The organism is Tateyamaria sp. 7Alg 36 (assembly GCF_059882455.1).
In genome coordinates this window covers 565,697-623,129 of record NZ_CM187613.1, presented here as the reverse complement: position 1 = coordinate 623,129, position 57,433 = coordinate 565,697, and the positions used below count along the sequence as shown (strand labels likewise).

Genomic DNA, 57,433 nt, shown 5'->3' with positions numbered 1-57,433 from the left:
TGTTGAATTGTCAGAGCGTTACGACGCGCACCTCACCCAGATCGCACAGATGGACGGCGTTACCTTCGGCTAGGATTTCTCGGCCCGCTTCACGTCATTCCATAGGGCGTCCATTTCATCCAGCGTGCTGTCCTGCGGGCGTTTGCCGCGCTGTTCAAGAGCAGCCTCAACGGCGGCAAAGCGGCGGGTGAACTTGGTATTGGTGCGGCGCAGCGCCTCTTCGGGGTCGATGTCGAGATGGCGGGCAAGATTGGCCATCACGAACAGCAAATCGCCCATTTCATCGACCATATCGTCATGGGACAGGGTATCGCGCGCCTCGACCAGTTCGCCCGCTTCTTCGACGATCTTGTCCAGCACATGGGACACGTCCGGCCAGTCAAAACCGACACGTGCCGCCCGTTTTTGCAGCTTGAGCGCGCGCAACAGCGCGGGCAGGTTCATCGCGACGCCGTCGAGCGTGCCGCCTTGTGCCTTTGCGCCGCGTTCTGCCGCCTTGATGGTCTCCCAGTCGCGGGTCTGCTGTTCGGCAGATTTATCGCGGGATTCGTCACCGAACACATGCGGGTGACGCGCCACCATCTTGTTGCTGATGTTGGTCACGACTGACTGGAACGTGAAATGCCCCGCCTCTTCGCCGATGGCGGTGTGATAGACCGATTGCAGCAGGAGATCGCCCAACTCGCCCTCCAGATCGGGCCAGTCCTGCCGTTCGATGGCGTCGGCGACCTCGTATGCCTCTTCGATGGTGTAGGGGGCGATGGTTTCAAAGGTCTGTTCGATGTCCCACGGACAGCCTGTTTCGGGGTCACGCAAACGGCGCATGATCTCCAAAAGGCGCTCGATTCCGGCAGTTTGGTCGTTTATCAAATCGTCAGCCATTGCAGGCCCCTCGGGTTTTGCTGTTTGCTGGCATCTGAGCCGACACACCCACAGGAGTCCACCCATGGCAATCATCAATCGCATTGGCGAATTCGGCCCCGACATGGCCGCGTGGCGCCAGCATCTGCATTCGATCCCAGAACTGTCCTTTGACTGCCCCAAGACGTCGGCCTTTATCAAGGAACGGCTGGAGGAGATCGGCGTCGATGAGATCCATGACGGCATCGCCAAGACGGGCATCGTGGCGATCATCAACGGGCAGGGTGACGGGCGCACCATCGGCCTGCGGGCAGATTTCGACGCGCTGCCGATTACCGAGGAAACCGGCGTGCCCTATGCCTCCACCCATCCAGGCAAGATGCACGCGTGCGGGCATGACGGGCATACCGCGATGCTGTTGGGGGCGGCGAAATATCTGGCCGAAACGCGCCGGTTCACGGGCCGCGTCGCGCTGATTTTCCAGCCCGCCGAGGAAGACGGCGGTGGCGGCGAGGTCATGGTGCAGGAAGGGGTGATGGACCGTTTCGACGTGTCCGAGGTGTTCGCCATTCACAACGCGCCGAACAAGGATTTTGGCAAGTTCCACACCACGCTGGGGCCGATTATGGCCGCTGCTGACACGTTCCACATCCGTGTAAGCGGCAAGGGCGGGCACGCCGCGCGCCCCCATGACAGCGTCGATCCGGTGGTGGCGGCCTGTGGCATTGTCACTGCCCTGCAAACCATCGTCAGCCGCAACCACAACCCGATGAACAGTCTGGTGATCTCGACCACGCAAATCCACACCGGCACCACCGATAACGTGATCCCCGAAACCGCCTATATCAACGGCACCGTGCGGACCTTTGACAAGGCCGTGCAGGCCATGGTGGTCGAACGCATGCAGCAGGTCGTGGACGGGCAGGCGGCATCCTATGGCTGCACCGCTGAGCTAGAGTTCGAATTCGGCTATCCCCCCACGATCAACGATGCGGACAAGGCGCGCTTTGCCGCCAAAGTCGCCGCCGAGGTGGCGGGCGTCGACGGGGTCGACAGCGACATCACACCGGTCATGGGGGCGGAGGATTTCTCCTTCATGCTGGAGGCGCGTCCGGGGGCGTACCTGATGCTGGGGCAGGGCGAAGGCGCGGGCGTTCACCATGCGAAATACGATTTCAACGACGAGATTGCGCCCATCGGTGCGTCGTTCTTTGCCCGTCTGGTCGAGACGGCGCAGCCAGTAACCTGAGCGCGGACGGGGCGGTCGAGCGGGTCAAAGGGGGCGCTGCCCCCGGCCTGCGGCCTCCCCCGGGATTTTTTGGAACAGAGAAGGGGACCCTATGGCCCTTGAAGATGCCAAGACACAGATTGATCATGCGTTCACGCGCGCGGACCTTCGAGGGCCGTCATTTGAGGCGACCTTTGCGGGGGCAACATCGTTTATGCGCCGCCGCTATACCAAGGATCTGACCGGTGTGGATATTGCGGTGACGGGCGTGCCGTTCGATCAGGCGGTGACGAACCGGCCTGGCACGCGGTTGGGGCCGCGCGCGATCCGCGAGGCATCGGCCTTGCAAGCGCCCGACGCGCCCTATGGCTGGCCTTTTGATGTGTTCAGCGAGCGCGCCATCGTGGATTATGGCGATGTGGCTTTTGATTATGCAAATGTGCCTGCTTTTCCGGCGGCGCTGACGGATCATGTCCGTGGTATCCTGTCGGCGGGGGCGGCGAGCGTGGTGCTGGGCGGGGATCACTATATCTCGTTTCCGGTGCTGAAAGCCTATGCCGAGAAATTCGGGCCGATGTCGTTGATCCATATTGATGCGCATTCGGACACTTGGCCGGATGATGACATGGACCGCGTCGATCATGGCACGATGTTCTACAAGGCGGTGAAGTCGGGGATCGTGGATCCGGCGACCTCGGTCCAGATCGGGATCCGTACCACGAACGAGGACAATCTGGGCGTTCACACCATCGACGCGCCGGAATTCCACCGCATCGGGCCAGAAGAGGTGGCGGCGCGGGCGCGGGACATCGTCGGGGACCGGCCCTGTTACCTCAGCTTTGACATTGACGGGCTTGACCCTGCCTTTGCCCCCGGAACCGGCACACCGGTCTGGGGCGGGCTGAGTTCGGCGCAGGCAGCGGCCTTGCTGCGCGCCCTTGCGGGGATCAACATCAGGGGCGGTGACATTGTCGAAGTGTCGCCCCCTTTTGACACCACGGGCGCGACGGCCATTGCGGGGGCGCATGTGGCGGTGGAAATCTGCTGTTTGCTGGGGGCGAGGATGCGGGATGAGTAACAAGAACCAACCGATCAGCGGCAATGATTTGGCGCGGTTTTCGGGGCCGGGGACGTTCATGCGGCTGCCGACGGCGAACGAGTTGCAAAAGCTGGATGTGGCCGTGCTGGGCGTGCCGATGGACATTGGCACCTCGTGGCGGTCGGGCACGCGGTTCGGCCCCAAACAGGTGCGCAATGAATCCGCAATGATCCGGCCTTATAACCTGCAAACCGGTGCCGCCCCGTTTGATAGTCTGCAGGTGGCGGATATTGGCGATCTGGCGATCAACACCTTCTCGCTGGCCGATTCACTGCGGATCATTTTCGAGAGTTACCAGTCGATCCTGAACTACGATGCTGTGCCCATGGCCATTGGCGGGGATCATTCGATCACCCTGCCGATCCTGCGCGCCATGGCCAAGCGGCACGGGCCTGTGGCCCTTGTGCATGTGGACGCCCATGCGGATGTGAACGACGAGATGTTTGGCGAGCGGGAGACCCATGGCACCGTGTTCCGCCGCGCCTATGAAGAGGGGCTGCTGCGCGCCGACAAGGTCTATCAGGTCGGGCTGCGCGGTACGGGCTATTCGGCCGAGGACTTTACCGAAGCGGCAGGCTGGGGCTTCCAGCAGTTCCCGAGCCACGAGTTGTGGGGGCGCGACCTGAGCACGCTTGGCACCGAAATCCGGCGCGATATCGGCGATCTGCCCACCTATATCACCTATGACATCGACAGCCTTGATCCCGCCTATGCCCCTGGCACCGGCACGCCGGAGATTGGCGGGCTGACGACGCCACAGGCGATGCAGTTGATCCGTGCCTTGCGCGGGTTAAATGTGGTGGGCTGTGATCTGGTCGAGGTGTCGCCCCCTTACGATACGACAGGCAACACGGCGCTGACGGGGGCGAATATCCTGTACGAGATGCTGTGTATCCTGCCCGGTGTCAGCTATCGCTAACGGGGCGCAGGCCCGAAGGCTGGCACCTGTGGGTAGGGCAATAAAAGCATGAGGTTCGCGGTGTATATCATTGGTATTATAGTTTTAATTGTTCTGGCCGGTATGGCCTATGTCCGGTTTGCGCCGTCCGATCCGGCGCGCTGGCACCAACCGATTGCAGCGCAGCAAAGCGCGGATCTGAAGGGTGGCGCGGTGCGGGTTTTGCCAGCAGACAGGGATGCGTTTGTGCGGGCGGATGCTGCCATGCGAGAGCTGGAACGTACAGAGGTGCTGGCCGGATCGCTTGAGGAGGGGCGCATCACCTATGCCACCCGATCCAAACTGTTCGGTTTTCCCGATTACACCACAATCGAATATGCCGATGGGACGTTGAAAATGTATGCCCGCTTGCGCTTTGGCGGTTCAGATATGGGCGTCAACGCCAAACGATTGCAGGGGCTGGTCCGCGCGATCGAGGGATGAGGACAAACAGCCCTTTTGCACCTCGCGCCACATGGGCACATTCAGTGACATCTGGCATTGCGCCATGAACATGCGCCCGTCGACCTGCAAACAGATCGTCTGACCCAGTTCGATCCGGCTGCCGGTCTTGTCGGTGCAGTAACAATCGATGGTTTTGCCCGAGGGCGCAGTCACGTCGCCCATCGCGGGGCTGGCGATCAACAGAGACATGAGCAACACACGTTTCATTTGCCAATCTTAGCACAGCGCGCCTCTTGACCAAAGCGAAACCTTGGCGCAAACCCGCCCCATGATCCCACAGGACCGCCTTTTTCAGATCACACAGCGCTTTCAGTATCTTGAGGCGGCGATGTCCGACGGCTCGGGCGATATTGCGGCGCTGGCCAAAGAGTATTCGGATCTGCGCCCTGTGGTGGACCAGATCAACGGTTATATGGCGCTGGTGGACGGGATTGCGGACGCGCAGGCAATGCTGGACGATCCGGACATGGCCGAACTGGCGCAGGACGAAATCCAGCGCCTCAAGGCGGCCATTCCCGATGCAGAGGCTGCGTTGCAGATTGCGCTGCTGCCCAAGGATGCGGCCGATGCGCGCCCTGCGATGCTGGAAATCCGTCCCGGAACGGGCGGGGACGAGGCGGCGCTGTTCGCCAGCGATCTTCTGCGCATGTATATGCGCTATGCCGAGGCGCAGGGCTGGCGCGTTGATATCATCGAGGAACAGGCCACCGAACTGGGCGGCATCAAAGAGGTGGTCGCGCATATTACCGGCCAGAATGTCTTTGCCCGTTTGAAATACGAATCCGGCGTGCACCGTGTGCAGCGCGTGCCCACCACCGAAAGCGGCGGGCGGGTGCATACGTCGGCGGCGACAGTCGCGGTTCTGCCAGAGGCCGAAGAGGTCGATATCGAGATCGCCGCCAGCGACATCCGCATCGACACGATGCGATCCTCAGGGGCAGGGGGGCAACACGTCAACACCACCGATTCCGCTGTGCGTATCACTCACTTGCCCACGGGTCTGGTGGTGACCAGCAGCGAAAAATCCCAGCACCGCAACCGCGACAAGGCCATGCAAGTGCTGCGCGCGCGGCTTTATGATCTTGAGCGTAATCGCGTTGACAGCGCACGCTCGGCGGATCGCGCGGCGCAGGTGGGGTCGGGGGACCGTTCCGAACGCATTCGTACCTATAACTTCCCGCAAGGGCGCATGACCGATCACCGCATCAACCTCACGCTATACAAGCTGGATCAGGTGATGCAGGGCGATCTGGACGAGGTGATCGACGCGCTGATCGCCGATGCGCAGGCCCGCCAGATGGCCGAGATGGGCACGTGACCGCCGCGCAGGCGATGGTGGCCGCAACGGCCCGCCTCCGTGCAGCAGGGGTGCCCGACCCGGCCCGCGATGCGCGTATCCTTCTGGCCCATGCCGCACAGGTCGATGCCGCGCGTATCACGCTGATTGCGCCCGAAGACATCGCGCCCGACATCGCCGAACGCTATGAACACCTGATCGCGCTGCGCGCCGTGCGCGTCCCCGTCAGCCACCTGATCGGCAAACGTGAGTTTTATGGCCGTTCCTTTCAGGTCAATTCCGATGTGCTGGACCCGCGCCCCGAAACCGAAACCCTGATCGAAGCGGCCCTGTCCGAGGATTTCACCCGTGTGCTTGATCTGGGCGTTGGGTCGGGCTGCGTGCTGGTCACGTTGCTGGCCGAACAGTCCGCCGCCCTTGGCCTTGGCGTCGATCTAAGCGAGGCCGCCTGTCTGCAAGCCAGCGGCAACGCGGTGCTGAACGGCGTCGCCGACAGGGCGCGCATCGTGCAAGGCAGCTGGTTCGATCCGGTCGAGGGACGTTTTGATCTGATCGTGTCGAACCCGCCCTATCTGGCCGCGGGCGAGATGGCGGCGGTGTCGCCCGAACTGCGCGACCACGAACCGCGCATGGCCCTGACCGACGAAGGCGACGGATTGTCCGCCTATCGCATCATCGCTGCCAGCGCGGGCAGCTATCTCACCCCACTGGGGCGTGTGCTGTGTGAATTCGGCTCGACCCAAGGCGCTGCGGTCAAAGCGATATTTGCCGCCGAAGGCTGGGGCGACGTGCGCATCCTCCAAGACATGGACGGGCGCGACCGTGTCGTAATTGCGCAAAATCCGGCCTGAACGTTGTAAAAATGCGCCAATTGCCCCTTTTACTCTTGTCGTGAGGGCAATCCCGTGCTTATTCATCCCTCAGACACTGCGGCTTTAGGCTGTACATTTTTGTAGGTGTCCCATCCACAAGATCGCCGAGATACTGTGAACTGGTGCTGAACTGCGCCGCGGCTGATCACAAAAGACACGCCAATGAGCGGAATATATCCCCATGAAATCTTCGAGATCACGGTCACGGTCCAAGAACAGTCGCAACCGCAACAATAACGGTGGCGGTGGCGGCAATGTCGTCAATCGCGTCTTCGACAGTTCCGGCCCCGAGGGCAAAGTGCGCGGCACGCCGCAGCAGATCATCGACAAATACAACCAGTTGGCGCGTGACGCCCAATTGGCCGGCGACCGTGTCGCCACCGAGAACTTTCAGCAGCACGCGGAACACTATCTGCGCCTGCTGAGCGAGGCACAGCGCGAAATCGACGCGCGCCGCGAGGAACAGGAACGCCAGAACCGCGAACGCCAAGCCGAACGCGACCGTCAGGCCGAACGTGACCGCGAACGCAACGCACAGCGTCAGGATGGCGACCCAGGCGATACCGATCCCGCCAATGCACCGCAGCCCGATGTAGATGCCGCATCGACCGACGAAGACAGCGGTCTTGTGGAAACACCCGAAAGCCAGCCAAAGCCCAAGCCCAAAGCAACGCGCACCCGTAAACCACGCGTCAAGCCCAAGGCCGACGTAGGCGAGATGGGCGATACATCCGCCGATAACGGCTCCGCCCCCGAAGCGGCGGAATAAGCGTCTAATACAGCAAAATCTGGATCGAGGTGCCAATCAGTGCCTCGACCGTGCCCGTCTGGCCGACGCGCGCACGGCGCTTCTCCAGCCGGTTGACCATCAGGTCAGCAGCGTTTCGATACACTTGGCCGTATCTTCAGGTGTTGCGCGAAAGAAGGCGGTCAGAACCGCTCCACGGTGCGCGGCCTCGCAGCACTCCGTTAGGACGCTGCCACCGCCCGCGCCAGCGCGCAAAACCCTTCCAGCGATACCTGTTCGGCCCGCTCTGTCGGTTTAATACCCGCGCTCAGCAATCTGTCTTCGATGTCGGGCTTCAGCCCCTTCAACGCGGCACGCAGCATCTTGCGCCGCTGGTTGAATGCCATGGCAACCACGCGGCTCAGCACATCGGCATCCGCCTCGAACTTCGGTTCGGGCAGGGCGGTCAGATGGACCACCGCGCTCGACACTTTAGGGGCGGGGGTGAACGCTTCGGGCGGCAGTGACATGGCGATGCGCGCCTCGCACCGCCATTGCGCCAGCACCGCCAGCCGCCCATAGGCCTTGGAACCGGGCGTGGCGACAATACGTTCGGCCACCTCGCGCTGGAACATCAGGGTCAGCGATTGCCAGAACGGTGGCCATTCGGGTGGGGTCAGCCACCGCACCAACAACTCCGTCCCGACATTATAGGGCAGGTTCGCCGCCACCCGAATGGGCGGCGTCAGATGCGCCAGCGGATCAATCTCCAGCGCGTCGCCAATCATCACTTCCAACTGCCCGGGATAGCGCGCGGCAATTTCGTTCAGCGCCGGCAGACAGCGTGTGTCCTTCTCGATCGCCAGCACGCGCCGCGCCCCTTCGGACAACAACCCACGCGTCAACCCTCCCGGGCCGGGCCCGATCTCAAGTACATCCGTACCGGATAGATCCCCCGCCTGTCGGGCAATCTTGGCCGTCAGGTTCAGGTCCAGCAAGAAATTCTGGCCCAGCGACTTACGCGCGCTCAGCCCGTGGGTGGCAATCACCGCACGCAAAGGGGGCAGATCGTCAATCGCACTCATACCATCATTGTTCCTCAAATATGCCCGCCGGAGGCGTCACTGCCCAGCCATCAACGCGGCCAGCTTGATCGCCTCGATCATACTGGTGGGATTGGCAATCCCTTTGCCCGCAATGTCGAATGCCGTCCCGTGATCGGGCGAGGTCCGCACAATCGGCAGGCCGAGCGTGACGTTCACACCACGGTCGAAATCCAACGTCTTGATCGGGATCAGCGCCTGATCATGATACATACACACCGCCGCGTCATATCGCGCGCGGGCGGCGGCGTGAAACAGTGTGTCGGCGGGCCACGGTCCGGTGACATCCAGCCCCGTCGCCGCCATCTCGGTTACAAGTGGCGCGATCCAGTCGAGTTCCTCTTGCCCCATCGCACCGCCTTCGCCCGCATGGGGGTTCAGACCCGCTACGACAATGCGGGGGGCGGCGACGCGGAACCGGTCACGCAAGGCGCGCGCCGTGATCTCGACCGTTTCGCGCAGCAGGTCCGGCGTCAAACGGCGCGGCACATCCTCAAGCGCGATATGGATCGTCGTGGGCACCACGCGCAACTGGTCACTGGCCAGCATCATAACAGCGCGCGGCGCGCCGGTCAGCGCCTCAAGGTATTCCGTATGGCCGGGATAGCCGAACCCCGCCCCGTCGATCAGCATTTTCTTGTGGATCGGTGCGGTGCACAGCGCGCTGACCGCGCCTTTTTGCGCCAAGTCGACCGCACGCGCGATCACCTCGATCACGCCATTTGCGTTCGACAGGGTCGCAATGCCGGACGTCGCGGGCGCGGCAAAGTCGTGGCGCAGTACGGGCAGGGACTGTGCGCAGACATCCGCCGCCGCAGCGGGGTCGTCAATCAGCGCAACAGGGGTGCCATCGGGCAAATGGCGCGGATCACCGATCCAGACCATGTTGATTTGCTCGCGCAGCGCCACCCAAGCCGACGCTGCGATTTCGGGGCCGACGCCAGCCGGTTCCCCGCATGTGATCGCAACGGGGGCGTGGGTCATTCGAAGCGGCGGATCGTCGCCTCGGCCGCCAACTGTTCCAGAAGGTTTTCCGAGAACGCGTTCAGACGCTGGTTGCGCAACTCGGCGGCCACGGCATCGCGGTCCACATCCTGTTCCTCTTCCAGCGCAGGGGTGCGCCCGCACAGCATCAACAGAACAAGGGTTTCGCCGTTCGAACGGGTCAGCGCGGTCGAGGTCTCGCCAGGATCAAGCTTGGAGAGTTCCATCGCGATATCGGTGGGAATTTCAGACGGAGGCAGGCTGCCACGGTCCAGCACCGATTCAGGCTGGCCCTTGGCAATGCCATAGAGGTCGTCACAGCGGTCGATGCGCGCCGCGATGGAACGGGCCTGACCCAAGGCCTCGGGGCTACGTCCGCCCGCGATATAATAGGCGGCGTATTCAATGGCCGAATAGCTGCGCGCCGGAGCCGAGGTTTCGCGAATATCGCGCAACTGGAACAGGGCCACAGCATTGGGGATGGGCAGCGGTGCGGTCACTTCACCCGGGGCCAGTGCCAGCAGCAGCGGGCGCAGGGTCGGGGGCAGGTCGCTCAGCTGGGTCCACGGCAGGCGTCCGCCATTGCCCCGCGATGCGGTGGCCGAGAAGCGGCGCGCATAGCTGGAAAATTCGGCAACGCTTTCGGATTGGGCGATCTGTTCGGCCTGCGCCATCACCTGCTGTGCCCGTGGGGGCGGAGCGGGAATGATGATTTCGGACACCAGAACCTCGATCCCGCTGCCGGTCGAGGCACCGGCCAATGCGCGGTCAACCTCGCGGTCGGTAATCTGCACACGCGCGCCAAAGCGGGCGCGGATGTAGTCGCGCCATATCAACTGGGTGGCGACGAAATCGCGGAATGTCTCGCGCGCAACGCCCGCGCTTTCCAGTCCGGCCACGAACTCTTCCGAGGTCAGGTTCGCACGGGCGGCAAATTCGCTGAGGCCTGCTTGCAGCGCCTCGCCATTCAGGGTGATGCCGACCTGCTGTGTCGCGGTCGAACGCAGACGGTCACGGATCAACTCATCGATCACCTCGCTGCGCGACCCGCCGCGCGCGCCAAGGATCTGGATGAACCGCATCCGCTGCTGGACTTCGAATTCCGTGATCAGGCTTTCATCCACTTGCGCGACGGGGTCGAACAGGTTCTGCGCCTGCGCGCTGTGTCCTGTCCCCATGGCACAGGCCAGCATACCGCCCGCCAAGGTCAAAGTGATCCGTTGAAAAAGTGTCTTACCGCTCATCTCGCCTGCTTTCCGCATGATCGTACCTCGACCCGCTCGCCTGTATGGGCTGCGAACCCTCTCAGAGATACTGTTAACCCCAGACTGGTAGAGGGCTCAATAGTTGTCGAGTCCGCAAAGCTGCGGTTGACCGACAGGCCGACGCGCACGCATTCGTTTTCATAGGTCAGTCCGGCACCGGCTGTGGCCGCGCGCCCTTCTTCGATGTCATAGCGCATATCAAGGCTGGCGGTCCAGAACCGGTCGATCCGGAACGACCCGTCAAAGGTGACTTCGCCAATCGGGTCGGGCTGGTTGATCGCCGGATCCTCGTCGATCCAGATATAGCTACCAGCGAGGTTCAGGCGCGCATTGCTCCATGCGCCGCGCAGTTCCGCCTTGGTGATATCGAAATTGCCATCAAACAGCGTGCGCCCCGACACGGCCAATCCGCCCTCGAACCGGACGCCACCGGCCAGCAGGAAATCCGAATCCGTGCCTGTAAGGCCCGAACTGACGGTAAAGCCGGGTTGGGCGTCTTCGTGAATGATCTGCGCGGCGGTGATGCTGGCCGACCAGCCCGCGGGGTCAAAGCGCGACCAACTTGCGCCATAGGCCGCAGACCATCCGCGTTCGCGCTGGTCAGAAGCAGGAAAACGCGACAGGGCCAACAAGTTGCCTTCGTCGAATTCCACCCGTGTGCTTTCCTCGAACGGGGTGGTCAGGCCATCGCCGCCGACCCACGACACCTGCGCCACTGGTTCGATGATGTAACGCGCGCCATCCGCGCCCTGTTTGACCAGTGGATAGCGCAAGGTAATCGCCGCCATCGGGGCGAATTCGGTGTCCTGCGCCGGAAAGATCGCGTCGTCACTGACCTTGATCACATCACCGCCAAAGCCCAGCATCGTCTGCGTTTGCAGCCCGCCGTTGGTGAAGGTGCGCCGCCAAGAGGCATCAAAACTCAGCCGCGCCACATCGCGCCCGTCCACAACCCCGTCAAGGTTGGCATCGGTATCGACATTGGATCGACGCTCATGCGCGTGGGCGAGGGCGGAAAGCCGCACTTCGCCGCCAATGGCGTTGGGGAAAAAGCGGCGTTCGTACAAGGCTTCGACCACATCCGAGGGCAGCAGGTCATCATCTTCGTCGTCGCGCAGGGATTTGAAGTTGATATAGGTCAGGCGCACAAAGCTGTCGCGCTGTGTACGGCTAAGCTGGATCTGGCTTTCCAGCCGGTCTTTTGCGGAATAATCATAATCGTTCAGATAAGCGTCGTCCGACACCGCCTCGAAATCGAACTGCAGGCGGTAGTCGTTGTTCAGATCGAAACGCCCGACGCCAAACAGGTATCCGCGCGCGTCATTGGGTTGCAGATCGTCCTCGGACATCGCGCCTTCGAAAATGATCCGTCCGCGGGTAAAGGCCTGACGATAGCGGAACTCCAGCGTGCGCGTGTTGTTGGATAGGTAAGGCGTCAGCGTAAGGTCGCGGTGATTGCCTAGCTTGATGAAATAGGGCAGTTTGACCCCTGTCCCCAGCCGCGAATCCGACCGGATTTCAGGAATCAAAAAGCCAGAGGCGCGATCCTGAGTCGGATCGGGCAGGCGCAGGCGCGGGATGTAGAAGATCGGTACGTCGCGCACGCGGAATTGGGCGTGGTCAAAGTAAAGCTGCTTTGCCGCTTGATCATGCACGATGCGTTGCGCACGGATTTGCCACAGCGGCGGGCGCGGGTCGTCGGCACAGATTTTGCACGAGGTGACGACGGTTTTGTAAAGCTGCGTGTAGTTGCCGTTCACACGGTTCATCTGCACAGCGGCCAGTTGCAACTGTTCGTTCAGCACCAGCCGCGCACCCGACAGAAGACCGTTCTGCAAATCGCGGCTCAACTCGGCCTGATCTGCGATGATCTTGACGCCTGCGCCATCGTCGATGGTGATCGGGCCGCCGATGATCAGGTTGCCGGTATCGGGGTCATAGGTGATCGACCCTGCGGTCAGGCGGACCTCGCCCTGAAACGCCTCGACATTGCCGGTGGCGATCAACTGGCGGTCACGGGTGATGCGGATGTCGTCGGCAACCAGAACGGCGGGCGGTGCGACCTCGGTCTGGACCTGCGCGCGCACCTCTGGCGCGACCGTGGCCAGCGCCAGAACGCTGCACATTGTCAAAACCTGTGCGAAACCCTTACCCATCTTCGGCCCTCAGCAGTAGGCCCAGCCCCAGTAGGATGGACGCAACAGGCGCCGCCCATGCGGACAGAAGAACGGGAATCTGCCCGTTTTCACCCAAGATCTGTGCAAAACTGCGAATGAAGTACAACGTGAACCCCAGCAACACCGCGGCCAGCACAGCGGTGCCAGTCCCCCCGAAGCGGGTATGGCGCATCGTGAACGCAGCGGCAACCAGAACCATGGCCATCAGGAACAAAGGACGTGCCAATTGCGCCTGCATCCACACCTGATGCTTGCGGGATGAGAACCCCGCCTGTTCCAGTTGCGCTATGAAATCGGGCATATCCCAGATCGACACGCCCGTGGGGGTGCCAAGGCTTTCACGGATGCGATCAAGGGTCAGGGTCGATTCGAGTTGCAATTCGTCATGGCGGGCGGCACTTGCCTCGGGGTTGAGGCCCGCGACCAGCGGCCAGACCTTGGCATCGCGCAACAACCACGCGCCATCCTGCAGGGCGGCACTCGCAGCCTCGATCCGGCGGGCAGGACCGCCGTCGCGTGCATAGGCGACAAAGGTTACATCATAAAGCACCGAGGCATCCGCATTCGAGCGTGCGGCGCGGATCACCGTTTGCCCCCGCTCGCCCCCTTGGCGCAACCACAGACCGTCCTCTGACACCGAAAGCGCCGAAATCCCGCCCGAGCGATAGCCATCGGCCAGCACCGCATAGCGTTTGGAGGTTGCCGCCACGATCGGTCCCAGCATGGTCGTGGCAAAAAGGCCCAGCACCAGCGCCACCCCCACAGGGGCCACCAGTGCGCGCATCGCCGACCGTCCCGCCGCCCGCGTCACCACCAGTTCTGAGGAGCGTGCCAGCGAGATAAACAGGCTGACCGTGCCCAGAATGACAATCAGCGGCAGCACTTGGTTTAGCGTTTCCGGCACGTTCAGCAGCGTTAGACCAAGGCGTTGTGCAAGGCTGACCCCGAAATCCGAGAATTTGCGCGTCTGGTCGATCAGGTCGACCAGAACGATCAACGCACACAGAACTCCCGCAATCACGAGCAGCGACAGGGCAAAACGGCGCGCGTAATAGAAATGCAGGATCATGCCGACCTCCCGTCCGTGCCGCGCCAGCGTGCCAGTGCGGCACCGAAGCGCAGCTTGCCCGAAGCGCGCGCCAGCAGTGCGCAGGTGATCAGCCCGCCCAGCAATGACGGCACATACATGATCGGCCACATCTGTGCATTGGCGGTGACAGGGCCGCTGAGGCTGCTGCGCATGCCGTCAAGCGCGATGAGCACGAGGAAAGCGATCACCATCTCGCGCCGCGCACCAAAGCGAGAGAACCCGCCCACCAGCAGGGTCGAAAAGCCGATCAGCGCTGTGACAAAACAGAAAGCCGCGCGGGCAAAGCGGTCATGCACCTCTTCGGCGACCGCCCCGCGTGACGTGCCGGTCAGCGTGGCCGTGCCCGTCCAGTCCGACACAAGCCAGAGACTGGTAAGGTAGGACAGACGCGGGGCAAGAGGCCCATCGCTTTCGACCAGCGTGGTGATATCGAAAGAAAAGTCCTGAAACTTGGCCGTGGACAGGCGCATATCGGCATTGGTCAAGCGCTGCACCAAACCGTCCACCATGATGAGCGAGGTCACATCGCCGTTGCGCACCATATAGGCCTCGTCCGCAGTGTAGATCATCCGCTCGTCCGCGGCGCGGCGGTCCGACAGGAACACATCGCGCAACACGCCGTCTTGCCCGATGGTGCGGGTATAGAATGTGACGCCCGCACCGGGGCTCAGGAACTCGCCCTCGGTCAGCAGGCGCGATGTAATATTTTTGGAAATCTCGGCCTCACGCTCGGCCAGTTCCATTGTCGCCGCAGGAACCAGCACGTGCGACAGCAGCGACATCAGCAGGGCCGAGATCAGGCCGAACACCGCCACAGGGCGCGCCAGCCGCCATGGCGAGGTGCCAGTGGCCATCATCACGGTCAACTCGCTTTCGCTGTTCAGGCGGTTGGTGACATAGACAGCGGCGGCAAATGTCGCGATTGGCAATACAGTCGTGATCAGCCGTGGCAGGCCCAGCACCGAAAACTCAAGGAAAACAAGGGCGGTCTGTCCGTCCCCGATCAGCCGATCAAACAGCTGCACCGCCCGGTTGATCCAGAAGACCGCCACCAGAACAAGGGCAAAGAAGCCAAACAGCCACATCAGTTGCGACAACATATACCGGTCGAATCTGACCAAAGTCCCCTCCGTGTGCCGCGGTGCAAGCGCTGCGGGTCGACACCTTTTGGCCAAGCTACCGCAAGGGACGGGGCGGGAAAACTGCAAAACGCGTCTTCGGACGCTGGTCAGTGCATCTATTGCGCGTTACCTGTTGTGCGATTTCAATTGCAGGAGCATCCCATGACCGACCTGACGCCCGTAACCTTTGTGCAAAACGATCCCGATGCCTTGGCGGACCACACGGGCCGCGTGGCCATCATCGTGGCGCCGGACGGCAAGATGGGGCTGGCTGCGCGCCGCGCCAACCGCCTGACAAAAGGCGCGGTCGAACGCTTTATCAATAGCGACGGGTTTGGATCGGTGAAAATGGGGCAGGCCATCACCGTGGCATGGCCTGCGGGCCTCGCGGCCGAGGCGCTGGATATCCTGTGCCTGCCGCGCAACCCCTCGGTGGCCGAGGCGCGCAAGGCGGGGGCCGCACTGGCCAAGCTGCGCGACGGCAAGGCGCTGCTGCTGGCGGCGGATACGACAAAACGCGTGGCCGATATCGCCTTTGGCCTCGTCATGCGCGACTATGATTTCAGCGCCCACAAAAGCGACGCTAAAACCTCGGACACAGCTGTCAGCGTAATGTGCGCCAAACCTGACGAGGCCGAGGCAGAGGCCGCACCGTTGATGGCCGTCGCGTCGGGCACTTTCATGACCCGCGATCTGGTCAATGAACCCGCCAACGTGCTGACCACCACCGAATTTGCCGACCGTCTGGTCGAGATGGAAGCCTTGGGCCTTGAGGTCGAAGTGCTGGAGGAAGCCCAGCTTGAAGAGTTGGGCATGCGCACATTGCTCTGCGTCGGGCAGGGGTCCGACAGTCCCAGCAAAGTTGTCGTGATGCACTGGAAAGGTGGCGAGGCGGATGCCGCGCCACTGGCGCTGGTGGGCAAGGGCGTCGTGTTCGATACGGGCGGTATCAGCCTTAAACCCGGTGCGGGCATGGAAGACATGACCATGGACATGGGCGGCGCGGGCGTGGTCGCAGGCACCATGCGCGCACTGGCCATGCGCAAGGCCAAGGCAAATGTGGTCGGGCTGGTCGGGCTGGTCGAAAACATGCCCTCGGGCAACGCGGTGCGCCCTGGTGACGTGATCAAGTCCATGAAGGGCGACACGGTCGAAGTCATCAACACCGACGCCGAAGGCCGCCTCGTTCTGTGTGACGTGATGTGGTACGCACAGGAACGGTTCAAACCTGCGGGCATGGTCGATCTGGCGACTTTGACCGGCGCGATCATCATCGGTCTGGGCCATGAAAATGCGGGCGTGTTTTCCAATGACGACACCTTCTGCAATGCCTTCCTGAAAGCGGCAGAAACCGAGGCCGAGGGCGCGTGGCGCATGCCGCTGGGGCAGGCCTATGACGATCTGCTGAAGTCGCGCATTGCCGATATGAAAAACATCGGTGGGCGCGCGGCGGGGTCGGTGACGGCAGCGCAGTTCCTGCAACGGTTCGTGAAACCGGAAACGCCGTGGATCCACCTTGATATTGCCGGTGTCGCTTCGGTCAAATCCGCCACGGCGCTGGCCCCTGCGGGCGCGACGGGCTGGGGCGTTATGGCGCTGAACCGGCTGGTCGCGGACGGGTATGAAAGCGCGTAAATGGGGGCTGCCTATTTCTACCACCTGACGCGGCGACCGATGGAGGAAACGCTGGCCATGCTGTTGGGCAAGGCCATCGGTGCCGGTTGGCGCGTCGCCGTGCGCGGGCGCGATCCGGGGCGTCTGGCGTGGCTGGATGAACGGCTGTGGCTGGGGCCCGAGGACGGGTTCCTGCCGCACGGGCTGGCAGGCGGTCCGATGGACGCTGACCAGCCCGTTCTGCTGACCACCGGTGCCGCCACCAACGGCGCCACTTGCGTGATGAGCGTGGACGGTGCCGAGGTCAGCGCGCAGGAAGTGGCGCAACTGGATCGGGTCTGCATCCTGTTTGACGGCGACGACCGCGACGCGCTGAGCGTGGCGCGGGGCCAGTGGAAGGCACTGAAAGACGCAGGCGCGTCAGCGCAATACTGGTCCGAGGAAAGCGGGCGGTGGGAAAAGAAGGCCGAGACCTGAGCGCGCTTTATTGGCAGAACGCCTAGCGGCTGAGCGTCATTGTATTGCCGAAAATCTCAATCCGGCCCCAGTTTTGCAAGTACCCCATGCCCAGAAGTGACTGGTGTAAATCGCCGTCATTTACCACCGCGGGCACGTTTGTGTCCGTATGCGGGCCGATGCGCACCGTATCAAGGCGCACGCGGGCGGTGCGCACTTCGCCGTTGGCGGTGCTGGCGCGGCCCAGATACACCAGATCACCCGGCCCCAGACCGACGGTTTCCGCGTCCGATTTGTTCAGCACGATATCCGTGGCACCGGTGTCCACGATGAAGTGGATCGGCGCGTCGTTGATGTCGAGCGTCAGATGATAATGGCCATCACGGCTGCGCGGGATGGTGATTTTGCCCGTATCATCAACCTGCGTCTGGCTTGCAAAGACATCGTCGCGAATGTCGCCCCACAGGCCCACGACGGCGATGGCCCCCACAAATATCAGCGCCCAGATTGACGCCATTTGCAGGCTTTGCCCGAGCTTCAGTTTTGAAGACAGCAGAAAGGCCCCGCCTAGCACGAGGCCAAGCAGGCCGAGATAGATTAGCTGGGCGTAAAAATCGCTGTTCATGAAGCTAATATAGGTGCGCCGCGCGCCACGTCAGCCCATCGTACCCGCAAAAGCGCGCAACCCGTCCAGAACAAACTGCACCGACAGCGCGGCCAGCAGCATACCGAGCAGACGCGAAACGACCGTGATGCCGGTCTTGCCCAAAGCGCGTTCGAGCATGCCCGAGGCAAGGAACAGCAAAAAGCACACGCCTAGCACAAGAGCAGTGATCGCCAGCACCAGCGCCAGCCCTTCAACACCGGGTTTCTGGCCGGTGAGCAGGATGACCGACGCAATCGCGCCAGGCCCCGCGATCAACGGGATTGCCAGCGGGAAAATGGACGGATCGTCATGCTCGTCTTCCTCGCTTTTATCCTCGCGCCGTTTGGAGCGGCGTTCGAACAGCATGTCGAGGGCGGTGAGGAACAACAGGATGCCACCCGCCACGCGGAAAGCAGGCATAGAGATACCGATAAAGCCAAGCACTGCCTCACCGAAAAGCGCAAAGGCGATCAGGATGGCCATGCCGGTGATACAGGCCCTGAGCGCGATCTTGCGCCGCAGCGTTTCGGGCATTCCTTGGGTCAGGGCCACAAACAGGGGCGCAAGGCCGATCGGGTCGATCACCACGAACATGGTGACAAAGGCGGTGATCAGAAAGGCGGTGTCTAACATAGTAATTCCTGTTGATGAGGGGCGCTGCCCCTCAAACTCCCCGCAGTATTTAGGGCCAAAAGAAGTTTAGCCCGCTTCGGCTGTTTCCAGCTTTTCGAGGTCTTTCATCCAAAGGGTTTCGGCACGTTCCAGTGCATCCATCACTTCGGCGTATTTCTTTTGCCAGACTTCCATTTCGCCGACTTTAGCCCCTTCGTAGAGGTCGGGATCGGCAAGCTTCTTGGCGAGTTTGTCGCGCATATCGTTCAGCTTTTCCACCCGTGCCTCGGATTTGCGGACTTCGGACTTGAGCGCGAGCACCGCATCGCGCGACAGGCGCTTGGGTTTCGGCTTGGCCTTGGCCTCGCGCGGGGGCTTGCCATCGGACAGCAGCAGCTTGCGATAGGCCTCAAGATCGTCCTCGAACGGTTTGACGGTGCCGTTGGACACCAGCCACAGACGGTCCGCCACCAGTTCCAGCAGGTGCATGTCGTGGGAGACAAGGATCACCGCGCCGGTATAGGCGGTCAGCGCCTCGACCAGCGCCTCGCGACTTTCGATGTCGAGGTGGTTGGTCGGCTCGTCAAGGATCAGCATGTGCGGCGCATCCAGCGTGGCCAGCAGCAGCGACAGCCGCGCCTTTTGCCCGCCCGAGAGTTTGCCCACAACGGTTTCGGCCTGATCCGCCATCAGGCCAAAGCCCGATAGGCGGGCGCGCCAGCGGGCGGGGCCTTCGCTGGGGCGTTCGCGGCGCAGGTGGTCCAGCGGGGTTTCGTCGATGAACAATTCGTCCACCTGATGCTGCGCGAAGTAGCCGATGCGCAGCTTGCTGGATTTGGTGAACTTGCCCGACATGGCGGGCAGGCGGTCGGACAGGAATTTCGACAGGGTGGATTTGCCCTGACCGTTCTTGCCCAGCAGCGCGATGCGGTCGTCCTGATCAATCCGCAGGTTCAGCTTGGACAGCACCGTGGTGTCGCCATAGCCCGTGCTCGCACCGTCCAGATGGATGATCGGGGGCGAGAGTTCTTCGGGATTGGGAAAGTCGAACCGTTTCAGCCCTGCCTCTTGCGGGGTGGTGATCGGCGTCATCTTGGACAGCGCCTTGAGCCGCGATTGCGCCTGACGGGCCTTGTCGGCCTTGTAGCGGAAGCGGTCCACATAGGATTGCAGGTGGGCGCGGCGGGCGTCCTGTTTCTTGGCCTGTGCCGCCGCGTTGGCGAGCCGTTCGGCGCGCTGGCGGGCGAACTGGTCATAGGGGCCGGAATAATAGGTCAGCATGCGGTCTTCGAGGTGCAGGATCGCGCCGACCGAGCGGTTGAGTAGCCCACGGTCGTGGCTGATGATCAGAACCGTATGGGGGTATTTCGCGATATAGCTTTCCAGCCACAGCGCCCCTTCGAGGTCGAGGTAGTTGGTCGGTTCATCCAGCAGTAACAGGTCGGGCTGCGCAAACAGCACCGCCGCCAGCGCCACACGCATCCGCCAGCCGCCCGAGAAGTCCGAGCAGGGTTTCAACTGTTCCTCGTCGTCGAACCCCAGCCCCTTGAGGATGGTGGCGGCGCGGGCTTCGGCGCTCCATGCGTCGATATCGGCAAGGCGGGTCTGGATTTCCGCGATGCGGGCAGGGTCATCGCTGGTGTCGGCCAGCAGTTCGGCGCGTTCGGTATCGGCAGCCAGAACCGTGTCGATCAGCGATGTGGCCGAGGCAGGTACCTCTTGGGCGACGCCACCGATCCGCGCGCCGGACGGCAGGGAGATATCCCCGCCCTCAAGCGCCAACTCGCCGCGGATCAGGCGAAACAGCGTGGTCTTGCCCGTGCCGTTGCGCCCGACAAGGCCGACCTTGTGGCCCTCGGGGATGACGGCGCTTGCGCCTTCGAACAGCGGGCGGCCCGCCACGGCATATGAGATATCGGAGATGCGTAACATGCGCCTGCTCATGCCGCAGTTGGGCCGTGCGGTCAATCACGCCTTTCCAAGCGCCATCGCCCATGCTAGGCGGTGCGCGATTTGAACCCCGGTGGCCCAGTGGCCATCCGCCTGACAGGAGTGATCCCATGGCCCTTGAGCGCACATTTTCCATCATCAAACCCGATGCAACACGCCGCAACCTGACTGGCGCGATCAACGCCAAGTTCGAAGAAGCCGGCCTGCGCATCGTCGCGCAAAAACGCATCCACCTGACCAAAGCACAAGCGGGCGCATTCTATGCCGTCCACGCCGAGCGTCCATTCTATGACGAACTGTGCGAATTCATGGCGTCCGCGCCAATCGTTGCGCAGGTTCTGGAAGGCGAAGGCGCCATCGCGAAAAACCGCGAAGTCATGGGTGCAACCAACCCAAGCGACGCCGCACCTGGCACAATCCGCGCCGAATTCGCCGAATCCGTTGGCGAAAACTCGGTTCACGGTTCTGACGCGCCTGAAACAGCGGCCGAAGAAATCGCGTATTTCTTCTCGGGTCTGGAGCTGGTGGGTTAATCCACCCCTGACCACGCGACATGAAAAAGGCGGCGCTTCCGAAAGGGGGCGCCGTTTTTCGTTTTGAGATGGTGCGTTATTCGGCGGGGTGGTTCACGCTTCGCAGCGGTGGCTGCGGTACTTTCTCGAAATGGGTGCGCAGCAGGTTTACATTACGCATGTTCGCCTTCCAGCCGATGTCAAACAGATCACCGATCAATGGGATCGTGCCGATCACCGCGTCGATCCCGACATTCGCCACCATACGTGCCGTGACATGGGTTGGCGCGCCAAGGCGGTGCCCTTCAAGGATAATATAGCCCGCAGGGGCCAGTGTAAGTGCATCCCCGACACCGGGGATCAGGCCGAGGATGCTGTCCCACCCCATGCGCACGCCGATGATGGGCAGGCGAATGGCGCGGTCCATGCGCCGCGCGATCCGGTCCAAACGGTCCAGTCGCGCGGCAGTGTGGAGGGGAGTTTCGGTGTTATGCATGCTCGGGTGTGCGTGCGATGATCCAGACGGCGTGCACGATGCCTGGGATATAGCCCAGCAGCGTCAGCAGGATGTTCAGCCAGAAATGCTTGCCCAGACCGACCTGAAGAAAAACGCCCAGTGGGGGCAGGATCACGGCGAGGATAATGCGGATGAGGTCCATGGGGGTGGTCCTTTCAATACTGGTTGATGTTGCAGGGTCAACCAGAGGGCGCGGCGAAAGGTTCCGTTATTTGTTCGGGCGGGTGATCACGCCTATCTCGTCAAGGGTGCGTTCGAAGTCGGACAGGCCGCTGTCGAAATGCCCCGCCTTCAGCGCATCAAAGCGTGCACGCAGGGCTTTCTTCTCTTCGCCCTTGCAGTCGTTCCACGGGCGGCCCTGAAGGCCCATGACCAGAACATAGTAGCCGATGAAATGGGGGCGCTGGCCGGTTTCCAGCAACTTGGCATAGGCTGCGTCCGCCCCGAGGGCGCGCAGCGTTTCGGCGTCCGGAATGCCCGCCTTTGCACAGGCGGCGTCCATCGCGGGGCCAAGATTGCGGATCGTTGAAACAGGGGTGCCCATGGCCGCAGATTAGGCCGTGCGCGCCGCGCTGTCACCCGCGATCAGATGCTGGCGTAGTCCGTAAAGACGGGCTTCGGCTCGGGCTGTTTTGGGGGCTGTTGTGCGTTCACAGGAGTGCGGGTCTGTACAGACATGGCGTCGCGCCTTTGTAAGGTTTCTATGGCCGCCGATTTCGACGACTGTAGCAGCCCACCATAATTTCATGCCGAGCGCGGGGCGCGTTTGTGTCAATTATGTGGCGCGGTCAATGTGGTATCGCGTTTTTTGGTCATAGGGCCGCTCGGGTGAGCAGATTATGGCCGGAAACGCGCCATGATTGACCGCATCGGGGTAGCCCTGTGGCTCAAGTGCAATACCCGCGAAGGGCGCGATGTCGGTGCCTGCGATCGCCGGCAGGTGCGCACCGGCATAGACTTGCAGGCCCGCTTCAGCGGAATCGATCCGCAAAGAGAGTCCGTCGGCACCGCTGAGCGTGGCGATGTGGACCGGTGCGGGGCGCGGGGCGTCCGACAGGCACAGGTTGTGGTCGATCACAGGATCAAGCGGGCGCGCTGTGCGGTGGTCAAAGGCAGTGTTATCTAATGGCGCAATCTCTCCGGTCGGGATGTTGCGCGCATCGACGGGCAAGTAGTGATCGGCGGCGACCCACAGCTTGTGCTGGCTTGCATCGCCCAGCCGCCAATAGGGGTGGTGCGCGATGTTGATCGGGGTCGGCGCGTCACTGGTCGCGTGGATGTCGAGGGACAGGGTGGCCCCGTAAAGGCGATAGGACACCTCGATCACGCGGTTGGCGGGCAGTCCGCCATCGCCATCGGCCAGCGTGGTGCGGAAAGTGACGGCGGTTTCGGTCTGCTCCGTCACCTCCCAAACATGCTGGTCCAGCCCGTCAGGGCCGCTATGCAGGGCGGTCACGCCATCCTCGTTACAGGGCATCCGGTAGCGTTCGCCATTCAGCGTGAACGCTCCGCGCCCCACGCGGTTGGCAATGGGGCCGACAATCGCACCGGGATAGACCTCGCGCCACTGCGGATGCGCCACAGGGTCGGCATGCACCACCAGCGATGGCCCGTCGCGATAGGACAAGGTTTCAAGCCGTGCGCCATGGGCGGCAAAGGTGGCCTGCAAATCGGGTGAGGTCAGCGTGATGTGATCAGTCATGGCGCAGTTTTTGCAGGGAATGCGCGGAATGACCAGACGCGGCGGCACGGATCGCCGCCCGCCTTTGCCCTTGACGCCAATGCCCGCACGCCCCTTGATGCCCGCAAACGAGGAGAGCCGCATGCAAGACGCCCATATTTCCACCCACGACGCCGCAGCAGACACGCGCAACGACAGCATCCTGATCTATGTCGATGGCAGGATTGTCCCGCGTGATCAGGCGGTTGTGTCTGTCTATGACAGCGGCTTCATGCTTGGTGACGGTATCTGGGAGGGCTTGCGTCTGTATGACGGCCACATCGCCTTTTTCGACGATCACCTTGACCGGCTGTTCGAGGCTGCCGCCTATACCGAGATCGACATCGGCATGGACCGCGCCGCGCTTAAACAGGCGGTGCAGGACACGCTGGACGCAAATGAAATGACGACGGATGTACACATCCGCCTGATGGTCACACGCGGGCGCAAATCCAAACCATTTCAGCACCCGCATCTATCACTGTTCGGATCGACCGTCGTCATCATCGCGGAACATTCCAAACCAGATGACAGCGTGATCACCCGTGGCATCCGCCTGCACACGGTGCCGCACCATCGCGGCCTGCCGCTGACGCAGGATGCCAAGCTGAACTCGCATTCCAAACTGAACTGCATCATCGCGCTGAACCACGCGATCCGCGCAGGCGCGGACGAGGCGCTGATGCTGGACCCGTTCGGCTTTGTGAACACCACCAACGCCTGCAACTTCTTTATCGTGAAAAAGGGCGCGGTTTGGACCTCGAAGGGGGACTACTGCATGAACGGGATCACGCGGCAAAAGGTGATCGACCTGTGCCGCGACAACGGCATTCCGGTGTTTGAGAGGAACTATTCACTTGTCGATACCTACAGCGCGGAGGAGGCGTTTCTGACCGGTACTTTCGGGGCGCAAACACCTGTTTTCGAAATCGACGGACGCACAATCGGCAATGGCGAGGCAGGCCCCGTATTCCACCGTCTACGCGAACTATACAAAGCGCTGATCGGTACAGATATGCTTATGTCACAATAGTTGACATAAATGGGTTGATGCAAAACGCGATGCACGGATAGGGTGTGGCTACTGGTATTTGATATTTTCCCCAAAGGTCGTTCGATATGGCAGCCAATCCGCTTTCCTCTCAAATGAAAAAAGAAGAACAGCTTTTCGCCACCGAGATTGCAAAAAGTATTAACAAGGCTCTTCAAGCCAAAGATATTCAAAAGAAAGCCGACGCGGCGACGAATGCAAGCAGCCGCACACCACCCAAACCCGTTATGGCGATTTTCGACGCCGTTCTCGCCAAAGAGAAAAAGCGTATCGCCAAGCAATATGCGGGTCTGAATGTCACGATAAAGCCGAGCTATAAAATGGTCGGCGCAAGCTGGATTGCCTCGGTGACGGCGACGGTTGTCTATCCCTTAGTCAAACGTGGCGGGATGAGCTACCTCGTGCAATCGGGTGATACGCTTTGGGATATTGCCGAACGCACCTACGGGTCGGGCTATTACTGGACGGAGATTGAAAAGGCGAACAAATCCGCCGTCGCCAGCAAGGGCAATTTCATTCTTGCCGGTGTACCGCTGAACCTGCCGGTGATCGACGTGGTGCCCGCCAGGTGCGTGCAGCCCGTCATCATCCAGAAACCCAAACCGGCCCCGAAACCGGCACAGAAACGGGCCCGCCCCGTGGCGACGCCCATTGTCGAAATTGATCTAGAGAAAAGCAAAAGCCAGACGACGACCTACCGCCAACCCGGCATGACGGTGATCATTACCACGACGCTAAAAGGGGCGCTGAAGGCCCAGAAACCCGGTGTCATTCCCGCGTCTTTCAACCTGCGCACTTACGAGACTGAGATCGCCAACGGGGCAAAGCCGTTCCAGACCTCGTTCAAGCTCAAAGGGTTGAGCTTTGATTCAATCTCCATCAGCAGCAATGTGACGGGCACCACCTGGTCCAGCAAGATCAGTTTCGGTCGTACGTTGAACCCCAAGCTGACGCTCGCGCCCAAAGCGGTGAAGTTCAAGAACAAGGGCATCATCTATGAGGGTAGCGTGGGCCTTGATATCGAGGTGCAGGTGATCCCCGACAAACCCAAAGTACAGCCCAAGCCGGTGCCGGTCACGGACGTGGTTTTTGACTGGTTTGCGGAAAATGGCCGCGCCTTGGCTGGTGGCGCACTGATCGTCGCGGCGGGGGCGCTGATCGTGGTGACAATCGGCGAGGACATCGTGACGCTTGGCGCTGGTATTGCCGACGATCCGGTGTCATTTGCCGCCGCAGGAATGATGGCACAACGCGGATTGATGATGATCAAATGACGGACAAAGAGTTAAGCCCCGAAACCGTTGCGCTGATCGCGCGCTATCGTACAGGTGCGGGGGCCGATCTGGCCCGCCAGCGCCGCCTTGGCATTCAATACGCCCTTGGCGCTGGCATGATTGCGCTGGCCGCGATTGTGCTGAACCTTGCATGGCTGGCGCTGGTGGTCTGGCTGATCTTTGCGGTCTGGCTTGGCCTGCGCCTAAAGGCGGGTGCGCAACATGCTGCCGCTGTCGCGCGCGCCTTTGACGAATTGCAGGGCGCATCCGAAAAAGGGTAGGGCGCCTTATCAACGGGTTACGGCGATTTCTTCACCCATTTGCGCGCTGTCAAAAACAAAAATGCCAAGCCGCACCGCGACTTGGCATTTTTCGTCTCAGAGAAAGATGCTTACGCTTACATGAAGGCAAACACGTCTTCGTAATCCTCGACGTCTTCGCCGATTTCCTCTTCGTCCACGACATCAAGGATGCGGATCGACCGGCCATCCCCGAGGTCGAGGTAGAGGTCGGAACCGTCGATCGACGCGTTTTCCGACAGGAAGTCGGCGCGCGACATCTGGTCGGGTTCGGTGCCGAACTGGACTTCGGTCAGGTTGATAAGATCTTCGCCATAGGCGAAGTCGTAGATCCTGTCGTGGCCCTCTTCGTCGCCGATCACGAACAGGTCCGCATCGTCGCCGCCAGCCATCGCATCATTACCCGCGCCACCGATCAGCGTATCCGCACCGGCCCCGCCGACCAGCAGGTCGTTGCCATTGCCGCCGATCAGCATGTCGTCGCCATCCGCGCCATAGAGCTTGTCGTTGCCGTCGTCGCCGTTCAGCTCGTCATGGCCATCTCCGCCGAACAACTGGTCATTACCGCTGCCCCCTTCAAGGCTGTCGTCACCGATACCGCCATAGGCCTTGTCGTTGCCAGCGTCGCCGCGCAGCAGGTCGTTGCCGTCATTGCCAAAAAGCTTGTCATTGCCGGTGCCGCCATTCGCTTCGTCGTCGTCTTTCCCGCCAAGGATACGGTCACGGCCAGCGCCACCGTTCAGAACATCATTGCCAGCGTCGCCCTTCAGCGTGTCATTGCCATCATCACCGAACAGGGTGTCGTCGCCCGCGTCGCCCGCAACATCGTCGCGACCCGCGCCACCGTTCAGCACATCGTTGCCCTTGCCTCCGGACATCCGGTCATTGCCCTGACCGCCGTTGACAAGGTCATCGTCGTTGCCGCCGTTCACTTCGTCATTACCAAAGCCGCCGTCGAGCGTATCCGCGCCGTTCTTGCCGATCAGTTCGTCATTATCATCGCCGCCGTTCAGAACATCGTCGCCGTCGCTGCCCAGCAGCGTATCCTCGCCACCTGCGCCATTGACGGTGTCGTTGCCGCCAAGCGCGTCGATGCGGTCATCGCCGTCCGTACCGAACAGCAGGTCGTCGCCCTCGGTCGGTTCCTCGCTGGGCGTGCCTTGGTCTTCGAATTCCAGACCGGTGATCGCTTCGGCGATGGTGGCGATTGATCCTTCGGGATCTTCCTCGTTGATGACGTCGATCAGGCGCACCGAATGCCCCGCACCAAGGGTGATGATAAGGTCTGTACCGTCCACCTCGGCGTTTGCCGCAAGGAATTCCTGAATGTTGGACGGGTTGCCTTGGCTTTGGGACGTATCAAAGCCGTCGAACACTAGCACGTCCATGAAGGGATCGAAATCCTCGATCACGTCATCGCCGTCACCGGGCATCGAGGCAAAGCTGTCGCTGCCTGCGCCCCCGTTCATCAGGTCGTCGCCCGCGCCGCCGTTCAGCGTATCATCGCCCGCGCCACCGGACAGCGTATCGGCCCCGTCCGCTGCCGTCAGCGTGTTGGCCGCGTCGTTGCCTGTCAGGGTGTCATCCCCCGCGCCAGCCGTGGCGTTTTCGATCACGACGCCATTGGCAATCGTATAGCCGCCCGCGATGCCGTAGGCTGCGGAGACAAATCCGCCGCCGCCTTCCTCGTATTGCAGCGTCGCCGCGCGCAGGTCGAGAACCACTTCGGACGTGCCTTCATAAAGCAGCGTGTCCTCGCCACCCGCATCCCAGATCGAGGTCCAGCCGGTGCCGGAGTCGTTCTGGTCGGGCAGGGCATAGATGTTGTCGCCTGTCGCTGTCGTGGTGTTGGCACCATAGGCTGCCTGTAGCACCGCGATATCCAGCGCCATCGGCCCCATTTCGTAGCCGAAGATCAGATTGTCATCAGGCTGGCTGCCGTCCGTGCCGGTGAAATACCCGTTGTTATAGGTCATCGCCGTAAAGACGCCTTGGTTCAGGTTGAACGTCCCGTAATCGCCAAAGGCATCGTCGACACCATCCATGATCGGCGACCCGCCGCCATCATCGTGGGGGTGGGACAGGCCAAGACCGTGCAGGGTTTCGTGCACCACAACCATAAAGTCATAGCCACCCGCATCCAGCGCCCCACCGGGACCGCGCACGATGTCATGCCCGTCAAAGATTGCTTCGCCTTCGTTGTCCTCTCCGGGAGGGCCCATTTTCCCGTCAAGCGATCCGAGCAATTCGTCATCGTCAATCGCGACGAGGAAATCGGCGTTTGCATCCTGCGTGATGGTAAAGTTCAGGTTCGCAACGGCAGCAATTGCGTCATAGACAGCTTGAAATTGCGCAATCTCGTAGGCGGAAGCGCCTTCAGACGTGTATTCTCCGACTGTTTCTCCATCCTGCGCGAAATAGACAGAGATGTTAGGGTCTGTGACGGAGGTGCCCCAAGTGATTGATAGGACGGGTGAATTGGCAGCAGGCATATGTGACCTCGTAATGAATTTCAGGCGCGGCAGATGCGCTTAGCGATGGGAAGATCGAATTATCACGAGATTGTTATGGAACTTTTCCGGCTTGGCAATATGTCAAAAGTTGGGCGCGAATAAATCAGCAATAAGGAGGCGATTTTCAGTATAAATGCGGGCCTTCGGTACAAATTGTTTCCGGTTCCGCGCCAATAAGGCGTGCATATCCGTGAAAACATACGGAATGGTATAGATTCGGCGCGGGCGGAAATACGCGAGCGAGTTGAATTGGCATTCCGCCGGTCGCCACAAACGTGCGCTGTTCACGACGCATTCACAAAGATGTACCGCGGCGGCCCTGCCCAAGTCTGCGGCGCGCGACGCACGCGATGCAACCAATCGACATATTTCTATTGCATTCCGCCGCGTCCGGCGTTTCGATGGCGGCGTCCCTGACAATAAAGGCATTGCGCGCTGCTGTCTGGGTGAACGAGGCTTGGCCGCCCCGAGACCGCCCGACACAGGGCAGCGCGTGCATCCGGCTTCGTTCCTGTCTTAACTGAGGCGGCGCGCCGCCCGAAACCGGAAAACAGGTATCACATGCTGCATAATGACCAACTGGAACAGTGGGATCGCGACAACTTCTTTCACGCCTCGACCCATCTGGCCGAATTCGCCCGTGGCAACGTCGCCCAGCGGGTGGTGACGGGGGCATCGGGCTGCCATATCGAGGATCGCGACGGCAACCGGATGCTGGATGCGTTTGCGGGGCTGTACTGTGTGAACGTGGGCTATGGGCGGTCCGAAATCGCGGATGCGATAGCCGATCAGGCGCGCGAACTGGCCTATTACCACGCCTATGTGGGCCACGGCACCGAAGCGTCGATCACGTTGGCCAAGATGGTGATGGACCGCGCGCCCGATCACATGTCCAAGGTCTATTTCGGCCTGTCGGGGTCGGATGCGAACGAAACCAACGTCAAACTGATCTGGTATTACAACAATATCCTTGGCCGCCCCGAGAAGAAGAAGATCATTTCGCGCTGGCGCGGTTATCACGGGTCGGGCCTGATGACGGGCTCGCTCACGGGGCTGGAACTGTTCCACAAGAAATTCGATCTACCGCTGGAACAGGTGTTGCACACGGTTGCGCCCGATTATTTCCGCCGCGCCGATCTGGGGCAAAGCGAGGCGCAGTTTGTCGATCATTGCGTGGCCGAGCTTGAGGCGATGATTGCCCGCGAAGGGGCCGACACCATCGCCGCCTTTATTGGCGAGCCTGTCCTTGGCACTGGCGGCATCGTGCCGCCACCCGCAGGCTACTGGCCCGCGATTCAGGCGGTGCTGGATCGTCACGATATCCTGCTGGTCGCGGATGAGGTGGTGACCGGATTTGGCCGTCTGGGCACGATGTTCGGGTCCGAACACTACGGGATGAAGCCTGACCTGATTACCATCGCCAAGGGGCTGACATCAGCCTATGCGCCGCTGTCGGGGTCGATCGTGTCGGACCGCATGTGGTCGGTGCTGGAACGCGGTACGGACGAAAACGGCCCTATCGGCCACGGCTGGACCTATTCGGCGCATCCCATCGGGGCGGCGGCGGGGGTGGCGAACCTTGCGCTGATCGACAGTCTGGGACTGGTCGAGGCGGCGGGCAGCACCGGCGCCTATCTGAACGAAACCATGCGCGCCGCACTGGCCGATCACCCCCATGTGGGCGATGTGCGCGGCGAGGGGATGCTCTGCGCGGTGGAACTGGTCGCGGACAAGGACAGCCGCAGCTTCTTTGATGCAGGCAAAAAGGTCGGTCCGCAGATTGTTGCCAAGATGCTGGAACAGGATAGTGTGATCGCGCGCGCCATGCCGCAGGGCGATATCATCGGCTTTGCGCCGCCCTTCTGCCTGAGCCGCGAAGAGGCCGATCATGTCGTCGCCGCAACCGAGCGCGCCGTGCGCGCCGTTCTGGGGTAGGGGGTGATGATGGCGCCCGTGCACACCGCCTTCGAGCCGTCCGAATATGCCCGCCGTCTGGCCAAGACCCGTGCCGCCATGGCGCTGGCGGGGCTGGACGCGCTGTTTGTTACCGACCCGTCCAACATGGCGTGGCTCACCGGCTATGACGGCTGGTCCTTCTATGTGCATCAAGGCGTGATCGTCACCCATGACTGCGATCCGGTCTGGTGGGGGCGCCATATGGACATGTTCGGCGGGCGGCGCACCTGCTGGATGGGGCATGACGAAATCATCGGTTATGGCGATCACTATGTGCAGTCGACCGAACGCCACCCGATGCAGGATCTGGGCGCACAGATGCGCGCCCGTGGTCTTGACCGCGCCCGCATCGGGGTCGAGATGGAGAATTACTATTACTCCGCCAAAGCCCACAGCGTTCTAAGCACCGAACTGCCCGACGCCACGCTGGTCGATGCGACCGCTATGGTGAACTGGCAACGGCTGGTGAAATCGGACGCCGAACTCGCCTTCATCCGCAAGGCGGCGCGGATTTCGGACAAGGTGATCACCCTTGCAATCGACCGCGCCGCACCCGGCGTGCGCAAGAACGATCTGGTGGCCGACATCATGCATGCGGGCATCACCGGCATTGACGACGATTGGGGCGATTATCCGGCGATTGTGCCGCTGACCCCCTCGGGGCTGGACGCCACGGCGGCGCATCTGACGTGGAACGGCGCGCCGATGCAGACGGGCGAGGCGACGTTTTTCGAACTCTCGGGCTGTTACCGCCGCTATCACGCGCCATTGTGCCGGACCGTGTTCCTTGGCACGCCATCGGACCAGATGCGCCGCACCGAGGCCGCGCAGATCGAAGGGATCGAGGCAGGGCTTGAGGCCGCGCGCGCGGGCAACACCACGGGCGACATCGCGCGTGCCTTTATGGCGGTGATGGGCAAGCACGGGATCGAACGGACAGGGCGCATGGGCTATCCTATCGGCCTGAGCTATCCGCCTGACTGGGGCGAACGTAGCGCGTCGATCCGAACCGAGGATACGACCGTGCTGGAACCCGGTATGGTGTTCCACTTTATGCCCGCGCTTTGGATGGACACATGGGGTCTTGAGACGACCGAGACCATTCTGATCCGACAGGATGGCGCGGCGGAACCGCTGTGCACCGTGCCGCGCCAGATGTTCACTAAGGGCTAGGGCGCGTGGACCGCTTTGCCGTCGATATCCTGTCCGATCTGGTGGGGTTTCCCACCGTGTCCAGCGACAGCAACCTCGACATGATCACCTATATTGCGCGCACGCTTGAACGGGCGGGCGCGCATGTGGATGTGCTTGCCGATCCGACGGGGACCAAGGCGAACCTGTTTGCCACGCTGGGGCCGCGGGTCGATGGCGGGATCATGCTGTCGGGCCATTCCGATGTGGTGCCGGTCACGGATCAGGAGTGGTCCAGCGACCCGTTTTCCATGGTCGAACGGGACGGGCGGCTATACGGGCGCGGCACTTGCGACATGAAAGGGTTCATCGCCGCCACACTCGCCATGGCACCGACCTTTGCCCACATGGTGCGCGATCGGCCTCTGCATTTCGCCTTTACCTATGATGAGGAAGTCGGCTGCATCGGGGCGGGCCATCTGGCCGAGGCGCTTGAACACATGGGCGTGCGTCCCAAGGTGGCGATCATCGGCGAACCCACGTCGATGCGGATCATCGAGGGGCACAAGGGCTGCTATGAATATACTACGCGGTTTCAGGGGCTTGAGGGGCACGGGTCGGACCCTGATCGCGGCGTGAACGCGGTGGAATATGCGGTGCGCTATGTGGCGCGCCTGCTGGAGTTGAAACAGGAACTGATCACCACCGCGCCCGACAACAGCCCCTTTGATCCGCCATGGACGACCGTAAATGTCGGCGCGCTGACCGGCGGCGCGGCCCACAACGTGATCGCCCCCAAGGCGCAGGTCGATTGGGAAATGCGCCCTGTCCAAGCCAGCGATGCGGCATTGGTCAAGCAGGGGCTACACCGTTTCTGTGCTGACACGCTGCTGCCCGCCATGCAGGCCGTGCATCCCGAGGCGACGATCGAGACCGAAGTGATCGGAGAGGTCGACGGCCTTGTCCTCACCACCGAAAACGAGGCGCGCCAGATCGTTGCCGAGTTGACGGGCGCGAACGGGGCCGATGTGGTGCCTTTCGGGACCGAGGCGGGGATTTTCCAGAAGGCAGGGATGGACGTGGTGATCTGCGGCCCCGGATCAATCGAACAGGCGCACAAGGCGGATGAATACCTGTCGCTGGACCAGTTTGGACAATGCATAACGATGTTGGAGCGTCTGGCGCATAAGCTGGCGCAATAGCCGCGCGCGCTCGCGCCCCGTCCACCACAGCCACCCCCCTGACACCGATTAGCGTCGGCAACCATACGCCTGACGCTTGCGCGAATTTCGAAGCCGTGCCAGTGTCACTTTTACCCTACGTCACGGCGTCGGGGACGAAAGCGGGCGCCAAGCGCTCCAAAAGAAATCTGGGAGGATTCCATGACATATAATCTCGCTAAGGCGTTCGTGACGGGCGCGTTTCTCAGCGTCGGTTCCATGGCCGGCGCTGCCGAATGCATCGCACCGGCCAACCCCGGTGGGGGCTGGGACTTTACCTGCCGCCAGATCGGCAAGATCCTGTATGATATCGGGCAGGTGGAAGACCCTGTTCAGGTCACGAACCTTGCCGGTGCGGGCGGCGGTCTGGCCTTTTCGACCGTGGTAAACGAACGCAATGATGATGCCGACCTGATTGTCGCCGCGTCTTCGGCGACCACCACGCGTCTGGCGCAGAACGCCTATGGCGGGGCCAAGGCGGATCAGGTCCGCTTTGTCGGGGCCATCGGTGCCGATCCGGGCGTGATCGTCGTGGCGGCAGACAGCCCGCACCAGACCCTGAATGATCTTGTGGATGCGATCCTTGCCGATCCGGGCTCGGTCGCCTTCGCGGGCGGATCGGCTGTGGGCGGGTTTGACCACCTGAAACCCTTGCAGGTGCTGAAGGCCGCAGGGTTCGAGGACATCACCAAAGTGCGCTATATCGGGGTTGACGGTGGCGCAGATGCGATCACCCAGACCGTCGGTGGGTTCACCCAAGCCATGACTGGCGACATGTCCGAAATCGTCGGCTTTATCCCCACCGGTGACATTCGCGTTCTGGCCGTCCTGACCGAAGAACGCGTGCCGGGTTTCGAAGACATCCCGACCGCGAAAGAGCAAGGCTATGACGTGGTCGCGGTGAACTGGCGCGGTCTCTATGTGCCCAAGGACATCTCGGATGAGGAATTCAACGCATGGGCTGACAAGCTTCAGGCTGTCGCGGATTCTGACGAGTGGAAGCAGGCGATGGCGGACAACGGCCTTGCCCCGTTCACCAAGGTTGGCAACGACTTCCAAAGCTGGATCGACGGTGTTGTCGCCCAGACCGAGGAGCTGTCGCGTGAAATCGGCGTAATCCAGTAAGAGGAGCCGTCGGTTCATGAACAGGCTTTCAGACCGCATTTTCGGTCTGGCCATGATCTGTGTGGCGCTCGTGTATATCGCGAGCGCCATGCAGGTGCAGGTCAGTTTCCTGTCCGACCCTGTCGGGTCCAAGGCATTCCCCATAGGTGTGGCATCGGTTGCGATCATCTGCTGTTGCGTGATGATCCTGCGCCCTGATGACGAACCGGACTGGCCGGTGATGTGGACAGTCGTGTCCATCCTGATTTCTATCGTGCTGCTCGTGGGCTATGCCTATGCGCTCAAACCGCTCGGGTTTCTGATCCCAACGGCGATTGTGGCGGGCGCGCTGTCTTACCAGATCACACCACGCCCCGTCGCGGCGGTGCTGAGCGGGCTGGGCCTGTCCATCGGGCTGTTCGTGCTGTTCCGCTATATTCTTGATCTGGGGCTGGTTCCCTTTCCGAAGGGGTGGTTCTGATGGAACTGATTGACAACCTTGCCTTGGGTTTTTCCATCGCGCTGTCGCCATGGACGCTGATGCTGGCGGTGCTGGGCTGCTTTATCGGCACTATCGTGGGCGCATTGCCCGGTCTGGGGCCATCGAACGGGGTCGCGATTATGATCCCGATCACCTTTTCCATGGGGCTGGATGCGGTGTCGGCCCTCGTTCTGCTGACCTCGATCTACTACGGGGCGATGTATGGCGGGCGGATCAGTTCGATCCTGCTGAACATTCCGGGGGACGAGCCTGCTTTGATGACCACGCTCGACGGCTATCCCATGGCCAAGGCCGGACGGGCAGGGGATGCGCTGGTGATTTCGGGCGTTGCGTCCTTTGTCGGCGCGCTGCTGGCCACCATCGGTCTGATGCTGCTGGCGCCATTGCTTAGCCGCGTTGCCTATCAATTCGGCCCGGGGGAGTATTTTGCCCTTTACCTGCTGGCCTTTGCCACCTTGGGCGGAATTTCGTCGAACAATCAGGCCAAGGCGGCGCTGGCCTCTTGCATTGGGTTGATGATCGCGATGATCGGGCTGGACCCGAACTCGGGCCTGCCGCGGATGACGGGGGGCAACCTGCACCTCTATGACGGGATCGATTTCCTTGTGGCCATCGTGGGCCTGTTCGCCGTGTCCGAGATTTTCTTCTTCATCGAAAGCCATGGCTCGACCTCGGCGGCAGGGGTGAAGATCGACAAGGTGCGCGTGCCTTGGGCTGACATCTGGGCCACCAAGTGGACGATGCTGCGGTCTTCGCTTGTCGGGTTCTTTGCGGGTGTGCTGCCCGGTGCGGGCGCGTCCCTTGGCAGTTTCATGACCTATATGATGGAAAAATCCATCGCCGGAGAGAAAGGCAAGTTCGGCACAGGCGTGCCCAAAGGCGTCGCCGCGCCCGAGGCAGGCAATAACGCCGCCGCAGGGGGCGCGCTGGTGCCGATGCTGACGCTGGGTGTGCCGGGGTCTGGGACCACGGCGGTGCTGCTGGCGGTGCTGGTCACGCTCAACATCACTCCGGGGCCGACGCTGTTCACCGACCGCCCCGATGTGGTCTGGGGGCTGATCGCAGCACTTCTGATCGCGAACTTTGTGCTGCTGATCATGAACGTGCCGATGGTCAAGGTCTTCGTCAAAGTGCTGCAAGTGCCACCTGCGATCCTGTTGCCCGGTGTCACTATGGTCAGCTTTGTGGGCATCTATTCCTTGACGGGCAGCTATTTCGACCTGCTGCTGGTGGTCGGGTTCGGGGTGCTTGGCTATGTGCTGCGCAAGCTCGACATCCCGACCGTGCCGGTGATCCTTGGCATCCTGCTGGGCCATCAGATGGAAAAGCAGTTGCGCGATGCGATGGTGCTGTCGGACGGCAACGCGTGGGGGCTGATCTATACTCGTCCCACCAGCCCTGACGAAGTGTCCTATATCGCTCTTGGCCTGTTGATCGCGGCGGTGGCGGGGTTCTTTGCGCCGATCTTCTTGCGCAAGGTACTGACCAAGCCGCAGCGGATCACCGACTGATGGTACGTGTACTGGTCCCGTCGGGCGCTTTGGGTCTGAACTATGACAAGGTGGCGCTGGAACGCGGCATCGCGGCCAAGCCGGACATCATCGCAATCGACGGCGGATCGACCGACAGCGGCCCTGCCTATCTGGGGCGGGGCGTGTCCAAATACGCCCGCGAAAGCACCAAGCGTGAATGGCGCGGGTTGATGGAGGCGCGCGCGGCCGCGGGCGTGCCGCTGGTGCTGGGCACCTCGGGCACCTGTGGCGCGGACAGTGCGGTGGACTGGATGCTTGGCATGACCCGCGAGATTGCGCAGGAACTGGGGCAAGCCGTGAAAATCGCGGTGCTGCGCTGTTCACAGGACGCGGGCAAGGTGCGTGCCGCCTATGACCGGAACGCCGTCACGCCCCTTGCGGGCGCGCCCGAGATTTCGGGTGATACCTTTGCCGAATGCACAAATATCGTGGCCCTCGCAGGGGCCGAGCAGATCAACGCCGCGCTTGAGACAGGTGCGGATATTGTTCTGGCGGGGCGCACCACCGACACAGCCATCATTGCCGCGCTGCCCTTGGCCCGGGGTTGCCATGCGGGGGCCGCGTGGCACGGGGCCAAGATCGGGGAATGCGGTGCGCTGTGCGCTTCGAACCCGCAATCGGGCGTCATTCTGGTGGACTTCGACGATACGGGGTTCACGATCACGCCGCTAGCAGACGGGGCCAAAGCGACGCCGCATTCGGTGTCGGCCCATATGCTCTATGAAAACAGCGACCCTTTTATTCTGTATGAACCGGGCGGGCATCTGGACGTGACCAATGCCACCTATACCGCGCTGGATGACAGCCGCGTGCGCGTCGAAGGGTCGGTCTGGGTCCCGTCAGAACGGTATACGGTGAAACTAGAGGGGACGGTGGTGCAGGGTTATCAATCGGTGCTGCTGTCCACCTTGCGCGACCCGCATTATGTCCGCCATGCCAAGGAATGGGCGCGCGATGTCGAGGCCAAAAGCAGCGCCAAGGCGGCGGATCGTCTGAACCTGTCGCCGGAAGACTTCCATGTCGAGGTACGCCTGATCGGGATCAACGCGACGCTGGGTGATCTGGAAACCGACGGACCCGCCCCGCAAGAGGTCGGTGCCATGGGGATCGTCACAGCGCAAAGTCAGGAGGTCGCCTCCGACATTGCCAAAATCCTTGATCCCTACCTGCTGCACCATCCGCTGACTGCGGACGAGGAGCAGCCGTCATTCGCCTTCCCGTTCTCGCCGGTCGAACTGCAACGCGGCGCGCTTTACGGCTTTGCGCTGAACCACGTGATGGAACTGGCCGACCCGATGGACGCATTTTCACTGGAGGTCATCGACTGTGGCACAGATCGGTAGCATCGCGCGCAAGGTACGGTCCAAGAACGCGGGGCCGTTCTGGCTGACCATCGACATCTTCTGCGGCTCGGACGCGGCGTTCGAACGTATCTCAACGGGGATGCAGACGGGGGCGGTGGCCGCACTGTTTGACGCCAATGTGCAGGAACTCAAACGGTTCGATATCCCGTCACTGAATGTGGTCAAGATCAGCCTGCCGCGCCCCGTGATCCAAGGCGCGCGCGTAGATCGTGACATGCACGGCGCGTCCTTTGCCAACCTTGTGGCCGAGATGGATATCTGACGGCACAGGGGTGGCGCGGCGCTTGATGCGCGCACTCTCCCTTGGCGTGCGGCACACGCGGTGCGCGCAACCCGATTGCAAGACGTCACGGGCCCATTTGCGCAGATTGCGCAGGCAGGGGCCGTGAAAACTGTAGTCAGAACAAGGTTTCGTGGCTACCATCGCGGTATATTTACCTTAGGGGATATTTATTATGCCGGATGGAAGTGAAACGGTGCTGTCACCGTTGCAAGAGGATTTTCTGACGAAGTTTGTTCTGAAAAGCGGGATAGGCTTCAACAAAAAGAAAAAGAACGCAGCGCGTGAAGCCCTGTTCAAAACCTATAGCCGCGAACGCGACGTCCTTGGCAAAAAGATAGCGACCCTGCATGCGAATGACACGATGCGCGAGGCGTTTGCGAACCGGACCTACAAGGCCGACGAAAGCATCAAGGGCAAAGGCAGCACCGCCGACAATCTTGCCCAAGCGATCAAGACGCTGCAGGTCATCACCCTTGATCTGCAAGAGCACATGAAGCTTGAGGAAGCGAACGCCAAGAAGTTCACCTTGCCCGGTCAGGTGCGGTTTTTCGTGAACAAAGGCTTGGGCGAAATCTATGATATCTCCAGCAAATTCAACAGCAAGGTGGACGAGGTTGTCGGCAATATCCGCAAGCTCGCCGGTGACACCAGCCTGACCATCCCCGAACCGAAACTTGCCCTTAAAATGGGTCAGGCCGTGTCCAACGCGGTCGGCACAATCAACCCGCTGCCGACGGCAGCCGCGTCCGGTGACACCACGCTGGATGTGGCCAAAAGCATCATCGACGATGTGGTCAAGAACATCCGCCAGACCGACGACGATCTGCGCAAGGAACTCGCCGCCTTTGCCGGTAACGAAGAGATCATCAAGCAGCACATCGAAAACGTCATCAAGGCCGAGCGTATCATTGACGATATCGACTCCATGTCCGACCAGCTTGACCTGATCCAGAACTGGGGATCGCCCGCCGCACCCGCATTGGCCAAACGGGCCGAGGAATTGCGCAAGCTGGCCCATCCCGAACATGGCGATCTGGACGGGCTGCAAAAGGATTGCGACACCCTGTTCAACGACATCAAGGGCGCGCGCATCGACGCCACAGGTGCCTACAACACCAAGAAGGCCGAACTGGAAAAGCGGCTTGAGGCGATGTGGAAAACGGTTGCGGCTTTCCGCGACAAACACGCCAAAGAGGCGATGCCGGAACAGGGCGAGGAATTTGCCTTTGTCGCCCGGTCGGCTCAGGACGCGCTGAACGCGGGCAAGAACGTCAACGCGCTGCCCGCGATTGAGAAAATGATCGAGGACGCGGAAAACATTGCCAATGACCTCGGCAGCATGGGCCTGCTGAATACCGAGGTCAAAAAAGCGATTGCCGACGCGAAGAAGATCGTTGGCGAGCGCCATGGCAAGAAAGGCACCGTGCGCGTCAATGCGTGGGCGGCGCTGGATTCCGAAATTGCGACCTTTGAACAGGAATGGCCCACCAAACGCCCCGCCTCGGCACGATCCGAGGCGATCGCCCTTGTGGTGCGCTGCGGCGAGGAGGAAAAGCGCGAAGCGGACCAGCATGTCTGGATCGAAAGCCAGAAGCGGCGCATCACCGAAGCGCGCAAGATGCTGACAGAGATCGAAGCAGAGCTGAAAAAGCAGGTCGAGGCGCAGGGCAAGAAATTCGACGGCTATGACGGCGCGATGAAAAAAGAACTCGACGATGCCGAGATGTTCCTGACCAAGGAAGCCGTCAGTTGGCAGGCCCCGACCGAAGCCAAGATCGGCAATGCGCAGGTGGCCATCCTCAAGATGCTCGACCGGCTGAAAGGCAGCCAGACCGAGTCCATTCAGGCGCTCAAGGAACTGTCGGACGAGAATGACGAGATCGTCGCCTCCAAAGACACCGAAATCCAGAACCTCGTCGGACTGCACCAGTCGATTGCCGGTTGGAAGGAAGTGTCCAAGGCGCAGTACAAGGCCTCTAAAACTGCCAAGTCGCACAAGGACGATTACGAACAGCTGATGAAGCAGGTGTCGTCCTTTATCTCCGAGGTCAAGAAAGCCTCGAAAACAAAGGATGCCAGCAAACGGGGCATCGACAGTGCGACCACCGAAAAACGCTATCGCGCCTATCAGCAGCGCATGCAGAACATCTTGAAAGACCCGCCCAAGATCGACCGTGGATCGCTGGGATCAATGGGGGCCACGTGGAAAGAGGCTGTTTCGCGCCTGACCGCCAATCAACAGACGCTGATCAATAGGATCAGGAACGAATATCTGGGCAAGCTGGAGGATACCGACACATCCAAAGCCGACCTTCTGGCAGGTGTGGCCAAGCTGGACACGCAACTGGGCAAGCTGATCGGCACCTTTGACGTGAACGCTTTTGACAAGCCCGCCAAGGTGCTGGGCGACGACAATGCGGGGGAAACCGACCGCCTGCGCAGCCGCGAGGTGGCACTGAACATGGTGCGCCTCAACCGTGAACGGATCACCAACAATCCGCTGATGAAAGCCTGCGTCGAAAATCCGTTCGACGTTCAGGGGTTTGCGTCACCGCCTTATCGGGCGCTCAATCAAATCGATCTGGAGGTACAGCGCGGTGTCTGATGTTCTTTCCCCAAAGCAGAAGGGTTGGCTGACCAACCTTACCGGCGTCATCGCCCAAGCGGACAACGCCATCAAACTGGCCGAACAGCAGGCCGAGGGCCAGAAGCTGATACAGGATCAACTGGCGGTGGACGGCGACAATATCCGCAACGCTTTTGACCAGATCAGCGTCCAGATGAAGACGAACAAGGTCGAAGGGGCGCTGCGTAGTCTGGTGGGCAAGCCCAAGATGATGGCGCTTTCCGATCCGGACCATGACCCGATGAAGGATTTTGACACATGGACCGAAGGGCCCGATGTCAAAGCCATCAATGAACAGGATCTGCAAATCCTGCGTCAGAACTATGAAAAGATCCTGACCCTTCAGAACGAGTTGAAGAAGAACCCCTATTACGCCGAACCGCCCGAGCCCGAGATGCCGACCGAACCGTCGACGCCGCAACAGCGCAAAGAATACAAGGCGGCGATGGAAACCTACGAGGCGGACCTCAAACTGGCGCAACGGCGCATGGCCGAAGACCTGTGGAACCCGATGCAGCGCGAAGGTCTGCTGCCGGAAAGTTTCATCCCCGACAAATATTCCGAAGTGAAGCGCCAGTTCGACGAGGCCAACGCGCTTTATGAGGAACGCTTGCAGGAATATTCCAAGGAATTGGGCGATTACGGCCAGTTCTTGCAGCATTTCGATGATGCGATGGCGATTGGCTCGGGGCTGCTTAAGGTGGCGGGATCGGCCGCGTCCTTTGCGGGGTCCATCGCCACGCTCACGGAAAACAAGGACGTGATTTCAGGCGCGAAAGAAGCCGCCGAAGTCATCGGTTGGGTCGAGATCGCCATGACCTCGACCGCGGGCATCGTCAAAGGCGCGCTGAAGGAACAGGACGGGTTCGCGGTTGCCGAAGCGATCAACGGCGTTGTCGGCGAAATCCTTGGCGCGACGCTGGACGAGGAAACCGCCAAGCTGACCCAAGGCCTTGTGACAGGAGCAATCAAATCGTCCAAAGCGGGCAAGCTGTTCGCCGAAGGACGTATCGACGAAGGGCTGAACGCCCTTGGCGATGCGATCGGCAGCAGCCTTGGCGGGCTGGGCGACGATCAGGTAGCCGAGATCGGCAATATCATTGCCCAAGGCATCCGCTCGCTTCCCAAGGCCAAAGAGGCAGCCAAGACGTTCAAGGACGATCCCACCGGCGCCTTGGTGATCCTGATCAGCGGCGCAAGCGCGATGAACGCCACGATCACGGCGCCCAATTCCGAAGCCGCGGGCGAAATCCTCGGCAATATGGAAGAGGGCGGTCAGGCGCTCGACGATGTGGTCAAACTTGCCCAGCAGCAGAAAAAAGTGTCGGGCAATATCGACAAGGAAAAGCTCGAAGAGATGAAGCAGGCCCATGCCAAGCTTCAGGAAGAGAACTTTGAAGAGTTCATGCGGCAGGAAGACCGCGCCTTTGCCGAAGCGTTGGAATACGGGTTTGCCGATCCCGACGATGATGACGAGGAACTGGACCGCGCCGAACGTCGCCGCGTGGACAGTCTGGAAAAGATCGTCGCCGTTTATAAGCGCGATGAAATGGTCTTTGCCCTTGCGCAAAAGATCGTCACCGGCGGCCCCGGGTTTGTGGCCGAACTTGTGCCGGGCATGGGGCTGGTCGCGGCGGTAACGCAGCTTGTCTTCTCTATCGGTGAGGCGGTCAAACACGCCGAACAGCTTGTCATCTGGATGGACAATGTGGGCGACGCGAAAAAGGCCCGCACCGCGCAGATGGACGCGATGATGAACCGGCTTGGCCTACAGAAAAAGCAGCTGATCATCGCCAACATCAAGGTGGGTATCCAAGCGGTCAAAGTCGCAGGCGAAGCGACAAAGCTGGCCGGAGAGGCCGCACCGGTCGGCTATGCCATCTCTGCCGGTGCCGATCTGGCGGAAAGCGTTCTTGAGGTTTCGGCCAAGGTGGTCGAGGTCGCGCAGATGGAAAAGGCGTGGCGCGAGTATAAAAAGGCGCTCGAAAATCCGAAATCGCGCAAGGCCATTCGCCAGACGATGCGGTCCAACCCGACCCTGTCGAAATACGCGATGGCATGGGGCGCGGTCGAGGATGGCAACCCCATCGCCCAAGAAGCGATGCGGCGCTGCGGCCTGAATGCGCGCACTTTGGCACAGCCCGAAACCAATGTGGGCAAGGTCGTTGAATACCTCGAAATGATCTATGCCGACGATCCGGTCCTGCTGCGCGCGGTGCCGGTGACGGATAAATGGCATCCGGGTGATATCGAGTTCACTTTCCGCAACTTCCTGAAGTTCTATCAGGCTGCGGTGAAAGAGGCCGATCTGGCCGAACTAGACACATCGGGCCTGTCAGGTGCGCTTGGGGGCTATGAAACCGCGGCCGAGGCTTTTGCCGAGGAAATACTGAAAGTGACCAAGGCCAATGCCGATGCGGTGGTGGCCAACCAGAAAGCGGTTGAAGAGGCGCGCAAGGCTTATCGCGCCGCCAAGGCCGAGTGGGAAGAGGGCGGCAAGGAGGGCGAAGAGCCGGATTATGATGCGCCCGAAGAGACCCCGATGCAGGATCCCGAACCCGCCGTTTATGCGCGCGCAACGGATGCGGCGACCACCTGTATGCAGGCCTTTGGGCGGGTGAAACCCATGGGCACCGACGGCGCGCCGCATGCGAGTTTCAAGACCTATGCCGAAGCGATGGAAGCCAAGGCCTGTATCGCGCGCGACCAGTTCGATGGCGCGTGGGAACGTGAGGAATGGCTGCCGGCCTAGGTCGGTCTCCGCGCCAATGAAACCGAACGCCGCATAGGGCAGGGCGCGTCCCACCCTATGCGGCGTATCAGGCGCTGACGTCGCGCAGTTGCGTGCAACAATCCGGTGTCTGTCCCGCAGAACTTGTGCCAAACTATGGGCAACAGGAACGCCAAGGGCAGATAGCGGAGGGCGCGCAAATTTTGCGTAAGGGTTTTCAACAAAGCATGACGCTGCGCCACTTGCGGGCGCTGGTGGCGTTGGCGGACCTCAAGCTGGTGGCGCGGGTGTCCGAGGCGCTTGGCGTGACGCAGCCTGCGGTCTCCAAACAGATCGCAGAGCTGGAAAAGATCGTAGGCGTGCCCGTGGTGACGCGGGATCGTAACCGCTTGTATCTGACACCGATTGGTACGCGTCTGGCCGAACATGCGCGTCAGGCCCTCGGGCAGCTTGACCGCGCCGCCTTTGATATCGAGGCGATGACCGCAGGCGTGTCCGGTTCTGTCGCCGTGGGCGTGGTCAGTTCGGTCGCGCCGACCTTGCTGCCTGGCACGATTGCCCTGTTCAAACGCAGCACGCCGCAGGCCAATGTCGCCGTCTCCGAAGGGCATTTTGTCGGGCTGTTGCCACAGCTTGAGTCGGGCGCGCTGGATCTGGTGATCGCGCGTATCTGGCAGCCGCAGGAACTTGCGGGGATCGACCAGATGGCCTTGTTTTCCGAACCCGTTGTGGTGGTGGCGGGGCGTAACCATCCGCTGGCGCAGGGCGCGGCGGTGGATTGGGCGGATGTGGTGGAATATCCGTGGATCTTCCCGCAGTCGAATTCGGTCGCGCGACAGGCGGTGGATGCGCTGTTCGCAGCCAACGGGCTGTCGCCGCCCAAGAACACGATCGCGTCGCTGTCCCAAGCGCTGAACCTTGAACTGTTGCGCGTGATGCCAGCGTTGGGGCTGATGCCCCAGCGTCTTGCCCAAGCACAGGCGGGGCGCGGGGATATCGTCGTGCTGCCGCTGGACACCCAAGACCTTCTGTCCGAGGCGCGCTGCTTTTGGCGCAGTGACCAGATCGCACAGAATGCGACGCTGGCGCAGTTCCTCAAATGCTTGCAGCAAACCACGGAAGACATCAAAACCATTCCATTTGGTTCATGAATCCCACGTGTTTTTCAATATTCTTCGCCAGAACGATACCTTACGTTAACCAGACACACGGTTTGGGAGGGCTTTTGTGTTTTTCTGCTTCTCTTTGTCATGCGGTAATCGATCTTGAACGACACTCATCTGTGCGCGCTATCCGCTTGCGAGGTGCTGGCCGCCTTTGCGGATAAAACACTGACGCCAAGCGCCTATCTGGACGCCTGTCTTGCGCAGATCGCGCGCGCCAATCCCAAGATCAACGCCCTGACCGCCATGGATGTCGATGGTGCCAAGGCTGCGGCACAGGCCGCGACCGACCGCTATGCCGCTGGTGCGCCATGCGGGCCGCTTGACGGATTGCCCATTGGTGTCAAGGACTTGCAGAACACCAAAGGACTGTTGACCACCCATGGCAGCATTCGCGCCCGTGGCTTTGTGCCCGAGGACGATCTACCCATGGTGGCACAATTGCGCGCAGCAGGGGCGATCATTCTGGCCAAGACAAACGTTCCTGAAATGGGCGCAGGCGGCAACAGCCGCAATCCGGTCTGGGGCGCCACGGGTAATCCGTTCAACGCCGATCTGGTGGCCGGTGGTTCTTCGGGCGGGTCGGCTGCGGCGCTGGCGGCCAATATGTTGCCGCTGTGCACGGGGTCCGATACGGGCGGGTCGCTGCGCATGCCCGCCGCGCTGTGCGGGATTGTCGGCTACCGCCCGTCGGTGGATGTGATCGCGCACCCCACACGGCCCATCGGCTGGTCGGGGATTTCGGTGCTGGGTCCGATGGCGCGCACCATGGACGACCTGACCCTGATGCTGGGCGTCTGTCAAAGCCATCACCCCGACGATCCGCTGTCTATTCCGTCCGCGCCCGACCGCTTTCGCAATCTGCCTGCCGTCGATCTGGCCGATCTGCGCGTTGGGTATAGCGAGGATTTCGGCGGCGCACCGGTCGAGGCAAGCATCCGCGAAACCTTCCGCGCGCGTCTGGAGTCACTGCGTCCCCATGTAAAAGAATGCCGCCCCGTGGACCTGTCCCTTGGGGATATGGATGGTTGTTTTGACGTGCTGCGCGCCGAAAGTTTCGGCGTCGCCTTTGCCGATGGCGTCAGCGAAGACCCCGACAGCTTTGGCGCGCATATCCGCGAGAACGTGGCCCTTGGTCAGACCATGTCGCTGGCGGATCGCGGCTGGGCCCATGCGGAACAAACCCGCATTCTGCGGCGGTTCAACGCGCTGATGGAAGAGTTCGACGTCATCGTCCTGCCCACAGCGCCGGTATCCGCCTTTGCGTGGACGCAATCCCACCCCGAACAGATCGACGGGCAAGAGATGGATATCTACTATCGCTGGCTCGCCCTGTGCTATCGCGGGTCGCTGACCGGCGGTCCGGCAATCACGCTGCCTTCGGGGCGCGATGCAAACGGCATGCCTTTCGGTCTGCAAATGCTGGGGCCGGTGCGTGGCGACGACGGCTTGCTGGCCGCCGCCAAAGCGGTCGAGACGCTGTTCGCAGGCAATGCCGAAACCGCACGCCCGCTGGCCGATACAGAGACACTGGCGCCTTCGCAAATCGATCTACGCTCTATCGTGACCCATCCGCCGGATGCGGCGGCCACGTCCCCCACTCAAACGCGCGCGCTGCGCACGGCGGTGTAACATGTGGTTCATTCCAATTGTCTTTGTGCTGCTGCTGATCAGTGGCACGGCATTTGCCTACATGATGGGGGCGGTGTCGGTCGTGACCTTTGTCGCGGTGGACAAATCGCAGTTCCTGTCGATCCTGCCACAGCGTATCTTTGCGCAACTCGACAGCTTTGCCTTTATGGCGATGCCGCTGTTCATCCTCACGGCCGAGATCATGAGCCGCGCCGGTGTCACCCGCAGCCTGATCGACTTTGCCATGTCCATCGTGGGCCGGTTCCGCGGGGGCTTGGGCCATGTAAACATCCTGACCAGCGTGTTCTTCGCGGGCATTTCCGGCTCGGCCATCGCCGACAGCGCGGCGCTGTCGCGCACCTTTGTTCCCGAGATGAAGGCACGCGGCTATGATCCCTATTACGCGGGCGCGATCACTGCCGCGTCGTCGATGATCGGGCCGATCATCCCGCCGTCGATCATTATGATCATCTATGGCGGCCTGACGGGCGCGTCGGTGGCGGCACTGTTCATTGCAGGCGTCGTTCCGGGCCTGTTGCTGGCCCTTGCACTGCTGGCGCTGAACGCGGTGGTGGCGCATATCAAGGGCCATCCCGGTGGTGCGTCCGACGACCTGCCACGCTTTTGGCCCAGCCTGCTGAACGCGGCACCTGCGCTGTGCCTGCCGGTTGTGATCCTCGGATCGCTGGTGTTCGGCCTTGCCACCCCGACCGAAGGGTCGGCCATCGCCGTGTTCTTTGCGCTGATTGCTGGGCAGTTCTACAAAGGGCTTAGCTGGCGCATGATCTTTGACGCGGTCGAGGCGACGGCCAAGATGACCGGTACGATCTTTATCATTCTGGCGGCGATTTCGGTGCTCGGCTACCTCGCGGGGCAGCTTGGCTGGTCCCAAGCGCTGGCCGGTTGGGTGGATTCCTTTGGTCTGACGGGCACAAAATACCTGTTCTTCCTTGTGGCGATTTTCCTGATCGCGGGGATGTTCATGGACACGCCCGTGGCGCTGACGCTGCTGATCCCGCTGTTTGCCCCACAAGCGATGGAGCAGGGCATCAGCCCGATCCAGCTGGGCATCGTGCTGTGTTTCAACCTGTGTATCGGCCTGATCACCCCACCTTTGGGCAAGTGCCTTGTGGTGGTGTCGGCGCTGACCAACCTCAACTACTGGCGGCTGGCTTATGCCTCGCTGCCCTTTATCGTCGTTCAAGTGCTGCTATTGCTGGCGCTGGTCTATTGGCCCTCGCTCAGCCTGACTTTGCCGCAACTGTTCGGATTTTCTGTAAACTAACCATAACGTCAGGGAGGACGACCCATGAAACTCAAGGCACTTACCTTCGCGGCACTGGTGGCAATGGCCACAACCGCATCGGCCGAGGTAAAGATCGCGCTGGACAGCAAGCCCGATCTGGAAACTTCCGGCTCCTATAACTGGGCTTACGCATTCGGCAACGCGCTGAAAGAGGCGGGCATGGAAGTTCGTGAAATGCCACGCGGTTCCGTCGGCAACGAGGCCGAAAAATTCGACCAGCTGTCCACCGGCCTGCTGGAAGTATCGCTGTCGGACGTGCGCGCGGTGGCGCAGGTTGATCCGTTCATCTACGGCGTGCGCTTGCCTTATATCTTTGCCGATATCGGCCATATGGACCGCACATTGGAAGCAGGCGATGTCTTTAACCGCCTGAATGAAAATCTGGCCAAGCAGGACACGATGCTCCTCGCCCTCGCGCCCCTCGGGCCCGCGTCCGGCGTGATTACGACAACCCAAGCGGTGCGTTCGCCCGCCGATATGTCCGATCTGCGGATGCGCGCCCTCGATGACGCGCAGATCGCCATGTATCAGGCATGGGGGTCCAGCGGCACGATCGTTCCATGGAGCGAAGTGCCCGCAGGTCTGCAAACCGGCGTGATCGACGGCTATCTGAACTCGCCCTTCATTCCGGTGATGTTCGGCCAGACCGACTTTGTGAAGAACTTTGCCACAGCCGACGTGATCTGGCCCCTGCGGGCGGTGATCGTGTCCAAAAGCTGGTATGACGGCCTGTCCGACGAAGACCGCGCCACCGTGGATGCGGCCGTGGAAACCGCTGATGCTGCAACCCGCGCGTGGCTGGCCGAGGCGTCTGAAAATGGTCTGGCCGCGTTGGAAGAAAAGGGCGTGACTGTTCAGCGTCTGACAGACGAGGAACGCGCCGTCTTCCGCGAGGCGTCCCTGTCGGTGTACGAGTCGGACTTGATGTCCGCCGAAGACACCGCACTGTGGAAGAAACTCTCTGACGAGAACCGCTAACCCATCAGGCGGGCCGCCAAAGGGTGGCCCGTCATACCCCCAACCGGAGAGCCCAGATGCGCCATCTCATCCTCACCACCAGTGACCGCCTGCACACGCTGATGCGCCGTGTGGCTGTTTTTGCGGTGTGCCTGATGTTCGTGACGGTGGTTGTGCAGATCATCGCGCGCTATGTGTTTTCCTCGCCCCCTGTCTGGACCGAGGATGTCGCGCGCTATGCGATGGTGTGGACCGGACTTTTGGGCGCGACCCTGTCATTCAAGACCCAGTCGGATGCGGTGCTGATGCAAAGCGTTTTTCCCCCGCAGCCGCCGTTCTGGGCCATCGTCGCCAAAGCGTTGCAAAGTTCTGCGGTGCTGACCTTTATCCTGCCGGTGATCTATTTCTGTTTCGTGGGCCTGCGCGGCGGTTTCGCCAAAGGCTACCTTGCGCGACAGTCCGGCCTGACGGCTGACACGCTGGGCATTCCGATGGTCTGGATTTCCGTGGCGGTGCCGCTGTCGATGATCATCATCCTGATCCACCTGTTCGCCCGTTGGGCAGGGGACGAGGGCATTGAAGAGGTTGCAACGCAGCTTGACTGACCCATCGGGCGCAGCGCTGACCGCCCTTGTGCGCCGTCACATTTTGCGAAACGTTTCCTGAATGACGTGGTCCGCTACGGGCGACAGGTCACGATCCGCGCGGGTGATGACAAAGAAAGGCGAGACGAGCACCTCTTCCACCACGTCCAGCCGCACCACGTTCATATCCAGCGCGGAGTCGGCGAGCAGTTCCACTACCTCATGGGATTGCGAGGCGATGGCGGTCGAATTCTCAAGCAGCGCCAAGGCCACAAGCAGCGAGGACGTGTTGGTGATCTGTGCGGGCAACTCGACCTGATTGGCTAGGAACGCGGTTTCGACCGCGGCGCGGATCGGGGTGCCGTGATCCTGAATGATCCACTCATATTCGCGCAACTCCCGCAGGCGGATGCCGGTGCGGTTGGCCATCGGGTGATCGCGGTAGACCAGCATCGACACCACCTCGTTACGGGCTGGATGGATGTGGTACATCTGGCTGTCAAAGGCGAGATGCGGGCGCGCCACGACAAAGTCGAACAGCCCCTCATCCAGCCCGTTCATCAACGTGGCCGAGGGCGCGACCTCGATCGTGAACTCCACATTCGGCGCGTGCTGGCGCATGGCGCGCACCACAGGCACCACAAGGCCCACGGCAGGGCCGGTGACGGTGCCGATGCGCACGGATCCGGCGCGGCCACTGGCGATGTTGATGACATCGGTTTCCAGCTTTTCAAACCCCTGCAACAACTGGCGCGCATGGGCGATCACCGCCTCGCCAACCGGCGTCGGCTCCATCCCCTTGGGCAAGCGCGTGAACAGTGCCGCGCCCACCAGCTTTTCAATCTCTGACAGCATCCGCGAGGCAGCAGGTTGGGACAGCGCGATACTGTCGGCGGCCACCTGCAACTTGCCCGACCGCGCAATCTGCGTGACCAGCCGAAGGTGGATATGCTTGAGGCGGCGGGCGAAATGCATGGGCTATCAGTATAACAGTTTTGATATGTGGTTTGTGTATATTGGTATTATACTGTCATGCGGTCCCAAGCTATGCAAGGCGTGAGCCTCGTGCTCGCATCAAGACAACGCGCGACACATCTGCAATGAGGACGCGCATTCTGGGAGGAAAACATGAAACTTACGCGTCTGCTTATGACAGCAGCGGCGAGCGCACTTGTGTCCGCTGCCGCTTTTGCTGAAGGCACCGTTGGCATTGCCATGCCAACCAAGTCATCTGCCCGTTGGATCTCTGACGGGGAATCCATGGTCGAACAGTTCGAGGCCGCCGGATACGATACGATCCTGCAATATGCCGAAGACGATATTCCCAACCAGTTGGCCCAGATCGAGAACATGATCACCAACGGTGTCGATGTTCTGGTGATCGCGGCCATCGACGGCACGACCCTGTCGAACGCGCTGGAAAACGCCCATTTCGCCGATATCCGCGTCATCGCCTATGACCGCCTGATCCGTGACAGCGAACATGTCGATTACTACGCCACCTTCGACAACTTCAAAGTCGGTGTGCAACAGGCCACATCGCTGGTGAACGGCCTTAAGGAACGCTTTGGCGATGGTCCTTACAACGTCGAACTGTTCGGCGGCTCGCCTGACGATAACAACGCCTATTTCTTCTATAACGGCGCGATGTCCGTGCTGGACCCGCTGATCGAAGACGGCACAGTCAACATCGTATCGGGCCAGATGGGCATGGAAACCGTCGGCACCTTGCGGTGGGACGGTGCGGTGGCACAGGCGCGCATGGATAACCTCTTGTCCGCGCATTACACCGACGAAACTGTCCACGGCGTTCTGTCGCCCTATGACGGTCTGTCCATCGGCATCATCTCCTCGCTCAAAGGTGTGGGATATGGCTCCGGCGACCAGCCGATGCCGATTGTGTCCGGTCAGGATGCCGAACTGCGTTCGATCAAGTCGATGCTTGCCGGTGAACAGTATTCCACCGTCTTCAAGGACACGCGCGAACTGGCCCGTGTGACTGTTGGTATGGTGGATGCGCTGCTGGACGGGGGCGAGCCCGAGATCAACGACACAGAAACCTATGACAACGGCGTCAAGGTGATCCCAAGCTATCTGTTGGAGCCTGTGTCGGTCGACATGTCCAACTGGGAGGACGTGATCATCGGCTCCGGCTACTACTCGATGGACGAAGTCCAGTAACCGGTTTCTTCCCTGGGTCTGTCCGCCGTTGGGCGGGCGGACCCGAATGATCATAGAGGCAGGGTCATGGACGCGTTACTCGAAATGCGCGCGATCACCAAGGAATTCCCTGGTGTAAAGGCGCTCGACACGGTCAATCTGGCCGTCAAAAAAGGCGAAATCCACGCCATCTGCGGCGAGAATGGCGCCGGTAAATCCACCCTCATGAAGGTTCTGTCCGGCGTCTATCCCGCAGGCAGCTATGACGGTGAAATCCATTACGATGGCGCGTTGGCCGAGTTCCACGACATCTCGGAATCCGAGGAGCGTGGCATCATCATCATCCATCAGGAACTGGCGCTGGTGCCGTTGCTGTCGATTGCCGAGAACCTGTTTCTGGGCAACGAACGCAGCAAGGGCGGCATCATCGACTGGCGCGACACTAACCAGCGCACCGAGGCATTGCTGCGCAAGGTCGGCCTGTCCGAACCGCCAAGCGCGATCTGTGACAAGCTGGGCGTGGGCAAGCAACAACTGGTCGAGATCGCCAAGGCATTGTCCAAGGAAGTCCGCCTGCTGATTTTGGACGAACCGACCGCCGCCCTGTCCGAAAGCGACAGTCAGGCGCTGTTGGATTTGATGCTTGAGTTGAAAAGCCAAGGCGTCACGCAGATCATCATCAGCCACAAACTGAACGAAGTGCGCCGCGTGGCCGACACGGTCACGGTGATCCGCGACGGGTCCACCGTGTCAGTAATGGACGCCGCCAAGGATGAGATCACCGAAGACCGCATCGTGCGCGATATGGTGGGCCGCGACATGGCCGACCGCTATCCCGAACGGCCCCGCGTGGCTGGCGACATGCTGATGGAGGTCAAGAACTGGGACGTCTGGCACCCCGTCCAGCCCGAACGCCAGATCATCAAGGACGTGAACCTGACCGTGCGCGCGGGCGAAGTTGTCGGCATCGCCGGTCTGATGGGGGCAGGGCGCACCGAGCTTGCGATGAGCATTTTTGGCCAGTCCTACGGGCGCAACATATCGGGCACGGTCGAGGTGAAGGGCAAGCCTGCCGACGTCAGCACCGTCAGCAAGGCGATTGGCGCAGGGCTGGCCTATGTCACCGAGGACCGCAAATCGCTTGGGCTGGTGCTGGATGAAACGATCCAGCGTAATATCACCCTGTCGAACCTGCCCGAAGTGTCGCGCAACGCAATCCTGAACGAGGCGCGCGAAACCCAAGTGGCCGAACGCTATCGCAAGGCGCTGAATATCCGCACCCCAAGCGTGTTCCAACGGGTGATGAACCTGTCGGGCGGCAATCAGCAAAAGGTCGTGCTGTCCAAATGGCTGTTCGCCGGCCCCGAGGTTCTGATCCTTGACGAGCCGACCCGCGGCATCGACGTGGGCGCGAAATTCGAAATCTACGGGATCATCAACGAACTGTCCGCGCAAGGAAAAGGCGTGGTGATGATCTCGTCCGAGATGCCCGAGCTGTTGGGCATGTGTGATCGCATCTACGTCATGAATGAGGGCGCTTTTGTCGGTGAACTGACCGCAGAAGACGCCAGCCAAGAGCAAATCATGTCGCTCATCGTGACCGAATAGGAGACCCCGACATGGACAAGACTGACCACGCCCCGACCAAGCTGGGCATCGCGGAATATCTGATGCGTCACATGCGCGAATACGGGCTGTTGTTCGCCCTGATCGCCATCATGATCTTCTTTCAACTGGTGACGAACGGCACGCTTCTGAAGCCAGTGAACGTGACCAACCTTCTGTTGCAGAACAGCTATATCATCATCATGGCGTTGGGGATGCTGATCGTCATCGTGGCAGGTCATATCGACCTGTCTGTCGGGTCGGTCATGGGCTTTGTCGGCGCTTTGGCGGCGGTGATGATCGTGGAATACGACCAGTCCACTGGTGTCACCATTGTCACCTGCCTGATTTCGGGCGGGCTGATCGGGGCGGCGCAAGGCTACTGGATCGCCTATTGGAAAATCCCGTCCTTCATTGTCACGCTGGCGGGGATGCTGGTGTTTCGCGGCCTGTCCCTATGGCTGCTCGAAGGGCAGTCTTTGGGTCCGTTCCCGCGTGAATTCCAGATGATCGCCAACGGCTTTGTGCCCGACCTGTTCCCCAAAGGGATGGCCGATGCTGCCGCCGGTCTGCTGGGTGTCAAGCGGATCAACATGCTGTGCCTGATGACAGGTATCATCGCCGCATTCCTCATCACGTGGATGGGCCTCAAGGCGCGCGCGCAGAACCGCGCCTACGGGATGGAGCTTGAGCCAAGCGCATTCTTTTATGCCCGTGTCGGGATCACCTCGCTGGCGCTGATCTTTATCTTTTACAAACTGTCGACCTTCCGTGGCCTGCCTAATGTGCTGCTGACCATGGGCGTGCTGACGGTGATCTATGCCTTTTTCACCGAACGCACTGTGACGGGGCGGCGCATCTATGCGCTTGGCGGCAACGAAAAGGCGGCCAAACTGTCTGGCGTCAAGACCGAACGCCTGACCTTCCTTGCCTTTGCCAATATGGGCGTGCTGGCGGCAGCGGCGGGCATGGTCTTTGCCGCGCGGTTGAACTCGGCCACGCCCAAGGCGGGTTTCGCGCTGGAACTCGACGTGATTGCGGCCGTGTTCATCGGCGGCGCGTCCATGTCGGGCGGGGTCGGGCGCATTGTCGGCGCGGTTGTCGGCGCGTTTCTGATGGGGGTGCTGAACAACGGCATGTCTATCCTTGGCATCGGCATCGACTACCAGCAGGTCATCAAGGGGCTCGTGCTGCTCGCGGCGGTGATCTTTGACGTCTACAACAAATCAAAGCAGGCCTGAGATGACATTCAAACCCGCCCCGTGGCCCCGCCGTCTGCGCTCTGCCGAATGGTACGAGGGCAGCAACAAGGACGTGATCTATCATCGCGGCTGGATGAAGAACCAAGGCTATCCCGACGATCTGTTCGACGGACGCCCCGTGATCGGCATCCTGAACACATGGTCCGACATGACGCCCTGCAACGGCCACCTGCGCGAGCTGTCCGAAAAGGTCAAAGCGGGCATCTGGGAGGCCGGAGGCTTTCCGTTGGAGGTGCCTGTCTTTTCAGCCTCGGAAAACACGTTCCGCCCGACGGCGATGATGTTCCGCAACCTCGCCGCCCTGTCGATCGAGGAACAGATCCGCGGACAGCCCATGGATGGCTGCGTGCTGATGGTCGGCTGTGACAAGACCACGCCATCGCTGCTGATGGCGGCGGCGTCGTGCAACTTACCGTCGATTGTCGTGACCGGCGGCCCGATGCTGAACGGCTGGTTCCAAGGCGAACGGGTCGGCGCGGGCACCCATCTGTGGCGCTTTTCCGAAGCGGTCAAGGCGGGTGAGATGACGCAAGACGAATTCCTGAGCGCAGAAAGCGCGGTCACGCGATCATCCGGCACCTGCAACACGATGGGCACGGCGTCCTCCATGGCGTCCATGTCCGAAGCCTTGGGCATGGCCCTGTCCGGCAACGCCGCCATCCCGGCCGTGGACAGCCGCCGCCGCGTGATGGCGCAACTGTCAGGGCGGCGCATTGTGCAGATGGTGAAGGACGATCTGAAACCCTCCGACGTGCTGACCAAACAGGCATTTGAGAACGCGATCCGCTGCAATGGCGCAGTGGGCGGGTCGACCAATACGGTCGTGCATATGCTGGCGATTGCGGGGCGTATGGGCGTGGACCTGACGCTGGATGACTGGGACCGCTGCGGGCGCGATGTGTCCACAATCGTGAACCTCCAACCTTCGGGCGAATACCTGATGGAGGAATTCTTTTATGCCGGTGGCCTGCCTGTCGTGCTCAAGCGGCTGGCCGAGGCGGACAAACTGCACAAGGACGCGCTGACCGTATCCGGCGCCACCATCTGGGACGAGGTGAAAGACGCACAGAACTGGAACGAGGATGTGATCCGCCCCGTGGACAATCCGCTGACCCACAAGGGCGGGATTGCGGTTTTGAAGGGCAATCTGGCCCCCAAGGGCGCGATCCTCAAACCCTCGGCCGCGTCGCCGCATCTGATGCAGCATCGGGGCCGTGCGGTCGTGTTCGAGGATATCGACGACTACAAAGCCAAGATCAACGACGACACGCTCGACATCGACGAAACCTGCATCATGGTGCTGAAGAACTGCGGGCCCAAAGGTTATCCCGGGATGGCCGAGGTCGGGAATATGGGGCTGCCGCCCAAAGTGCTGAAGAAGGGGATCAAGGACATGATCCGAATTTCCGATGCGCGCATGTCCGGCACCGCGTATGGCACCGTGATCCTGCACACCTCGCCCGAAGCGGCGGCAGGCGGGCCACTGGCCGTTGTTCGAGACGGCGACATGATCGAGGTGGATGTCGAAGCGCGCCGTCTGCATCTGGACATCGGCGAGGCCGAACTGGCCGACCGTCTGTCCAAGTGGCAGCCAAGCCATGAAACCGCCGCGTCGGGCTATGCATGGCTGCACCAGACCCATGTGGAAGGCGCGGATACCGGTGCCGATCTCGGCTTTCTCAAGGGCTGTCGCGGCGCCGCGGTCGGAAAGGATTCGCATTGATGAAAATCGCACTTATGGGCATCGGCAAGATCGCCCTTGATCAACACGTACCGGCCATCAGCAACTCGCCGGTATGGGAACTTGCTGCCACAGTCTCGCGCCATGGCAGGGTCGATGGCGTTACCGCCTATACCGATCTGGACGAGATGTTGCAGGTGCACAGCGACGTGCGCGTTGTGTCGCTGTGCCTGCCGCCAGTGCCACGTTATGCTGCGGCGCAGGCCGCGATCAGGGCAGGGCGGCACGTGATGCTGGAAAAACCACCCGGTGCCACCCTGTCAGAGTGCCACGCCCTAGAGGCATTGGCCCGCGAACACCGCGTATCGCTGTTTGCCACATGGCACTCGCGCGAGGCGGCGGGGGTCGCAGCGGCTAAGGAATGGCTGGCGGACAAGACCCTGCGCAAGATGACCATCACGTGGAAAGAGGACGTGCGCCGCTGGCATCCGGGGCAGGACTGGATCTGGCAGGCGGGGGGCTTAGGCGTCTTTGATCCCGGTATCAACGCGCTGTCCATCGTGACCGAAATCCTGCCCGACCCGATCCATGTATCGCAGGCCGTGCTGGAAGTGCCCGAGAATTGCGAGACACCGATTGCCGCGACTATCGCCTTTGCCCATCCTGACGGGGCGGACATCAACGCGGTGTTCGATTTCCGCCAAAGCGGCGAACAGATATGGACGGTCGAGGCCGAAACCGATCACGGCACGCTTGTCCTGTCCGAAGGTGGGGCCAAACTGGCCATTGACGGGGCCGAAATCCTGAACCCCGACGGGCTGAGCCTGCATGGCGAATACCCGCGTCTCTATGCGCGCCTTGCCGACCTTGTCAGCCATGGCGACATCGACATGGACCTTGCCCCGATGCGCCACGTGGCCGACGCTTTCACCCTCGGGCGGCGCGTCCTTGTCGATCCGTTCATAGAATAACCCTAAACACTGCCGCGTCGATTGCCAGCCAGACTGCGCCTGCGCGGCCCCAATAACCTTTCAGGAGACCCGCAATGCAAAACCCGTTGACCGGCATCTTACCCGTCGCTCCCACACCGTTTCACGCCGATGGCCGCGTGGACGAGGAAGGAATGCGCCGCGTGCTGGACTGTATGATCGATCAGGGCGTCGATGCGATCTGCATTCTGGCCAACTATTCCGAACAGTTCGTGTTGTCCGATGATGAACGCGCCACGCTGACGCGGATCAGCCTTGAACATGTGGCGGGACGTGTGCCCGTGATCGTCACCACCAGCCATTTTTCCACCCAGATCGCCGTGGCCCGCGCGGTCGAGGCGCAAGCGCTTGGTGCGGCGATGGTGATGATGATGCCGCCCTACCACGGGGTCGGCCTAGTCCCGAGCGAGGCAGGCATTCTTGCCCAGTTCCAAGCGGTGTCGGACGCGATCAACATCCCGATCATGGTGCAAGACGCGCCCCTGTCCGGAGTCACACTGACCGTGCCGACGCTTGTGAAAATGGCGCGCGAGATCGAAAATGTCGGCTATTTCAAAATGGAAACCCCCTTTGCCGCCGACAAGCTGGCCGCATTGATCGAGGCGGGCGGCGATGACATCGTCGGCCCGTTCGACGGGGAAGAGGCAGTGACCTTGCTGGCCGATCTGGATGCGGGCGCGACCGGCACCATGACCTCGGCCCTGCAACCGGAACTGATCCGCCCCATCGTCACCCGCCATCTTGCGGGCGATACGGACGGCGCGCTGGCGCAGTGGAAGCTGTGCCTGCCGCTGATCAACCACGAAAACCGCCAATGCGGGCTGCGCGCGGCCAAGACCGTGATGATGGCCGGTGGCGTGATCGGGTCCGATCACGTCCGCCATCCGCTCAGCCCCATGTCCGAACGTACCAAAGCCCGATTGCTGCAACTGGCGGGCGAGCATGACCTCGTCGCCTTGTACTGGGGCAAATAACAGGAGAGATGCCATGACATTCACACCACACGGAAAACATCTGATTGCCGGCGAATGGGTGGCGGGCGATGCGCGCTTTGCCTCGGGCCCCGCGCAAGGTGACAGCCACGATTTCAGCGTCGCCACCACAGACGACGTGGACCGCGCCTGCCGCGCCGCCGAAGAGGCGTTCTGGTCCTATGGCTATAGCACTCGCGCCGAGCGCGCCGCCTTTCTGAACGCCATCGCGGACGAGATCGAGGCACGCGCCGACGACATCACCGCCATCGGCACGCAGGAAA

General features: G+C 61.4%; 53 protein-coding genes (2 of these 53 cut by a window edge). 36 read left to right on the top strand and 17 right to left on the bottom strand.

From position 1 onward, the window contains the following. Window positions 1–73 carry the final stretch of a hypothetical protein gene (locus tag AC6GQJ_RS03015; protein WP_500771641.1) on the top strand. It extends 797 nt beyond the left edge of the window, so only the last 73 of its 870 coding nucleotides appear in the window; its start codon lies beyond the left edge, outside the window; the stop codon is at window positions 71–73. On the opposite strand, the gene mazG is transcribed toward AC6GQJ_RS03015, so the two are convergent. Further along, a complete protein-coding gene (gene mazG, locus AC6GQJ_RS03010) occupies window positions 70–882 on the bottom strand; it encodes a nucleoside triphosphate pyrophosphohydrolase (RefSeq protein ID WP_500771639.1) in 813 nt (270 codons plus the stop codon). The genes AC6GQJ_RS03015 and mazG overlap by 4 nt on opposite strands. Before the next feature lie 64 nt (window positions 883–946). On the opposite strand from mazG, the gene AC6GQJ_RS03005 reads away from it, so the two are divergent. From AC6GQJ_RS03005 to AC6GQJ_RS02990, 4 genes are all read left to right on the top strand, one after another. Then, window positions 947–2,110 carry a M20 aminoacylase family protein gene (locus AC6GQJ_RS03005; protein WP_500771637.1) on the top strand — a complete coding sequence of 388 codons (1,164 nt, stop codon included), beginning with the start codon at window positions 947–949 and terminating at the stop codon, window positions 2,108–2,110. A 91-nt stretch (window positions 2,111–2,201) separates the two neighbouring features. Then, a complete protein-coding gene (speB, locus tag AC6GQJ_RS03000) occupies window positions 2,202–3,167 on the top strand; it encodes an agmatinase (protein WP_500771635.1) in 966 nt (321 codons plus the stop codon). Beyond that, a complete protein-coding gene (gene speB, locus AC6GQJ_RS02995; RefSeq protein ID WP_500771633.1) occupies window positions 3,160–4,107 on the top strand; it encodes an agmatinase in 948 nt (315 codons plus the stop codon). The genes speB (AC6GQJ_RS03000) and speB (AC6GQJ_RS02995) overlap by 8 nt, the downstream gene beginning before the upstream one ends. A 48-nt stretch (window positions 4,108–4,155) precedes the next feature. Beyond that, window positions 4,156–4,569, top strand: coding sequence for a DUF1499 domain-containing protein (locus AC6GQJ_RS02990; RefSeq protein WP_500771631.1), 414 nt, complete (start codon window positions 4,156–4,158; stop codon window positions 4,567–4,569). Here the strand turns inward: AC6GQJ_RS02990 and AC6GQJ_RS02985 are convergent. After that, the gene (locus AC6GQJ_RS02985; protein ID WP_500771629.1) at window positions 4,510–4,797 is read right to left on the bottom strand and encodes a hypothetical protein; all 288 of its coding nucleotides are present in this window, start codon (window positions 4,795–4,797) and stop codon (window positions 4,510–4,512) included. The two genes, AC6GQJ_RS02990 and AC6GQJ_RS02985, sit on opposite strands and share 60 nt — an antisense overlap. A 61-nt stretch (window positions 4,798–4,858) precedes the next feature. Between AC6GQJ_RS02985 and prfA the strand changes: the two genes are divergently transcribed. The 3 genes from prfA (at window position 4,859) to AC6GQJ_RS02970 (ending at window position 7,528) form a co-directional block, all read left to right on the top strand. Continuing rightward, window positions 4,859–5,908: a peptide chain release factor 1 gene (gene prfA, locus AC6GQJ_RS02980; protein WP_500771627.1), complete on the top strand. Its 1,050-nt coding sequence runs from the start codon at window positions 4,859–4,861 to the stop codon at window positions 5,906–5,908. Window positions 5,909–5,922: 14 nt separating this feature from the next. Beyond that, the gene (prmC, locus tag AC6GQJ_RS02975) at window positions 5,923–6,738 is read left to right on the top strand and encodes a peptide chain release factor N(5)-glutamine methyltransferase (protein ID WP_500773787.1); all 816 of its coding nucleotides are present in this window, start codon (window positions 5,923–5,925) and stop codon (window positions 6,736–6,738) included. Between the two features lie 202 nt (window positions 6,739–6,940). After that, window positions 6,941–7,528, top strand: a complete 588-nt coding sequence (locus AC6GQJ_RS02970) for a DUF4167 domain-containing protein (RefSeq protein WP_500771625.1) — start codon at window positions 6,941–6,943, stop codon at window positions 7,526–7,528. Window positions 7,529–7,728: 200 nt separating this feature from the next. On the opposite strand, the gene rsmA is transcribed toward AC6GQJ_RS02970, so the two are convergent. From rsmA to lptF, 6 genes are read right to left on the bottom strand one after another with little or no spacing between them, the layout of a single operon-like run. After that, a complete protein-coding gene (rsmA, locus tag AC6GQJ_RS02965) occupies window positions 7,729–8,571 on the bottom strand; it encodes a 16S rRNA (adenine(1518)-N(6)/adenine(1519)-N(6))-dimethyltransferase RsmA (RefSeq protein ID WP_500771623.1) in 843 nt (280 codons plus the stop codon). A 36-nt stretch (window positions 8,572–8,607) separates the two neighbouring features. Then, window positions 8,608–9,573, bottom strand: coding sequence for a 4-hydroxythreonine-4-phosphate dehydrogenase PdxA (gene pdxA, locus AC6GQJ_RS02960; protein WP_500771621.1), 966 nt, complete (start codon window positions 9,571–9,573; stop codon window positions 8,608–8,610). Then, window positions 9,570–10,817 carry a peptidylprolyl isomerase gene (locus AC6GQJ_RS02955; RefSeq protein ID WP_500771619.1) on the bottom strand — a complete coding sequence of 416 codons (1,248 nt, stop codon included), beginning with the start codon at window positions 10,815–10,817 and terminating at the stop codon, window positions 9,570–9,572. The genes pdxA and AC6GQJ_RS02955 overlap by 4 nt, the downstream gene beginning before the upstream one ends. Then, the gene (locus tag AC6GQJ_RS02950) at window positions 10,814–12,964 is read right to left on the bottom strand and encodes an LPS-assembly protein LptD (RefSeq protein WP_500771617.1); all 2,151 of its coding nucleotides are present in this window, start codon (window positions 12,962–12,964) and stop codon (window positions 10,814–10,816) included. The genes AC6GQJ_RS02955 and AC6GQJ_RS02950 overlap by 4 nt, the downstream gene beginning before the upstream one ends. A 22-nt stretch (window positions 12,965–12,986) precedes the next feature. Beyond that, complete coding sequence (gene lptG, locus AC6GQJ_RS02945) at window positions 12,987–14,084, bottom strand: LPS export ABC transporter permease LptG (RefSeq protein WP_500771615.1); 1,098 nt, start codon at window positions 14,082–14,084, stop codon at window positions 12,987–12,989. After that, complete coding sequence (gene lptF, locus AC6GQJ_RS02940) at window positions 14,081–15,226, bottom strand: LPS export ABC transporter permease LptF (protein ID WP_500771613.1); 1,146 nt, start codon at window positions 15,224–15,226, stop codon at window positions 14,081–14,083. The genes lptG and lptF overlap by 4 nt, the downstream gene beginning before the upstream one ends. Window positions 15,227–15,388: 162 nt before the next feature. Here lptF and AC6GQJ_RS02935 point away from each other — a divergent pair, with 162 nt between their 5' ends. Together AC6GQJ_RS02935 and AC6GQJ_RS02930 are read left to right on the top strand one after the other, a co-directional pair. Then, a complete protein-coding gene (locus AC6GQJ_RS02935) occupies window positions 15,389–16,861 on the top strand; it encodes a leucyl aminopeptidase (protein ID WP_500771611.1) in 1,473 nt (490 codons plus the stop codon). After that, window positions 16,862–17,317, top strand: a complete 456-nt coding sequence (locus tag AC6GQJ_RS02930) for a DNA polymerase III subunit chi (protein WP_500771609.1) — start codon at window positions 16,862–16,864, stop codon at window positions 17,315–17,317. A gap of 22 nt (window positions 17,318–17,339) precedes the next feature. On the opposite strand, the gene AC6GQJ_RS02925 is transcribed toward AC6GQJ_RS02930, so the two are convergent. From AC6GQJ_RS02925 to AC6GQJ_RS02915, 3 genes are all read right to left on the bottom strand, one after another. Further along, entirely contained in the window at window positions 17,340–17,921 is a 582-nt protein-coding gene (locus AC6GQJ_RS02925) for a retropepsin-like aspartic protease family protein (protein WP_500771607.1), read from the bottom strand. Between the two features lie 30 nt (window positions 17,922–17,951). Further along, on the bottom strand, window positions 17,952–18,575 hold the full coding sequence (locus tag AC6GQJ_RS02920) for a MarC family protein (RefSeq protein WP_500771605.1): 624 nt from the start codon (window positions 18,573–18,575) through the stop codon (window positions 17,952–17,954). A gap of 66 nt (window positions 18,576–18,641) precedes the next feature. Then, complete coding sequence (locus tag AC6GQJ_RS02915; RefSeq protein WP_500771603.1) at window positions 18,642–20,486, bottom strand: ABC-F family ATP-binding cassette domain-containing protein; 1,845 nt, start codon at window positions 20,484–20,486, stop codon at window positions 18,642–18,644. A 128-nt stretch (window positions 20,487–20,614) separates the two neighbouring features. On the opposite strand from AC6GQJ_RS02915, the gene ndk reads away from it, so the two are divergent. After that, window positions 20,615–21,037 (top strand): nucleoside-diphosphate kinase, encoded by a 423-nt coding sequence (ndk, locus tag AC6GQJ_RS02910; protein WP_500771601.1) that lies wholly within the window; start codon window positions 20,615–20,617, stop codon window positions 21,035–21,037. A gap of 76 nt (window positions 21,038–21,113) precedes the next feature. On the opposite strand, the gene AC6GQJ_RS02905 is transcribed toward ndk, so the two are convergent. The 4 genes from AC6GQJ_RS02905 to AC6GQJ_RS02890 form a co-directional block, all read right to left on the bottom strand. Then, a complete protein-coding gene (locus AC6GQJ_RS02905) occupies window positions 21,114–21,512 on the bottom strand; it encodes a DUF4112 domain-containing protein (protein WP_500771599.1) in 399 nt (132 codons plus the stop codon). Beyond that, window positions 21,505–21,675, bottom strand: a complete 171-nt coding sequence (locus AC6GQJ_RS02900; protein ID WP_500771597.1) for a YqaE/Pmp3 family membrane protein — start codon at window positions 21,673–21,675, stop codon at window positions 21,505–21,507. Before AC6GQJ_RS02900 ends, AC6GQJ_RS02905 begins: the two co-directional genes overlap by 8 nt. 66 nt (window positions 21,676–21,741) lie before the next feature. Next, window positions 21,742–22,077, bottom strand: a complete 336-nt coding sequence (locus AC6GQJ_RS02895; RefSeq protein WP_500771595.1) for a TfoX/Sxy family protein — start codon at window positions 22,075–22,077, stop codon at window positions 21,742–21,744. A 231-nt stretch (window positions 22,078–22,308) separates the two neighbouring features. Then, window positions 22,309–23,358 (bottom strand): aldose epimerase family protein, encoded by a 1,050-nt coding sequence (locus AC6GQJ_RS02890; protein ID WP_500771593.1) that lies wholly within the window; start codon window positions 23,356–23,358, stop codon window positions 22,309–22,311. On the opposite strand from AC6GQJ_RS02890, the gene AC6GQJ_RS02885 reads away from it, so the two are divergent. The 3 genes from AC6GQJ_RS02885 (at window position 23,357) to AC6GQJ_RS02875 (ending at window position 25,859) form a co-directional block, all read left to right on the top strand. Continuing rightward, the gene (locus AC6GQJ_RS02885; RefSeq protein ID WP_500771591.1) at window positions 23,357–24,286 is read left to right on the top strand and encodes an aminotransferase class IV; all 930 of its coding nucleotides are present in this window, start codon (window positions 23,357–23,359) and stop codon (window positions 24,284–24,286) included. The genes AC6GQJ_RS02890 and AC6GQJ_RS02885 overlap by 2 nt on opposite strands. An 86-nt stretch (window positions 24,287–24,372) precedes the next feature. Next, a complete protein-coding gene (locus AC6GQJ_RS02880; RefSeq protein WP_500771589.1) occupies window positions 24,373–25,578 on the top strand; it encodes a LysM peptidoglycan-binding domain-containing protein in 1,206 nt (401 codons plus the stop codon). Further along, on the top strand, window positions 25,575–25,859 hold the full coding sequence (locus AC6GQJ_RS02875; RefSeq protein WP_500771587.1) for a hypothetical protein: 285 nt from the start codon (window positions 25,575–25,577) through the stop codon (window positions 25,857–25,859). Before AC6GQJ_RS02880 ends, AC6GQJ_RS02875 begins: the two co-directional genes overlap by 4 nt. Window positions 25,860–25,975: 116 nt before the next feature. Here AC6GQJ_RS02875 and AC6GQJ_RS02870 read toward each other — a convergent pair whose 3' ends face one another. Continuing rightward, window positions 25,976–28,369, bottom strand: coding sequence for a M10 family metallopeptidase C-terminal domain-containing protein (locus tag AC6GQJ_RS02870; RefSeq protein ID WP_500771585.1), 2,394 nt, complete (start codon window positions 28,367–28,369; stop codon window positions 25,976–25,978). Between the two features lie 582 nt (window positions 28,370–28,951). Here AC6GQJ_RS02870 and AC6GQJ_RS02865 point away from each other — a divergent pair. The 15 genes from AC6GQJ_RS02865 (at window position 28,952) to AC6GQJ_RS02795 (ending at window position 48,502) form a co-directional block, all read left to right on the top strand. Then, on the top strand, window positions 28,952–30,325 hold the full coding sequence (locus tag AC6GQJ_RS02865; RefSeq protein WP_500771583.1) for an aspartate aminotransferase family protein: 1,374 nt from the start codon (window positions 28,952–28,954) through the stop codon (window positions 30,323–30,325). Window positions 30,326–30,334: 9 nt separating this feature from the next. Continuing rightward, window positions 30,335–31,519 (top strand): M24 family metallopeptidase, encoded by a 1,185-nt coding sequence (locus tag AC6GQJ_RS02860; protein WP_500773785.1) that lies wholly within the window; start codon window positions 30,335–30,337, stop codon window positions 31,517–31,519. Window positions 31,520–31,524: 5 nt separating this feature from the next. Next, entirely contained in the window at window positions 31,525–32,679 is a 1,155-nt protein-coding gene (argE, locus tag AC6GQJ_RS02855) for an acetylornithine deacetylase (RefSeq protein ID WP_500771581.1), read from the top strand. A 180-nt stretch (window positions 32,680–32,859) separates the two neighbouring features. Beyond that, window positions 32,860–33,822 (top strand): Bug family tripartite tricarboxylate transporter substrate binding protein, encoded by a 963-nt coding sequence (locus AC6GQJ_RS02850; protein ID WP_500771579.1) that lies wholly within the window; start codon window positions 32,860–32,862, stop codon window positions 33,820–33,822. Window positions 33,823–33,838: 16 nt separating this feature from the next. Further along, window positions 33,839–34,282 carry a tripartite tricarboxylate transporter TctB family protein gene (locus AC6GQJ_RS02845; RefSeq protein ID WP_500771577.1) on the top strand — a complete coding sequence of 148 codons (444 nt, stop codon included), beginning with the start codon at window positions 33,839–33,841 and terminating at the stop codon, window positions 34,280–34,282. Beyond that, on the top strand, window positions 34,282–35,814 hold the full coding sequence (locus AC6GQJ_RS02840) for a tripartite tricarboxylate transporter permease (protein ID WP_500771575.1): 1,533 nt from the start codon (window positions 34,282–34,284) through the stop codon (window positions 35,812–35,814). Before AC6GQJ_RS02845 ends, AC6GQJ_RS02840 begins: the two co-directional genes overlap by 1 nt. Then, complete coding sequence (locus AC6GQJ_RS02835; RefSeq protein ID WP_500771573.1) at window positions 35,814–37,178, top strand: acyclic terpene utilization AtuA family protein; 1,365 nt, start codon at window positions 35,814–35,816, stop codon at window positions 37,176–37,178. The genes AC6GQJ_RS02840 and AC6GQJ_RS02835 overlap by 1 nt, the downstream gene beginning before the upstream one ends. After that, window positions 37,162–37,461, top strand: coding sequence for a DUF4387 family protein (locus AC6GQJ_RS02830; RefSeq protein ID WP_500771571.1), 300 nt, complete (start codon window positions 37,162–37,164; stop codon window positions 37,459–37,461). The genes AC6GQJ_RS02835 and AC6GQJ_RS02830 overlap by 17 nt, the downstream gene beginning before the upstream one ends. 193 nt (window positions 37,462–37,654) lie before the next feature. After that, on the top strand, window positions 37,655–40,087 hold the full coding sequence (locus AC6GQJ_RS02825) for a hypothetical protein (protein ID WP_500771569.1): 2,433 nt from the start codon (window positions 37,655–37,657) through the stop codon (window positions 40,085–40,087). Next, window positions 40,080–42,860: a hypothetical protein gene (locus tag AC6GQJ_RS02820; protein ID WP_500771567.1), complete on the top strand. Its 2,781-nt coding sequence runs from the start codon at window positions 40,080–40,082 to the stop codon at window positions 42,858–42,860. The genes AC6GQJ_RS02825 and AC6GQJ_RS02820 overlap by 8 nt, the downstream gene beginning before the upstream one ends. Window positions 42,861–43,066: 206 nt before the next feature. Further along, window positions 43,067–43,990: a LysR substrate-binding domain-containing protein gene (locus AC6GQJ_RS02815; RefSeq protein ID WP_500771565.1), complete on the top strand. Its 924-nt coding sequence runs from the start codon at window positions 43,067–43,069 to the stop codon at window positions 43,988–43,990. A gap of 114 nt (window positions 43,991–44,104) precedes the next feature. After that, on the top strand, window positions 44,105–45,634 hold the full coding sequence (locus AC6GQJ_RS02810; protein ID WP_500771563.1) for an amidase: 1,530 nt from the start codon (window positions 44,105–44,107) through the stop codon (window positions 45,632–45,634). 1 nt (window position 45,635) lies between these two features. Then, window positions 45,636–46,919 (top strand): TRAP transporter large permease, encoded by a 1,284-nt coding sequence (locus AC6GQJ_RS02805; RefSeq protein ID WP_500771561.1) that lies wholly within the window; start codon window positions 45,636–45,638, stop codon window positions 46,917–46,919. Window positions 46,920–46,943: 24 nt separating this feature from the next. Then, complete coding sequence (locus tag AC6GQJ_RS02800) at window positions 46,944–47,918, top strand: TRAP transporter substrate-binding protein (RefSeq protein WP_500771559.1); 975 nt, start codon at window positions 46,944–46,946, stop codon at window positions 47,916–47,918. Between the two features lie 56 nt (window positions 47,919–47,974). Further along, window positions 47,975–48,502: a TRAP transporter small permease gene (locus AC6GQJ_RS02795; protein WP_500771557.1), complete on the top strand. Its 528-nt coding sequence runs from the start codon at window positions 47,975–47,977 to the stop codon at window positions 48,500–48,502. 36 nt (window positions 48,503–48,538) lie between these two features. On the opposite strand, the gene AC6GQJ_RS02790 is transcribed toward AC6GQJ_RS02795, so the two are convergent. Beyond that, the gene (locus AC6GQJ_RS02790) at window positions 48,539–49,456 is read right to left on the bottom strand and encodes a LysR family transcriptional regulator (protein ID WP_500771555.1); all 918 of its coding nucleotides are present in this window, start codon (window positions 49,454–49,456) and stop codon (window positions 48,539–48,541) included. Window positions 49,457–49,609: 153 nt separating this feature from the next. Between AC6GQJ_RS02790 and chvE the strand changes: the two genes are divergently transcribed. The 7 genes from chvE to AC6GQJ_RS02755 all read left to right on the top strand — a co-directional run. Further along, the gene (gene chvE, locus AC6GQJ_RS02785) at window positions 49,610–50,662 is read left to right on the top strand and encodes a multiple monosaccharide ABC transporter substrate-binding protein (protein ID WP_500771553.1); all 1,053 of its coding nucleotides are present in this window, start codon (window positions 49,610–49,612) and stop codon (window positions 50,660–50,662) included. A gap of 66 nt (window positions 50,663–50,728) precedes the next feature. Next, window positions 50,729–52,249 (top strand): multiple monosaccharide ABC transporter ATP-binding protein, encoded by a 1,521-nt coding sequence (gene mmsA / locus AC6GQJ_RS02780; protein WP_500771551.1) that lies wholly within the window; start codon window positions 50,729–50,731, stop codon window positions 52,247–52,249. An 11-nt stretch (window positions 52,250–52,260) separates the two neighbouring features. Then, window positions 52,261–53,487 carry a multiple monosaccharide ABC transporter permease gene (gene mmsB, locus AC6GQJ_RS02775; protein ID WP_500771549.1) on the top strand — a complete coding sequence of 409 codons (1,227 nt, stop codon included), beginning with the start codon at window positions 52,261–52,263 and terminating at the stop codon, window positions 53,485–53,487. A 1-nt stretch (window position 53,488) separates the two neighbouring features. Next, on the top strand, window positions 53,489–55,231 hold the full coding sequence (gene araD / locus AC6GQJ_RS02770; protein ID WP_500771547.1) for an L-arabinonate dehydratase: 1,743 nt from the start codon (window positions 53,489–53,491) through the stop codon (window positions 55,229–55,231). After that, window positions 55,231–56,160, top strand: a complete 930-nt coding sequence (locus AC6GQJ_RS02765; RefSeq protein WP_500771545.1) for a Gfo/Idh/MocA family protein — start codon at window positions 55,231–55,233, stop codon at window positions 56,158–56,160. Before araD ends, AC6GQJ_RS02765 begins: the two co-directional genes overlap by 1 nt. 74 nt (window positions 56,161–56,234) lie before the next feature. Continuing rightward, window positions 56,235–57,152 (top strand): dihydrodipicolinate synthase family protein, encoded by a 918-nt coding sequence (locus tag AC6GQJ_RS02760; protein ID WP_500771543.1) that lies wholly within the window; start codon window positions 56,235–56,237, stop codon window positions 57,150–57,152. A 13-nt stretch (window positions 57,153–57,165) separates the two neighbouring features. Continuing rightward, window positions 57,166–57,433: the 5' portion of an aldehyde dehydrogenase (NADP(+)) gene (locus AC6GQJ_RS02755; RefSeq protein ID WP_500771541.1), read on the top strand. Its footprint extends 1,241 nt past the window's final position; 268 of the gene's 1,509 nt are visible here — the first part of the coding sequence; its start codon is at window positions 57,166–57,168; its stop codon lies beyond the right edge, outside the window.

Coding starts and splice junctions, on each gene's coding strand:
- mazG (WP_500771639.1), bottom strand. CDS start 882: ATGGCTGACGATTTGATAAACGACCAAACTGCCGGAATCGAGCGCCTT.
- AC6GQJ_RS03005 (WP_500771637.1), top strand. CDS start 947: ATGGCAATCATCAATCGCATTGGCGAATTCGGCCCCGACATGGCCGCG.
- speB (WP_500771635.1), top strand. CDS start 2,202: ATGGCCCTTGAAGATGCCAAGACACAGATTGATCATGCGTTCACGCGC.
- speB (WP_500771633.1), top strand. CDS start 3,160: ATGAGTAACAAGAACCAACCGATCAGCGGCAATGATTTGGCGCGGTTT.
- AC6GQJ_RS02990 (WP_500771631.1), top strand. CDS start 4,156: ATGAGGTTCGCGGTGTATATCATTGGTATTATAGTTTTAATTGTTCTG.
- AC6GQJ_RS02985 (WP_500771629.1), bottom strand. CDS start 4,797: ATGAAACGTGTGTTGCTCATGTCTCTGTTGATCGCCAGCCCCGCGATG.
- prfA (WP_500771627.1), top strand. CDS start 4,859: ATGATCCCACAGGACCGCCTTTTTCAGATCACACAGCGCTTTCAGTAT.
- prmC (WP_500773787.1), top strand. CDS start 5,923: ATGGTGGCCGCAACGGCCCGCCTCCGTGCAGCAGGGGTGCCCGACCCG.
- AC6GQJ_RS02970 (WP_500771625.1), top strand. CDS start 6,941: ATGAAATCTTCGAGATCACGGTCACGGTCCAAGAACAGTCGCAACCGC.
- rsmA (WP_500771623.1), bottom strand. CDS start 8,571: ATGAGTGCGATTGACGATCTGCCCCCTTTGCGTGCGGTGATTGCCACC.
- pdxA (WP_500771621.1), bottom strand. CDS start 9,573: ATGACCCACGCCCCCGTTGCGATCACATGCGGGGAACCGGCTGGCGTC.
- AC6GQJ_RS02955 (WP_500771619.1), bottom strand. CDS start 10,817: ATGAGCGGTAAGACACTTTTTCAACGGATCACTTTGACCTTGGCGGGC.
- AC6GQJ_RS02950 (WP_500771617.1), bottom strand. CDS start 12,964: ATGTGCAGCGTTCTGGCGCTGGCCACGGTCGCGCCAGAGGTGCGCGCG.
- lptG (WP_500771615.1), bottom strand. CDS start 14,084: ATGATCCTGCATTTCTATTACGCGCGCCGTTTTGCCCTGTCGCTGCTC.
- AC6GQJ_RS02935 (WP_500771611.1), top strand. CDS start 15,389: ATGACCGACCTGACGCCCGTAACCTTTGTGCAAAACGATCCCGATGCC.
- AC6GQJ_RS02930 (WP_500771609.1), top strand. CDS start 16,862: ATGGGGGCTGCCTATTTCTACCACCTGACGCGGCGACCGATGGAGGAA.
- AC6GQJ_RS02925 (WP_500771607.1), bottom strand. CDS start 17,921: ATGAACAGCGATTTTTACGCCCAGCTAATCTATCTCGGCCTGCTTGGC.
- AC6GQJ_RS02920 (WP_500771605.1), bottom strand. CDS start 18,575: ATGTTAGACACCGCCTTTCTGATCACCGCCTTTGTCACCATGTTCGTG.
- AC6GQJ_RS02915 (WP_500771603.1), bottom strand. CDS start 20,486: ATGTTACGCATCTCCGATATCTCATATGCCGTGGCGGGCCGCCCGCTG.
- ndk (WP_500771601.1), top strand. CDS start 20,615: ATGGCCCTTGAGCGCACATTTTCCATCATCAAACCCGATGCAACACGC.
- AC6GQJ_RS02905 (WP_500771599.1), bottom strand. CDS start 21,512: ATGCATAACACCGAAACTCCCCTCCACACTGCCGCGCGACTGGACCGT.
- AC6GQJ_RS02900 (WP_500771597.1), bottom strand. CDS start 21,675: ATGGACCTCATCCGCATTATCCTCGCCGTGATCCTGCCCCCACTGGGC.
- AC6GQJ_RS02895 (WP_500771595.1), bottom strand. CDS start 22,077: ATGGGCACCCCTGTTTCAACGATCCGCAATCTTGGCCCCGCGATGGAC.
- AC6GQJ_RS02885 (WP_500771591.1), top strand. CDS start 23,357: ATGCAAGACGCCCATATTTCCACCCACGACGCCGCAGCAGACACGCGC.
- AC6GQJ_RS02890 (WP_500771593.1), bottom strand. CDS start 23,358: ATGCGGCTCTCCTCGTTTGCGGGCATCAAGGGGCGTGCGGGCATTGGC.
- AC6GQJ_RS02880 (WP_500771589.1), top strand. CDS start 24,373: ATGGCAGCCAATCCGCTTTCCTCTCAAATGAAAAAAGAAGAACAGCTT.
- AC6GQJ_RS02875 (WP_500771587.1), top strand. CDS start 25,575: ATGACGGACAAAGAGTTAAGCCCCGAAACCGTTGCGCTGATCGCGCGC.
- AC6GQJ_RS02870 (WP_500771585.1), bottom strand. CDS start 28,369: ATGCCTGCTGCCAATTCACCCGTCCTATCAATCACTTGGGGCACCTCC.
- AC6GQJ_RS02865 (WP_500771583.1), top strand. CDS start 28,952: ATGCTGCATAATGACCAACTGGAACAGTGGGATCGCGACAACTTCTTT.
- AC6GQJ_RS02860 (WP_500773785.1), top strand. CDS start 30,335: ATGGCGCCCGTGCACACCGCCTTCGAGCCGTCCGAATATGCCCGCCGT.
- AC6GQJ_RS02850 (WP_500771579.1), top strand. CDS start 32,860: ATGACATATAATCTCGCTAAGGCGTTCGTGACGGGCGCGTTTCTCAGC.
- AC6GQJ_RS02845 (WP_500771577.1), top strand. CDS start 33,839: ATGAACAGGCTTTCAGACCGCATTTTCGGTCTGGCCATGATCTGTGTG.
- AC6GQJ_RS02840 (WP_500771575.1), top strand. CDS start 34,282: ATGGAACTGATTGACAACCTTGCCTTGGGTTTTTCCATCGCGCTGTCG.
- AC6GQJ_RS02835 (WP_500771573.1), top strand. CDS start 35,814: ATGGTACGTGTACTGGTCCCGTCGGGCGCTTTGGGTCTGAACTATGAC.
- AC6GQJ_RS02825 (WP_500771569.1), top strand. CDS start 37,655: ATGCCGGATGGAAGTGAAACGGTGCTGTCACCGTTGCAAGAGGATTTT.
- AC6GQJ_RS02815 (WP_500771565.1), top strand. CDS start 43,067: ATGACGCTGCGCCACTTGCGGGCGCTGGTGGCGTTGGCGGACCTCAAG.
- AC6GQJ_RS02805 (WP_500771561.1), top strand. CDS start 45,636: ATGTGGTTCATTCCAATTGTCTTTGTGCTGCTGCTGATCAGTGGCACG.
- AC6GQJ_RS02800 (WP_500771559.1), top strand. CDS start 46,944: ATGAAACTCAAGGCACTTACCTTCGCGGCACTGGTGGCAATGGCCACA.
- AC6GQJ_RS02795 (WP_500771557.1), top strand. CDS start 47,975: ATGCGCCATCTCATCCTCACCACCAGTGACCGCCTGCACACGCTGATG.
- AC6GQJ_RS02790 (WP_500771555.1), bottom strand. CDS start 49,456: ATGCATTTCGCCCGCCGCCTCAAGCATATCCACCTTCGGCTGGTCACG.
- chvE (WP_500771553.1), top strand. CDS start 49,610: ATGAAACTTACGCGTCTGCTTATGACAGCAGCGGCGAGCGCACTTGTG.
- mmsA (WP_500771551.1), top strand. CDS start 50,729: ATGGACGCGTTACTCGAAATGCGCGCGATCACCAAGGAATTCCCTGGT.
- mmsB (WP_500771549.1), top strand. CDS start 52,261: ATGGACAAGACTGACCACGCCCCGACCAAGCTGGGCATCGCGGAATAT.
- araD (WP_500771547.1), top strand. CDS start 53,489: ATGACATTCAAACCCGCCCCGTGGCCCCGCCGTCTGCGCTCTGCCGAA.
- AC6GQJ_RS02765 (WP_500771545.1), top strand. CDS start 55,231: ATGAAAATCGCACTTATGGGCATCGGCAAGATCGCCCTTGATCAACAC.
- AC6GQJ_RS02760 (WP_500771543.1), top strand. CDS start 56,235: ATGCAAAACCCGTTGACCGGCATCTTACCCGTCGCTCCCACACCGTTT.